The organism is Sphingobacterium thermophilum, from assembly GCF_039541675.1.
GTDB classification, from domain to species: domain Bacteria; phylum Bacteroidota; class Bacteroidia; order Sphingobacteriales; family Sphingobacteriaceae; genus Sphingobacterium; species Sphingobacterium thermophilum.
This window is the reverse complement of sequence record NZ_BAABGR010000010.1, coordinates 1-57671: the sequence shown is the minus strand read 5'-3', so window position 1 is coordinate 57671 and position 57671 is coordinate 1. Positions and strand designations below refer to the sequence as shown.

Below are 57671 nucleotides of genomic sequence, written 5' to 3'. Positions count from 1 at the left end.
CACGTCCTACAAAACCATTTTGTGTTGTTACATCAACTTCTACTGTTGGATTACCACGCGAATCTAAAATTTGACGCGCTTTAACATCGATAATTAAACTCATTGTATTTTAATTGGGTTTATGACTTTGTTCAACAATACACTTAGTGTATTTCGGACACTAATATACTAATTATAGTCTTTTTTCCAAAAATAAGTAATTATTACCATTTTTTATGTATTAAACAATGAAAAGCCTTCAACCGGGGAGATTGAAGGCTTCACTAACTAACCAATTATTAACCTAAATTATGAAGTACTAAAGCATTTTCAATTCCTGTGCCAAAACCATTTACCTTTCCCAATCTTAACATAGATTTAACATTAAAAAGTCGCGAAGCATCAAATTATAGTTACCTTTGCTGCATGGAAATTTCGACGATACTACAAAAGCTACAGATAGAACATCTGAACAGCATGCAGGAAGAAGTACTGAGGCAATTTCGTGCCCATCAAGACTTTATGCTGTTGGCTCCTACCGGCTCAGGAAAAACCTTAGCATTTGCTTTATTAGTAGCACGACTTGTCGAGGAGAAAAAAAACTCTTGTCAATGTCTTATCGTCGTTCCTACACGTGAACTGGCTCTACAGATCGAACGTGTCATCCGGTCAGTCATGGAAGGACATAAAGTCATATGTGTCTATGGTGGTAATGATAGCCGCCTGGAAAAGAATAAGCTTAAAGATGCCCCCACAGTGCTAATTGGCACTCCCGGCCGTATAATTTATCACATTGAAAAAGAACACTTTTCCACCAAGCATATTCATACTGTGGTGCTTGACGAGTTTGATAAGTCTCTGGAATTAGGTTTTCAGGAGCAGCTCAAGTTTATTCTGGAAGCCTGCCCCCAAACCCGTCAAAAAATCCTTACCTCAGCAACCTTTCATGAAGAATTGCCTGACTTTGTGACATTGCGTCAGGTAATCACGGTAAACCGATTAGTTTCACATGAAAACCAACCGGACCTTCGCTTCTTAAAAGTCATCTCTCCCGCACAACATAAACTGAAGGCTCTTTTTAATCTACTTTGTCAGCTAGAAGACAAGAAAGTACTCATTTTCTGCAACCACAGGGACGCAGTAGATCATATCTCCGAGCTATTGGATGACAGAGGCATCATCCATGATGTATTTCATGGAGGCTTAGAACAACGTGACCGTGAATTGGCAATCTTGAAATTCAGAAACAACAGCAACAGAATCCTGCTGACCACAGACCTCGCGGCGCGAGGACTCGACATCCCTGAAATAGACGTCATCATACACTACCAGCTTCCAACGAAGGAAGATGCTTTCATTCATAGAAACGGACGTACAGCCCGTATGCATGCCACAGGTGAGGTTATCGTCTTATTGAAGCCGGATGATATATTTCCTTATCTACCGGAAGGCGCTGAAGAGCTGCACATCCAGCATGACCTTCCCTTACCTCCCAACACCTCGTTCTGTACGCTTTATGTTCCCTTGGGCAAGAAACATAAAGTCAACAAGATTGACTTTGTCGGTTATATCCTGAAAATAGAAGGGATATCGAAAGATGATTTAGGACTTATAGAGGTGAAGGATAAAGAATCCTATATCGCCGTCCGTAGAAATTTAGCAACAAAAATCATCCAAGAAGGAAGCAACGGAAAGATAAAAGGTAATAAAGTGAAGTTCAGCCGCACCTAAAAACAGTGCGATTCTTAAAGTTGACTGTTGATAAATGTCAACACTTCTCTAGGGACTAATGTTTCAACGCTACCACCATGCAATAGGATGTCTCGTACAATGGTCGATGAGATGTACGATTTGTCCGCCTTGCTAAGCAGGAAGAACGTTTCAATTTCAGGGGCCAAAACTAAATTGTTTTGAGCTATAGCATTTTCAAAATCCAAATCCGTGCTATTCCTCAAGCCTCTTAAAATATAACGAGCATTTACCTTCTTACAGTAATCCACCGTGAGACCTGAAAAGGTTTCAACAACTACTTTACTTTCATCCTTATATACTGCTGCAATAGCTTTTTTTCTTGTTTCGAAGTCCAACAATCCTTTCTTCGAAGAGTTGACTCCTATAGCGATGTAGATTTTGTCAAAAAGAGGCAATGCTCTGTCCACCAAATCTTTATGCGCTAGGGTAAATGGATCGAAAGAGCCCGGAAAAACTGCTATTTTCATACGCTATTTATTTTGATAAAAACTGAAGGATGAATATCCGTATTTTCTTGTCTCTTCGAAAGACGGATGTTCCACTAAAACACGTGTCGACGGATGTTCCACCACCAAAATACCTTGAGGTTTCAACAGACCTCCTTCTATAATCAACTGAGGCAGCTGAGGCAGCTGAGGTAAATCGTACGGAGGATCCGCAAAGATGAAATCGTACTGTTTCTTGCAGGATGAGATAAACTTAAACACGTCCGACCTTACCGTTTTGATATTTAAGTCATAGCGCTTAGCGACGTCTTTTACATAAAGCAAACATTTACCATGGGCGTCTACCGCATCGACAGTAGCTACTCCCCGCGAGGTCAGCTCATAAGATATATTTCCTGTACCACAGAAAAGATCCAAGCACTCACACCCCTCCCAGTCCAGCTGGTGTTGCAAAATGTTAAACAGCGCTTCCTTCGCCAAATCTGTGGTAGGACGTACCGGCAGGTTGGCCGGCGGATTCAATCTTATCCCTCCTATCTTCCCTCCTATGACGCGCATACCACCAACTCCTCTAAAATACTAAACTTATGTATAGCTTGAGTCACTTCCTCATTCTCCGAATGCCAATTTCCTGCTATCACTAAAGGTTTGACCTCTTCTCCATAAAAAGCTAATCGCTCTGCCCATACTGACGATAGAGAAACTCCCCCCAGCAGTATTTGCTTATACTTACCTTCGATAGAGAAATTTTTCATAATACTTAAGACGAAGTAACTCAAATCCTCCAATGTTTTTACTTCATAGGTATTATATATCCTCAATTCTCCATGAACGAGAAGAAACAGGTCTGCAGATGAATCATTGACATATACCCCCAATACGGATTCCGCTTCATCTTGATGCTTCCATGCCTGATGAAGGACGGCTTCAAAATGAGGTACAATGTTCACATTAGGGAAAAGCCTTCTCCAGCGGCTTTGCAAAGCAGGTTCAATCTGATAAAGTGCGGTAATCCCTTGTTCCGAAAACTGTTTCACAGCAATATGCTCTACTTCCGTATGTACAAAATAATCGGTATATAGGGACAAATCGTCAAGCGCAAACACTTCCGAAGGAATCCAGATTATATTTTGATGAGGTAGGGAGACATATACGTGCTCAAAAGGCATACTCAACAACCTTGCAGCCTCCATAGATGGATTCTCATTGTCATACGACAAACACACAACCACCTCATTATCTTTGTTTACCACCGCAAGATGGTCTTCCTTAAGCCCTCCCTGTATGAATAACGTATACGAGTTTAAGTATTGTAAATGAAAATCTACTGATATATAATTCATCAAAATATGGATTTTTGGCTGCTGATATCCATCAGCTATCTAACAAAAATAGCTTTTAGAATTGAATTGACCAACCTTTTTGAATAACTTTGGGTGTGTACGTCAAAAATCTGCTTTCCCAATATTTTTCATGGACTCCTACTGCACAGCAGCAGGAAGTTTTCGAACGTCTGGCTGAATTTTTGCACACCTTCTCAAAAGAAAGCTGTTTTATTCTGAAAGGTTATGCCGGAACAGGAAAAACGACCATTATATCCACTTTGGTGCAGGTCCTTCCCCGCCTCAACAAAAAACCTGTACTTCTGGCTCCTACAGGCAGGGCGGCTAAAGTGATGAGTGCCTATTCCGGGCGAAAAGCATTGACCATTCATAAAAAGATTTACCGAAAGAAGAATGCCTTATCCTTTCAAATGGATTTTGAGCTTGCGGACAATATGCACGAGGACACCCTTTTCATTGTGGATGAGGCTTCCATGATCACCCACGAAGGATTCAGCATATTCTCCGACGGAGTATTGTCCGACCTTATAAGGTATGTGCAGTCAGGGAAAAATTGCACCCTGATGCTGGTAGGTGACAGTGCACAGCTCCCTCCCGTAGGACGAGACTATAGCCCGGCATTGGATACAACTTATATGGAGAGTCATTTTCATCTTCATGTATTCTCTTACGAAATGACAGATGTGGTAAGACAAGAAAAAAATTCCGGAATATTATACAATGCCACCAAAATCAGAAATGAGATTCGACTGGACGACGATATGGTGACGTACAACTATCCGCAATTTGTCACTAAAGGATTTAAAGACATTTTCCGAATGACGGGAGATAGACTCATCGAAGGGTTACACTATGCCTACGACAAATACGGCATAGAAAACAGTATCGTCATCTGCAGGTCCAATAAGTCCGCCAACCTCTATAATAGACATATCCGCAATCAGATCCTCTTCCGCGATGAAGAAATATCAGGTGGCGATATTATCATGGTTGTCCGCAACAATTACTATTGGCTGCAGCAGCATGATGAAAATCACACGGGCTTTATCGCAAATGGAGATATGGCAGTCGTCAAAAAGGTGAGTAATATCCATGATATGCACGGATATCGATTTGCTGACCTTTACCTCGAGTTTATGGATAACAACGAGGGAGACGCCATCCGCTGTCGGGTAATCTTAGACAGCATCTATGCTGAAGGCGCACAACTCTCTTTCGAAGACCAACAAAAGCTATATCAAAGTATAGCCCAGGATTATGAGGATATCCCAAGTAAAAAAGACCGACTGGAGGCTATAAAGAAAGACCCATACTATAATGCTCTGCAGATAAAGTTTGCCTATGCTATCACCTGCCATAAAGCTCAGGGTGGTCAATGGCCTTTGGTTTTTATCGATCAGGGATATATGACCGATGAGATGCTCACTACAGAATTTATGCGATGGCTATATACAGGCATCACTAGGGCTACCAAAGAACTTTTTTTGGTCAATTTTAGCGATAAATTTTATACTATATCGTAACCCTTCCTCCGGTTGCCGGAATGGTTGCTCCCGAAATATAAGAAGCTGCCTCCGAAGCTAGAAACACATATATAGGGGCTATTTCTGCCGGCTGGCCGGGACGTCCCATAGGAGAGTTCGTTTCTCCAAAATTTTCGTGATCCGGAATAGTACTAGGAATTAAAGGTGTCCAAACAGGACCGGGAGCAACAGCATTCACCCTTATTCCCAATTTATCTTCCATGAATTTCTGTGCAAGACTGGCCGTGAAGTTTTGGATAGCACCTTTTGTAGCAGCATACGGAAGCAACGATGGATTAGGATCATAAGCATTCACGGACGTGGTATTGATAATAGAACTTCCTGCGAGCATATGAGGCTTAGCATACTTTACCAAAAAGAACATAGCTCGGATATTTGTTTCGAACGTTTTATCCCACTCTGCAGCATCTATTTCTTCCAAGGTGTCATACGACATTTGATAGGCAGCATTGTTGACAAGCACATCTATCCTTCCAAATGTATTTACCGTTCGATCTATAATCTTCCGGCAGTGACGTTCTTGACGTATATCACCTCTTATCGCAATACCTTTCACTCCGGCTTCCTTTATCCATTTTAAGGTGTCCTTAGCATCTTGATCTTCGACCTTATCCTTATAGCAGATGACGATATGGGCTCCTTCTCGTGCCATGGCTATAGCCACAGCCTTACCTATTCCCGAATCCCCTCCAGTGATGATACAAATCCTATCTTTCAACTGTCCATGTCCCCTGTAACTTTCCTCACCATGATCTGGACGTGGTTCCATACGGGAGGTCACTCCCGGCACAGGTTGAGATTGCTTCTTAAAAGGTGGTGTAGGATATTTCTTTATCGGATTTTTGATTTTTTTCTCTTTCATAATCAATATATTTTATGTGCCTTCCCTTTTATAACATCTTAGCTCCGTAATCGTTCAAAGTAGACTCTATCTAAATTTTTACAAGTAAAATCATAAAGCCAGCGGAAGATAAAGTAAATTAGGGTCTAAAAGACTTCAAAACTTATTAACAACCAATATGAAACGAATATTAATCGGCTTATTCACCGTATTTGTATGCTTGAGCTATGCTCAGGAAAAGAAAAACCTCGTAAAACCTAATTATCAGCTAGCCGCAAAATTCAGTCCCGCCAAATTGCGGACGATGATTTTCTCTACCGAGGTAAAACCAAACTATATCAATCGTGGCGAAAAGTTTTGGTATGAATACAGTACCTCCGCAGGGAAAAAATGGTATATCGTCGATCCGGTAGCAAAAAAGAAAAGTGAGCTTTTTGACAACGCTGACATGGCAACCAAAGTAACGGCCATAGTGAAAAACCCTTTCGATGCTCAACATCTTCCGCTTCAAAACTTACGTTTTGTGGACAACAGCGACCATTTGATTCGTTTTGAAGTACAAAGCACCAAAGACACCGTAAAAAGCAAAGAAGAAATCAAGAAACTTACAAACAAAAAAGATACACTCAAGAAGAAGTTGTTTCATTTTGAATATAACATCTTGTCTAAAGAGCTAAAAGAGATAAGCGACACCACGAAAGAAAAAGCAACACCTTTCTGGGCAACCTTCAGCCCTGATACCAGTAGAATCTACTACGCCAAAAATTACAACATCTACTGGATGGACTACAAAAATTACCTTAAAGCATTAAAAGACGAAAAAGACAGCACTATCGTCGAGCATCAGGTCACCAAAGATGGTGTACAATACTATGCTTGGGGTGGCGACCAATACAGCACAACCACAGGCGATAGCAAATCTTTACGCGAAGAGCAATTCAAACGCAGACCAATACGTCTACTATGGTCTCCTGATGGAAAACATTTCGTCATCACGCGTAAAGATAACAGACATCTGTCGGCTCTATGGGTTATTCACAATGTGAACAACAAAAGACCACAGCTGGAAACTTACAAATATCTAATGCCAGGGGAAGTGGATTCTACTGAAACCGAGCTCTACATCTTTGATGTAGCTTCTCATCAGCCTAAAAGAATCAATGTTGCTGCCTTTAAGAACCAAACGCTGACCTTGTGGAGCAAAGATGCTAGCAAAGACAATTTTAAAGGTAAATATTATATCAACTATTGGTTGGGCAACAGCCAGGAGTTTTATATGGCTCGCTCCTCACGTGACCTAAAGCGCATAGACCTTATAGCCGTAAATATAAACGGTACCCATCGTGTGCTTGTGGAAGAAAGGATGAACGTGTATATAGACATCCGAAAACCAAAATTGATAGCAGGAGGAAAACAGTTTATCCACTGGTCACAACGTGACGGTTGGGGACATTTTTATTTGTACGACATCTCCGGAAAACTTATCAATCAGATTACAAGAGGAGAATATAACTGCAATGAAATATTGGCATACAACGAAAGTACAGGAACTCTATATTTCCAAGCTAATGGATTAGAGAAAGATATAGACCCTTATTACAACTTCCTGTATGCAGTAAACAAAAACGGAGGAGCACCAAAACTTCTTACGCCTGGAAACTATGACCATCAGATTGAAAGTAACGAATATGGCAATTATTTTATAGATAATTTCTCTCGAGTTAATACAGTTCCTCAGTCAAACCTCTATTCTACTTCAGGACAGCTTATTATGAAGTTGGAAGAAGCTGATTTAAGCCAGCTTTTCGCAGCAGGATATAAGTTCCCTGAACCTTTCAAAGTAAAAGCCGGGGACGGCATCACAGACCTTTATGGGGTGATGTACAAACCTTTCGACTTCGACTCTACAAAGACATACCCACTGATAGAATATGTGTATCCAGGACCACAGACAGAATCTGTAAACAAAAGTTTCGGACGAAGCATGGACCGCTTGGATCGTCTGGCACAGATGGGCTTCATTGTGATTTCCGTAGGTAACCGTGGTGGCCATCCCGCTCGTTCGAAATGGTATCATACCTACGGCTATGGAAACCTTCGTGACTATGGCCTGGAAGACAAAAAAGTGGCCGCAGAACAACTGGCAGATAGATATTCTTTCATTGACGTCAACCGGGTAGGTATCACCGGACATTCCGGAGGAGGGTTTATGTCCACCGCCGCTATGTTGGTATATCCCGATTTCTTCAAAGTAGCAGTATCGGGTGCTGGAAACCATGAAAACAACATATACAACCGTTGGTGGTCGGAAAGACACCATGGCGTACAAGAGCAGATAACAGAAAAAGGAGATACTACCTTTATCTATAACATCAACAAAAACAGTGAGCTTGCCAAAAACCTTAAAGGAAAGCTCCTTATTGTTACCGGCGATGTAGATAACAATGTTCACCCGGCCAACTCCATCAGAATGGTGGACGCCCTCATCAAAGCAAACAAAAGATTCGATTTTGTCTTGTTGCCAGGACAAGCACACTCTTTCGGCAATATGACCGAATATTTTTTCTGGAAAATGGCAGACTACTTTGCTGAACATCTTTTAGGAGAGTCCAAAATGCATGAAGTGGACATCATGGAAATGAATAGGGAAAAACCATTAACACGATAATCCGTAGATGAATCCTGAAAAATTTTCTACAATAACTGCGGCACTTCTATCATCGAGTGCCGCTTCTCTAAAACAAGAAGTGCTTAAGGTCGCCACTATAAACGACCTGTTTGAGTTGGCAAATAGAGTTGAAGATGCACGAATATGTTTCAAAGCCAGCTGGGCTTTGGAACATATTCTTTTGTCTGAAAAGAAGTTGCTTCTAAGTTATGCCACACCTTCGATAGAAGCGTTTCTAAAAAATAGCAACTGGAGCGCCCTAAGAAGCATCACCAAACTTATCATGGAGCTCTTATCGCTAAATTACCCTTTGACCCAAGAGCAAGAGGAAATGATTATAAACAAAACATACGACATATTGGAAGATTCGGAATGTCCTATAGCCGTACGTTGCAATGGCTACGATATTCTATATTATCTATCCGTAAAACACTATTGGCTAATAGATGAGTTAAAAAACAAAATGCAGCTAGATATTGAAAAAAATCAATCCGCTGCACTTGTAAGCCGCAGTAAAAGTATCTATAAAAAATTAAAACGAATATCTAACTCCTAAAGAATAGTAATTATACATATCCCCTTTTGAATCATTTGGTCGTCCATTCCATCCATAGGGTGTATATCCATCAATTTTATCATCTACCCCAAAATTTAATTGCATTTTAGGCACTATACTTATATAGCGTCCTTTTATATTATAGCCTTTATTCAATGGTATAGCAAAACCGAAAGACAATGATGGGAACACAGTTGATTTGCTTTTGGTGCTAAAAATAGGGGCCCCATTCTCATCATAACTGTCTATTGGTCCATACGAATCTGGAGCAGCCGGATTTCTATATATATCTTGATAATGATTACTTAACCTATGCCATCCAAAATCGACAAACAATGCTTCGGCCATAGTTCCCATCAAACTAGGGACGGTATAACTTTCACCATTAAAAAAAGCTACAGGATGAAAAGTAAATACAAATCCAAAAGATTTAAATTCATTTCTGGAATGTCTATTTTCTCCATAACGTTCACTGTCAGTAATTAAAGAACCAAATCGTCCCTCAATGCCTATCAACAGTCCTTTCTTTAGCAAATAATCAAATTGAAGATAGGCTGCAGATCCTGTTCCCACATTCTCTTGGATATCACCATATAATTTTGTTAAACCATAACCTGCCGTAATATGATATCTACTGACATTCCCTAATTTTCCATACAACGGAGGACAGTAAGACTGAGCAACTGATGTCAAACTTAACGTAGTAAGCAAAAACGCAATAAATAATCTCATAGTCGTATCAAAATGAACTAAAACAATGTAGTTCCTTTATTATAGTTTATTTTTCCTAGGTGTCTGTATGCTAACTCCGTACACTCTCGCCCTCTAGAAGTTCGCATAATGTATCCTTCCTGTATTAAAAAGGGTTCATACACTTCTTCAATGGTACCTTCATCCTCTCCTACTGCCGTAGCTATAGTTTTCAAACCCACGGGTCCGCCCTTAAATTTATCAATAATTGTTGACAAAATACGGTTATCCATCTCATCCAATCCATTTTCATCAACATTTAAAGCATTTAAAGCATATTGGGCAATAGCTTTATCAATGTTTCCGTTGCCTTTGATTTGCGCAAAATCTCTTGTCCTACGCAACAATGCATTGGCAATACGCGGTGTACCACGACTTCTTCGAGCAATCTCATAGGCTCCCTCCTCACTAATGCTACATCCCAAAATATGAGCCGACCGCATCACTATCGTGGTCAGCAGCTTGGCATCATAATACTGCAAACGGGCATTGATTCCGAAGCGAGCACGAAGCGGAGATGTCAACAGTCCTGAACGCGTGGTGGCTCCCACCAATGTAAAAGGATTTAATGATATCTGCACCGAACGGGCATTAGGTCCCGTCTCCAACATGATATCTATCTTGAAGTCCTCCATAGCAGAATACAAATATTCTTCCACTACAGGAGAAAGACGGTGTATCTCGTCAATAAAAAGAATATCTCCCTCTTCCAGATTGGTAAGTAAACCGGCTAGATCTCCAGGCTTGTCCAACACGGGGCCGGAAGTAACCTTAATCCCTACTCCCATCTCATTAGCAATGATATGGGATAGAGTCGTTTTCCCTAATCCTGGAGGACCATGCAACAGCACATGATCCAAGGCTTCTCCCCTCAATTTGGCCGCCTTCACAAAAATAGACAGGTTTTCCAAAATTTTCTCCTGCCCTGTGAAGTCTTCAAAAGATTGAGGGCGCAACACTCGCTCCATCTCCCTATCGGTAGGACTAAGTCTTTCTGGATTCGGATCGAGATTCTCGTTCATCAGTTATATTTTTTAAATAATGATTCCAACTTCAACTGTATCACACCAAAGAATGCCTCCCGGAAAATTCGGGTGCTCATCTTGGACTCTCCCAATGTCCTATCGGTGAAGATAATGGGCACCTCTACCACACTAAAGCCATATTTTATGGTCTTGAACTTCATCTCTATCTGAAAGGCATACCCTACAAAGCGGATATCTTCCAGACGAATAGTCTCCAACACTTTTCGGTGAAAACACACAAAACCGGCTGTAGCGTCCTGTATCTTGATACGCATGATCATACGTACATATACCGAAGCAAAGTAAGACATAAGGACCCTGCTCATAGGCCAGTTTACCACATTCACCCCCTTTATGTAGCGTGAACCTATAGCCATATCGGCTCCATCTAAAACTGCCTGTCGAAGACGTATCAAATCTTCCGGGTTGTGGCTGAAATCAGCGTCCATCTCAAAGATGTACGTATATTTTTTTGCCAATGCCCACTTAAAACCGTGAATATAAGCCGTTCCCAAACCCAACTTTCCTTTCCTCTCCTCTATAAACAGTTTTCCTTCGAACTCCTGCATCAGACGCTTCACGACATCTGCCGTGCCATCCGGCGATCCATCATCCACTACAAGGATATGAAAAGGAACTGACAACGAAAAAACCTTACGAATTATATTTTCGATATTTTCGATCTCGTTGTAGGTCGGAATTATTACAATACTATCAGCCACGCCTATTTTCTCTATAGGTACAAAAATAATAAAATATACTACTCTCAAAAGAGTCAATCTCCTTACCGTCTAATTAACGCCATGCATCAGCTTCTTAATCCAAGGAGAAATGACAATTAACACCAACCCTGCAATCAAAGAGTAAAGTCCCAAATCCTTATAGCTTTCTGTATACACTAGAAGCTGCTCCACGAGGCTGGAACCTTCCTTAGCTTCTGCCATATTAGCTCCTATCAGTCCCGCAACATACTGGCCATAAGCACTAGCTAAAAACCACATACCCATCATTATACCTTGCAGCTTGGCCGGCGACAGCTTCGTCATGATAGAAAGACCTATTGGCGATAAACATAACTCACCAAAGGTGATGACAAGCAAAGCTAACGTAAAAATATCCAAGGAGGCAATGCCCTCGACTGCAAAGAACCGTGTGCTAAACAACACGTAATAGCCTAAGCCTAAAAAGATGAATCCCAAACCAAATTTTATAATCGTATTGGGTTCCAACCTGCGCTTAGAAAGCCAAATCCATAGGATACCGAACAATGGTGCCAATGCTATAATAAACAAAGCGCCTCCGGAATTGTTCACCCCGTTAGGATCCATATGTAGCAAGCCTCCCAATAGAGTGTCGTTAAGGTTTTTCGCGGCAAAGATGCTCAATGAACCTCCACTCTGCTCGTATATCCCCCAAAATATGATGGAAAAGAGGATAAAGACTAAAGCTGCAATAAGCTTGTGACGTTCCTCTTTACTAACCTTAGTCATCTCATAGAAAAGGTACAGCAAAGTCAAGGGACCAATAGTGTACATGAAATAGTCCGTATATTGGGTCTTGGAAACCATCAGCTGTATCAAAGGAATTGCCCCCAACGTTCCTATATACACCAGATATTCTGCCCACTTAGGTAAAGCTTTTGTCTTTACGATAGCTTGCGGATGTCCCGGCTGAAGGCCTATAGGTCCCAGATGTCTTTCGGTAAAATAAAAGTTTATCAGACTTACCAACATACCTACCGCAGCCAATCCAAAAGCTATATTCCAACGATGCGCTTCCGCAATAACATCATTCAACATATAACCTTTACCAATAGCCACACAGACATATCCCCCCAAAAAGGCTCCCAAATTTATCCCTGCATAAAAAAGCGAAAATCCTGCATCCCGTCGGCTATCGCCTTCCTTATACAGCTCTCCCACCATCGTCGAAATATTTGGCTTGAAAAAACCCGTACCGATGATGATAAAAGATAAACCGAAAAAGAAATATGTATGTGGATCTATAGCCAGAAATATAGAGCCTAATATCATCAGGATTCCTCCCCAAAAAAGAGACTTCCTAAATCCCAAAATCTTATCGGCAAACAACCCACCCACAAAGGTAAAAGCATATACAAACGCTTGGGTAGCACCATATTGAAGGTTAGCTTCCTTCTCCTCGAAATTCAGTTGGGAGATCATAAAGAAAACCAACATACCACGCATTCCGTAAAAACAGAAACGCTCCCACATTTCAGAGAAAAACAAACTCCAAATCTGCTTTGGATATTTGCCCTTAAAACTCTGAATCTCTTCTAAACTTTGAATTCTTGTATTCATGAATATGATTTATTAAAAAAGCCCCTAAAGTTAGGAGCTTTTTGTTTCTTTATCTTACACCGTGCATAAGTTTTTTAACCAACGGATGTAATAGTATTACTATCACTCCCGCCACAACAGGCACTATAGTGAATATCAAGAAGAATGTACTCAAAGAATATTCTTTAGTGATATTCTCTATTTGACCACCTAAGATTGCTGCCAGCTTATTACCTATAGCTATGGCCAAGTACCACATACCAAACATAAATGCTATCATCCTCGCCGGAACCAGCTTGCTCACATACGACAGTCCCACAGGAGAAAGACAAAGCTCCCCTAAAGTGTGGAACAGATACGCTAACACGAGCCATACCATAGACACCTTAACACCGGCATGCAACCCATGAGCTCCAAATGCTAACAATCCGAAACCTATAGCCATGACAATCAATCCCAAGCCATATTTTACGGAAGCCGGAGGGTTGAACTTAGACTCCCAAACCTTCGAAACCATATTGGCAAAGGAAATGATAAAAAATGAGTTTAAGATCGAGAACCAAGAAACCGTAATCTCAGAAGATTCTGCTGTAAACTCTTTATACAACATCCACCCTGCAATGGCCCATAATGCTGCAAAACAGATTATCTGTACCCAATTGGACAAAGGTGCCTTGCCAAAAGTGGCTTTCGTCAACTTAAATACTACATAGGTAATAAGAGCCAATGGAACTACCGTCAGTAAAGTATTTATCGTATTGAAAATGAGCAATGAATTTCCCGTCAACGAGCGATCCACATAGTCACGTGCAAATAATACTAACGAAGAAGCTCCTTGCTCGAAAGACATCCAGAAGAATATCACAAAAAAAGCAAAGATGATTACCGCAATCATACGGTCACGAACCACTTTCGTATAACGAATTAAGCGAGAGATGATGACAAAAATAAACAACACCAAGGCCGTAAGGATAGCCACATACTGTCCGGCATAATCTCCTATCTGAAATACAGAAAGAATATCAATATTGGCAATTTTCGACAGCGGGTCATTGAAAGCATATCCCAAGCCTAATAAAGTCATCACCACAATAAGAAAAGTATCCAACTTGGTAAACGGATTAGGCTTGTCGTCAGGATTGGAAGTATCCCACTTTTGTGCCTTCGCTGCAGCTCTTTGTTCTGCCGTAGGAGGATCGCCAATTTTTCCAAAAATAGGCTTAGCAAACCAAAACTGCAAGGTCCCCAAAAGCATAAATATTCCAGCAAGGCCGAAGCCCCAGTGCCACCCAATCTTTTCGGCAAGATAACCGCAGAGCATCATACCAAAGAAAGCTCCCGCATTTACACCCATGTAAAAGATAGTGTATGCTCCGTCCTTTTTCTGTGGAAAACCTTTATACATTTCCGAGAGAATGGAGGTCATATTTGGTTTAAAAAAACCCGTTCCTATTACTAATGCCGCCAATCCCAAATAAAGAAACAGAGGTGTATTGAAGGCCATAAATAAATGTCCCAATGTCATTATCGCTGCCCCTATTACTACGGCATAGCGATAGCCCAAATACTTGTCAGCCAAAATACCACCAAATATCGGAGAGATATACAACAACATGGCATAAGTACCGTATAAGGCTCCCGCCTGTACAGGGTCCCATCCCCATCCCGAAAAAGGACTACCCACAATGATGGCTGTAGTCAAAAAGTTCACCAACAAAACACGCATCCCATAGAATGAGAAACGTTCCCACATCTCGGTAAAAAATAAGACAAAAAGTCCCGAAGGATGACCTAGGACCATATGTCCGTCAATTCCCTGCTTTTCTAGTTCCGCTGAAAACGAGTTGTCCGTAGTCTGACTCATATAGTGTTCTTGTTTAATGATAAAGTCCCAAAAATACAATTTAGAACACTAAGTTGTATGACAGCATATTAAAAATAATAATCCTTACAAGGTCTGAAGTCCTCCCTGTAAGGATCAAAAATTTAGCTTAAAACTTATTTAACTATTCTATCTAATTCAGTCTCAAAACCTAACCCTCTACAGCTTTTAGCTTTTTGGCCTTATTTATCTTCCACTGCAATAAAATAACAGACAACACAAATGTTACAACAGCTATTATGGTCAATCCCCATATTGAGGAAGTTACCATCTCTGCTTTGCCGTGTTCAATGACTAGGGTTCTGAAAATCTGTAGGTAGTGTGTCAGTGGAATACATTTTGCGAACGCAACGACCCACGCCGGCATTTGACTCAACGGCCACGTGAAACCACTGAGAATAAAGGATGGGGTTGCTACAACCATCAGTATTTCTGTAGCCTGTAACTGTGTCGGAATAGCTATACTCACTAATATTCCCAAGAATCCAACAGCTAGCAAAAACAATAGCGATGCTCCCCAAAAGGTAAAACCTTCAATATGTAATGGCATTCTGTATATCAAAGAATAGCCATAATACAGCACGTAAATCAGAACCGACATCAACAAATAAGGGGTAAGCTTCACAAAAAGTAATTTCAGGACGTTTGATGACTTGTCTACCAAAGTACCGAAAGTGCCTTTTTCGAATTCGGAAGCAAAACTCAATGCCAACCCCAACATTAACACCTGCTGAAACACAGTCAGCAATACCCCCGGAAGCATGAAATATAGATAGTTGCCGGATTTAAAGTTCTGACGTATGATTGTCGTCTTGAAAGGTTCATATTGTTGTGTAGCCACATATTCGGGCACACCTTTTTTCTCCAGACTTTTTATCTGAATCCCTGCCTTCATCGTAGCCACACATACATTGGCAGCCATCATGGCATAATTAGAGGTCAACGTGTTGGAAGTGTTGACAAACAGGGTCACTTCCGTAGGCCGGTTATAGTTGATGTTCGAAGAAAAATTTCGGGGTATCTGCACCACCACCGTAGCTTCTTTGCGCATAGCCTCTTCGTGAGCCTTAAAATTGTCCGGCAGGATGGAAGCCACATAAATGACTTCATTGTCATTGAACATATCTATCAGCTGCTTAGATAGAGGCGATTGGTCTTCATCCACCACCACAATAGGCAGGTTAGTCACCGACCCTTTCTTATATACCGATCCTACCAAAATACCATACATTATCGGCGCCCCTAGAAAAAGCACCATAAGTACCTTATTCTGGAAGAACAGATGAAATTCCCTTTTAACTAACTCCCAAAAGCTTTTCATGATTAGCCTTTCTTAATTTTCTTTCACAATAAAACTAGCTTTGGTAAGAAGCTCTTTTGCCTCCGCAGCGTTGACAGGCTTCATACGTATTTCAAAGACTGCTTCCTGTTGTTCGAAATCAGGATATGCTGTGCTGATGTTTGCATACGAAGATAAAGCTTTGATTGTCTCTATCTTTGCCTCTACTTTCTTGTCGCCCAAATAAGGGATACGCAGCGTCTTTACAGCACCTTTCTGAAAATCTTTCATCTTACTCTCAGGTACTGTAACTCTGAAATAGGTTCCATCGGTGATGTAACCGGATATCAGGCTATATCCCGCCAAGGCCAGCTCCCCGACCTTAAGGTTTATGGTTTCCACAGACATGTCTTGCGGAGCAATAATATAACGTTCCTGTGCTGCTACATTGACCTCCGTCACTGCTCCCAAAGCTCTTTCCTTCTGTCCTAAGGCCATCTTCTGCTGCTCAATACGTGCTCCTTTGAGAACATCGGCCAGCTCTGCCTGTGCCGCCAAATATTGATTTTTGGCACCATGGTATTTGGCGTACACCTCATCATACTTCTGCTGCGACACCAAAGAGTCGGCCAACAGGTTGCGCATACGATCCAACGACTTTTGCGCATACTCATATTGCTCTTTCAATCCGTCCACTTTAGCCCTCAACTGTTGAAGCTGACCGTCCGTAGCACCTTTCACAGCCATCTCGTATTGTGCCTGAGCAGCTTCCAAAGCACCTTGCGCCTGAATAGCCTTAGCATCTACTTCTGGAAGTTCAAGTATAATCAATGTATCACCTTTGTGGACAAGTTGCCCTTCCTCGACAAGGATTTTTTGAATCTTCCCCGGAATCTTGGTTGTCACCGACAGCTGATCTCTTTCTATCTTGCCCTCTAAACCTTTGGTTTGCTCTGTGTGATTGGAACAAGCCTGTGCCAACAAAGCTATTCCCAATATATATGCTATGTTTTTCATGATTATCTTACAATGGTTTGATATAAGTTTCCGTTTGCTTTTAACAACTCCGTAGCAGCTATTCGCTGGCTCAAAACTTGATTATAATAGTTTAGTGATTGTTTATAAAACTCGTTTTCTGCCTCAAGACGTTCTGTAACATCCTGTAAGCCTTCCTCAAATTGACGGGAAGCTAAGTGTAGATTATTCTGTGCTATTGTCATCTGTTGCCTGCTGACCCCGATTTTCTTGAGAGCTAAATCGTAGTCTGCTTTGGCCTTTCTTTGCAACAAACTGAGCTTTTCTCTGGTGTCCTCCAGTTTGTTCTCATTGATTTTCAAATCCAGCTTTGCCTTTTCTATGGATGTCTTATGGGTTTTACCTTCAAGAATATTCCACCTTAAGCCTACTCCTACAGCATAGGTGGGAGCCAACTGAAGATGATTGGATTTGAGCTGTACGTCACCCAGTGGACCTACATCTTTAATGGTTGTCTGGGTATGAAAAGCATTCAGATAGGAAACATTACCAAAGGCAAAAACTTTTGGCAACATTGCTCCTTTCTCCTTTTTCAACACATATTCATAAGCTTTCTGCGAAGCTTCCAAAGCTTGCAGCTCTTTGCGGTTCATCGCCATGGCATCATCCTCTAGCACGATCTCTTCCAATCTATAGCTTACCTGTAGCAGCTCTTCTTTCGGCAGTCCTGTAAGCTCTTCCAGCTTGAAATACAACAGATCTCTGTTGCTTTGCACTTCCGCCCTTTTACTTTCCAACTCCAACATGGCCAATTTGATCTTGTCACGGTCATAAGGTATTGCAAAACCGTTTTCGATAGCCTTAACAACCTTCTGATGCTCTTTATTGAGTCGCTTTTCGGAATCAGTGATAAGCACATCCACCTCCTTCAAAAGCATGAGCTGATCAAAAGAAGTGATGATTTCTTGAGCTATGGCATCGTAGCCGGCTTCCGTCATCAGCATCTGGGCCTTGTACTTTTGTTCTAAGGCTTTCTGACCGTTGGTAATCTGTAACCCGCTGAAGATAACTTGAGTAGCTGTAACGCCGGATACGACTGCCTGGGTAGAGAGATTTCCTTTTGTGGTGCCTTCAAAAAGATTAATTCCGGTTATGGGCAGCTGTTGTGTGGGTAAATCCACATCCACTCCCGTATTTACATAGCCATACAAAGCGTTCAAAGACACATTGGGGAGAAACTTACCTTTTACTTCTTCACGATCCAATGCCACCTTTTGATTTTCCAGCAAGGCGTTCTGAATACTTTTATTGTGTAGGACAGCCTTCTCAATGCTGTTCCGGAATGGCTTTAACGTTTCTTGTGCTTTACCATATTGTCCCCATAGTATGCCGACAAGTGCTAAAGCAGGATAAATGAAAACTCTTTTCATATTGTTTCCGTTGTTTTGGACAGGAGCAAAATTGCAGCTTTTAAAGGTTAATAATTTTCAGATATCTTAAAAAAATAAAATATCTATAGATGCAGCCTAATCTACAAACATTATGTCTTAATGTTTATTAATATCAATTTAGCAAATTTTATCAGTTCTTAATTACTCTTTATAAAATAAAAAATCCATTCTCTGTCGGGAGAATGGATTGCTATGATGTCTTATCTTATCATATCATCCCACGAATGACGGACAATGTCTGCTGCGAGACGCCAAGATAAGATGCTATATGACCTAATGAGGCATTCTGTAGCAGCTGAGGATTTTCTTTCAACAAGGTTGCATAGCGTTCTTGCGCCGTCTCAAACTGACTTTTGTAAAATCTCTTAGAAAAAGCAATTAAATTGTCTAACAAAATCTTTTCGATAATATGATTCATCGTAATGCTTGTATTAGACATCTCACGGATAGGAGCAAAAGGAAGCAAAGTAATACGCGAATGGGTTAAAGCTTGAAACCCGAAAAAACTTGGCTTCTCATAAAATACGCTTTCAATCCCCGTGCTGAACGTGTTCTCCCCGAAAAAATAGTGGGTAACATCCTTCGTGTTTTTATAATAAAAAACTCTGGTGAAGCCGGATTCGATGAAGTAGATATGCTTTAAATAGCTGTCTGGCTCGAAAATAAAATCTCCCTTGGCATATTCTTTTGTTTCACTAATTGAATCAAAGAATATTTCCAAATCGTCGTCTATATGATAAAAACTTTTGAGGTGTTCAATCAGCGTCATAAACAAAAATAGTAATCCCAAAGATATTACGCCTATAAGTCTTTTGAATTTTGCACGATGGTTTGGCTTAGGTTTGATAGACAGATCTTTCCGATTTATAGAAAAAAATTGAAAATAAGAATAAAGCATTTGACAAACCATTTTTTTTATGTACTTTTGCACTTCCGTAAGAGTGCGGAATTTTTATTTAATTAACATTAATTAGTAACAGTAACAATGCGACAGTACGAATCTGTAATCATTCTTACCCCGTTGCTTTCAGAAGATGCAGCAAAAGAAGTTATTGCTAAATTCAGAAACATCTTGACTGAAGGCGGAGCCGAAATTATCGCAGAAGATAATTGGGGTTTGAAAAAATTAGCGTATCCAATCCAGAAAAAAACAACTGGATTCTATCACTTAACAGAATTCAAGGCTCCAGGTGAATTAATCAAAAAATTAGAGGTTGAATACAAACGTGATGAGCGCGTAATGCGTTTCTTGACCGTTGCTCTTGACAAACACGCTGTTGCGTACAATGAGAAAAAACGTAGCGGTGCATTCAACAAGAAAGCTGAAACTAAAACTGAGGAGGTAGCAAACTAATGGCAAACGAAAACATTCAATACGTGACTGCTCCTAAAGTAGAGGACAACCGTAAAAAATATTGTCGTTTCAAAAAGAATGGTATCAAATATATCGATTATAAAGATGCTAACTTCTTGTTGAAATTTGTAAACGAGCAAGGTAAAATCTTACCTCGTCGTATTACGGGTACATCATTGAAATTCCAACGTAAAGTAGCTCAAGCGGTGAAACGTGCTCGTATCATCGGCTTATTACCTTACGTAACTGATTCATTAAAATAAGGAGGATACGATAAATGGAAATTATATTAAAACAAGATGTTAAGCACCTTGGTGAGAAAGACGATATCGTAGTAGTAAAACCTGGTTACGGCCGTAACTACTTAATTCCTCAAGGATTGGCAATTTTAGCTACTCCATCAGCTAAAAAAGTATTGGCTGAGAACATCAGACAAGCTCAGTTCAAACAAGAGAAGATTAAGAAAGATGCGTTGGAATTAGCTGCTAAATTAGAAAACGTTAAGTTGACTATCGGCGCTAAAGCAGGTGAGACAGGTAAAATCTTCGGTAAAGTAAACAGCATCCAAATTGCTGAGGCGTTGAAAGCTCAAGGTTTTGAGGTTGACCGTCGTCGTATCACTTTCGAAGAAGAACCTAAAACTCTAGGTGAATACGTAGCTAACTTAAACTTACACAAAGAAGTGAAAGTTCAAGTTCCTTTCGAAGTTGTAGCTGAATAATTATTTATTCATTCAAAATATAAAGGAGATAACGATACGTTATCTCCTTTTTTGTTATGTTTGTGCTAAATCAATACCGTATTAGCATTTACATGAAACCCAAAAATATCATCATTGCCCTCCTATTGGCTGTAGCGGCCATCATTTTCTTCAATAATAAAGAAGAAAGCTCCTTCTGGCTCTTTGGCGAAATACGGACATCCAAGCTTATCATCCTCGGCGTGTTCTATCTTTTGGGCGTGATAACCGGCGGAATCCTGTTTCGACGTAAAAACAAGCACCCGAAAGAATACGGTATTACCAATCCCGTATATCAGCCCCCTGTTATGATGGAAGAAAATCCTTCCTCCTATAATGCCATGGACGAGCTATCGGATGAAGACAAAGAATTCTTAAGAAATGATTAATAAAAAAGCGCCAATTATATAGGCGCTTTTCTAATGTAAGATGATCTCTAAATTACTTTATCAACTTTCTAAGAGAAGTGATAGGCAGATGGATAAAAGTGCTATCCGACAAACTCCCTTCTATATTTTCGATATTCACTTTTTCAGGGAACCATATATTACTGCTTCCTTCCGTATGGATTGAAAAATATTTAATCAATAGCGGATTAATAGATGATGGAGCTTTTTCTTTCTCCGGTTTTCCCATGCTGTAAGAGGAATTAGCCGTCGTTAGCAAGAAATGGTTCAAATTACTTATATTGGAAACTACGGCGGCATCTTTAAGTCTTAAATCCAAATGCTGCAGCCCCTTACCTAGTTTCAAATTCACCTTTGATTTGGTGAAATTTGCTTTGACGAATTTCAATCTTTCATTGCCAAGAGCAAAACTGTTAGTTCCTCTTATTACATTTAAGCTAATAGAATCTTGATCCACGACAAAATTGTCCAAGCTTATACCATTAAGCGTAATTTCATGAAAACTCGGCGCATAGATAAAGATCTGATTCGCTAAATAAGAAGCAGAATTGACATGTATTATTAATTCTTCATTTGCTCCATAGCTTACCTTTGTTGTATTTTTCTTGTTGTCGACAAGCTTAATACCATATACATCATCCTTAACGAGATATAGCTCTATACGCTCATCCCCTATGAGCTGAATATTTTCGAAAGGTTTAACTTTCTCTGGTCTTAGAAGTTTTGATGGTGTATTAAAAGATCTTGACTCTTGGTTCACTTTTTCATAAAACTCTTTAGAATCTATGCCGCCGCTTCGAGTCGAGATGTACGCCGACAGAGGAACAATATAGACCAATAAGCTAAGTCCAATTAGTAATTTATTGCTTAATTTCATTTTAATTCGATTTGTAATGGGTTAATACATAAGCCTCATATTTTTGTTTCAGCTCTTCTAAACTGATATCCAATAAATAGAGATTCTTGAATAGCTGCGGAAGATCTTCTTCCATAAATATGGCTCTCTTATATTTTTTGATCTGTGAAAATGAATCTACCGGCACAAAGAAACCTATCCCTCGTTTATTCACGATGATACCGTGCTGCTGCAAAAGATCATAAGTACGCATGACTGTATTAGGATTAACCCCCAATTCAATTGCTAATTCTCGCACCGACGGAATTTTGGTCTCCACCGGCCAAGTACCTATCAGAATATGTTCGCAAATATGATCTGCTATTTGCAGATATATCGCACGATTGGGATTAAAATCCATACTATGCCTCCTTCTCTTTTAAACGAACAAAGGTAATTATCCATAAAGATATACTTAATAACCACCCTAAAATAGACGATATTAAAACAGGATTTTCTACCGCTGTATGACCTAACCACACCTTTCCATCAAACATAAAACGCTGAATAAAATAAAATAGTAAAACGAAAACCGCTAGATATATAGCAAAAGAAATTATAGACTTAATAAACTGTAGCCTAGAAAAAAATATGCCTCCCAATAGGAAAAAAGCATTCAACACTACCGCTATCGTATACCAATATTGCAGCCCTACACTTTCGTCCATAATAACTGTCGAGAAATATGCTAAATTATCCACCACAATCTTCTGATCACCCCAATAAACAATATACTCTGAAGTGAAATGCGTCCTGATATAGGACATAAAAGATAAATCTATCAGGAAAAATAAGGCTAGATAAAAGACAAATGCCAACACAAAGGAAAATAGCCAAGCACTTAAAAACTTCTCCAACTGGGAGGCTGGCAACATGATTTCTTGGATTACACTTGAAGGCATTCCATACATTTTAAAACTAGAACTAGCGATATAGGTCATATACAAAGCTCCCAAAATAATAAAAACCGTTACGCGCTTACCGCGAAACTCTCTGTAGATGACTTCTAAATCAATATTATCCGGGTTATAGAAAACTTTATAGGCAAAATTTCCATAGAAATAAAGTAAAATAGCAAGCAAAGCCGCTACCATAAGAATATACTCTTTGCCATTCGACAGCCAATGCCTTCTGATCAGCTTAAAAAAACGGTTTATATCAAATGTATTATTCATGTCTCGCTTTTATAAATTGTTTCGTAATATTTTCTCCTTTTTCAATCGTAGCATTAAATAACAGTTCAAGGTCGACTCTTGAATCTTCATAATCCACATTTGAAGAAATTGCATTATAACCACCTATCCCTTTTTCGGCATAAAGAATATCGGGAGTCAAATCCAATACTCTCTTAAAATGTAGACAATTACTGATGCTTTCTATAGATTCATTTAAGACTATTTGATGTTGATCCAACACAATTACAGCATCTATAAGATTTTCCAAATCCCGGACTTGATGTGTAGAGATAATAAAGACACGGTCAGCATGCATTGCCCCTGCTAATATTTTTCGAAACTGTGCTTTGGATGGAATATCCAAACCATTAGTAGGTTCATCCATTACCACTATTTTTGTATTAGTAGCAAGACCAAAGGCTATCACAAATTTCTTCTTCTGACCATAACTCATCCCCCCTAGCTTTTGATTTGTAGGGATATGAAATTCGCGAAAAAGCTCATAAAAATATTCCTTATCAAAGTTTGGATAAAAACAAGCAGTTGCTTTAATAAAGTCTTCCACCGAGACATTCGGCAGGTAAAGCTCTTCTTGAATGAAGCATATCTCCCGGAGTAAAGAAGGATTCCTTTGCTTTACATCTTCCCCTAGAATTCTTATCCCACCCGAGTCTGAATATATTAAGCCCACCATATTTTTAAGAAGAGTTGATTTTCCTGCACCATTCTTCCCCAACAAGCCATAAATATGTCCAGCATGGAGGTGTAGATTGAGATTTCTAAAAATGGGCTTGTTCTTTTTATAACTAAAATTTAAGTTTTGGATAGCTATCACACTAGTGTACTATTTAAATAATACACTAATACAGGAAGAGGATTGAATATTCCAAAATTATCTGCGTAATTTATTTTGTCCGATTAGAAAAATATTTAAAACAAGAAAAGAGGCAGTGTATCTACCTCTTTTCTATTCTTCTTTTGATGGTTTCTTGCGCTTACTCTTGACCAAAGCCTCATGGAGCAGGTATTCAATCTGTCCATTGACACTTCGAAATTCATCCTGTGCCCATTTTTCGAGCAGCTTATAGGTCTCCTCATCAATCCTTACCACAAAACTTTTCTTCTTCATACCATAGCTTTAGAAGTTGCCGAAGCAAATTAATACAATGTACCAGCATTGACCACAGGCTGAGCCGCCTTCTCTCCACATAGGACTACCATAAGGTTGCTAACCATAGCCGCCTTACGTTCATCGTCCAGTTCTACGATATTATCTTCCGAAAGTTTCTTCAATGCCATTTCCACCATACCAACAGCACCATCCACAATTTTGGCACGAGCAGCCACGATCGCTGCCGCCTGCTGTCTCTGCAACATGGCCCCTGCAATCTCTGGTGCGTAGGCCAAGTGGCTTATCCTAGCCTCTTCCACAATGACGCCTGCTTTTGACAAACGCTCCGTAAGCTCCTTTTCCAAGATATGATTTACTTCCTCTCCCCCGTTACGTAAAGTAATCTCCCCCGAATCATCCTCCAAATCATCATAGGCAAAACTTACCGCCAGATGACGCACGGCCGCTTCCGACTGCGCACGCACATAATCGTAAACTCGCTCCACTTCATACGCCGCTTTGTACGTATCTCCAATTTTCCAAACAATTACAGCAGCAATCTCTATAGGATTACCCATCTTGTCATTGACTTTCAAAGTCTGCCCTTGCAGGTTTTCCGAACGCAAAGACATCTTCGTAGCCGAATACAATGGATTGACAAAAAACAATCCGTTGTCTTTAATGGTCCCCACATATTTCCCAAAGAAATTTAATACCCTCGAATGATTGGGTTGGACAATCAAAACGCCTTTGAAAATGAAAAAACTAACTAAGAAAAACAGTATCGCGACCAAAAACATAAACGGATTATCGCTACCTATCGCTAATACCACCGAATATACCGAAAGTCCCAAAAAAACTATCGCAACCAATAAAGCTAAAATTCCTGATGTTGGTTTAACTATCCTTTCCATAATTCATTTTATAATTGATATCATTTTGATATCATAAATATATTAAACTAATTTCAAAAATCAAAACATAAAGTATGGAGCAAATGGTTTTTACGACATTGTTATGTATCTTTAATAACACACAATAAACTTAAGTTATGCTTGTCAAAATATTAAAATGGTTTTTGGGCATCCTTAGTGGACTGCTATTATTACTTATAGTAGGGTTACTCATCACGGATAACGCTTATATCCTGAAAGCTGTTCGAGTGACCTACCTTACTGGCCATAAGACGGCGTTCTTGGAGGATTACAAATATTTCGATAATAGGATAATAAGTAAAGGCGAGGCACAGCCTTGGCCTAAATCGACCTCTTACAATACCGCTTCTGTAACTCCCGTTTTGGATTCCATACATAAGGCTAACCAATCTGTAGCTTATCTTATCATACGCCATGATAGTCTTTGGTTCGAAAAGTATTACCATGGCTATGACGACAAGTCTTTATCCAACTCCTTCTCTATGGCCAAAAGTATCACCGCGGCCTTGTTGGGTAAGGCCTTAGAGCTAGGATATATCCGAGACATCAATGAAAAGGTAAAAAAATACATTCCTGATCTGAAAGGTCCATATGCGGATGAACTTACCATACGTGACTTGGTAACCATGCGTTCGGGATTACTGTGGGATGAAAGATATTATTCGCCTTTTTCTATCACCACAAAAGCCTACTTCTACAACAACTTAAGCAAAGCTATGCTTGAACTTCCTATAGCATCCCCTCCTGACCGGCAGTTCAAGTACCAGAGTGGAGACACCCAATTGCTGGCAATGGTCTTGTCTAAAGCCCTCCCTACCACGCTCTCAGATTTCCTATCCGAGCATTTTTGGAAGCCTATGGGTGCTGAAGTGGACGCCTTATGGCAGTATTCTCCTAAAGACGGTATAGAAAAAGCCTATTGTTGTATTGCCAGCAACGCCAAAGATTTCGCGCGTTTCGGTAAGCTTTACAGCCACCTAGGCCGTTGGAATGGGAAGCAGCTACTCGACTCTACCTACATAAAACAATCTATCGTTCCTGCTGCAGACGACTCACCCGAATATGGATATGGATGGTGGATTGGAGAGTTCAAAGGCAAGAAGACTATCACGATGAACGGGCACCTAGGGCAATATGTAATCAGTATACCGGAAGACAAATTAATCATAGTACGTCTAGGTCATCAAAACGACAAAAAAGGAATGTCCAATCCCCAAGGAGCTTTCTACCAATATATTGAACAAGCCTATGCCATGCTCAATCAATCAAATAAATAGATACTTTGTCCCATAAGGGTAAATATATGCCTATATTTGCCCTTATGAATCAATATGCCGTACTTTTCGACATGGATGGTGTAATCTGCAATACCAATCCTTATCATGTCAAAGCTTTTGAAGCATTTTTCCAACGTCACAACATCAGCTATACAGAACAAGATTTTGAAGATCACGTCCATGGCAAACATAATAGTCATATTATGTCACATTTCTTCCAAAGGCCTGTGTCGGGAGAAGAATTTATCCGTCTTGAATTCGAAAAGGAACAACTCTTTAGAGATATTTATAAAGATCAGGTAGCCTGCATCCCACAGTTTGACCGTTTCTTGGAGGACCTCAAGAAACACAACTTCCGTACGGCGGTATGCACATCTGCTCCGCGCGCCAATATGGATTTAATTGTAGATGCCTTAGGCATACGCTCTAAGATGGAGTCCTTGATGAGTAGCGAAGACGTAAAGCTTCACAAACCGCATCCTGAAGTTTATCTGCAGTCGGCAGAACGAATAGGCGTACCTCCTTCCCGCTGTTTAGTATTTGAAGATTCTGCTTCCGGCATCACGGCAGGATTGAATGCAGGAATGAAGGTTATAGCGGTATTGAGCACACACCGCAAAGAACAGCTTCCCCGCTGCGATTATTATATCCACGACTATTCAGAAATTACCGTAGACAAAGTACTCGAAATATTAAATGACTGACATGCAGGAAACATTTCAACTGATTTCTTCTCCATATGGTTGGACTCTGTATTTCTTTTGCGCCATGCTTATCGGCATCTCCAAGACAGGGATTCAAAATATAGGAACACTTACCGTACCTCTCTTTGCATTGCTATTCGGCGCCAAGTTTTCTACAGGCATTGTTCTTATTCTGCTATGCTTTGCTGATTTAGTAGCAGTTATCTATTATAGAAAAGCATTTCTATGGAATGAAGTCAGAAAACTTCTTCCTCTAGCACTTATAGGTTTGCTCTCCGGCCTGCTGTTGGGCAACTTTATAGACGACAGCACCTTCAAAACGTGCATGGGTATGTGCCTTCTTTTGGGAGTGGGCATTATGATCTTCGTGGAACGTTCAAACATAGAACAACAGAAAGCTCTCACATCCAGAAAGTGGTACGCCCCCATCTTTGGATTTGTTCTAGGCTTCTCCACCATGATAGGAAATGCGGCCGGACCGGCGCTCTCCGTATACATGCTCTCCAAACGACTGGACAAAATTACCTTCACCGCCACGTCGGCATGGTTTATCTTCATTCTCAACTTGACGAAGGTTCCCCTGCAAGCGTTCGTATGGCACAACCTCACTTGGTCCGGCATTGTTCTCAATATCTTGGCTATTCCTTTTATTCTATTAGGCGGATTTATAGGAATAAAAATCCTCAAAAAGATGCCGGAAAGCACTTTCCGCCATGTCATTATCGCTCTTGTGGTGATATCTTCCGTGCTACTAATCGTACTATAACGGAAAATACTTCTTAACTTTGAATTATGGAATATGCCATTGTAGATATTGAAACTACAGGATCCTATGCTGCGGGAAATAAAATCACCGAAATAGCGGTTTTTATCCACAACGGAAAGCATATTCTGGAACGTTACCACACCCTTATAAACCCTCAGCTCCCCATTCCCTTACATATAGAAGCATTAACGGGAATTACCAACGAAATGGTGACAGAAGCACCTTCTTTTGATGAGGTAGCAGCAGAAATCTTTAGGCTGCTTCAAAAACGTGTTTTTGTAGCTCATAATGTCAATTTCGATTATTCCTTCCTAGCAGAAGAGTTCAAAAGATGTGGCTATGTGTGGCGCGTTCCAAAACTGTGTACGGTACGTCTGGCACGAAAGATTATCCCTAATCAAGCTTCTTACAGTCTTGGCAAGCTGTGCCAAAACTTAGGAATTCCAATCCGCGACAGACACCGTGCAACAGGAGATGCTGAAGCTACAGTAAAGCTTTTCGAATTCCTCCTACAAAAGGACAAGGAGCACATTATCGAAAACACCCTCAAAAAAACTAAAGAACATCGCCTGCCTACTCATATCAACGAAGAAGATTTTCTCAAACTTCCTGATACTACTGGTGTATACCTGTTTAGGAACAAATCGGGCAAAATCATCTATGTAGGCAAGGCCGTCAACATTCAAAAAAGAGTGTTAAGTCATTTTACGGGTATCAACGGCAGCCCACGACGCCAAGCTTTCATCAACGAAATTCACCATATCGACTTCCTAGAGACAGGAACAGAGCTAATGTCGTTGCTTACCGAATGTAAACTTATCAAACAGCATTGGCCCGAACATAACAGAGCGTTGAAAAAGTATGAACCCAAGTTTTCCCTAATACACTATACCGATCAACGCAACTATATCCGTTTGGTGGTATCACCCTACGATAAGCACGCTAAGGCCATACAGCATTTTGAACGTCCATACGAAGCAAACCAGCTTCTTCTCCAACTGATGAACGAATTTGAAATCGACCATAAGCTTTGTTTCTTCTACAGTGTCAGCAACGAATTCAAACCTCGGTACAAAGCTGAAGACTATCCTGATGTGCAAAGCCACAACAATAAAGTAGAAAGAGCTTTGGAAAAGGTTCGTGAACAGGCCAGCTCATTTATCATCATCGATCAGGGAAGACATCTTAACGAAAAGTCGTACATCCTCTTCAAAAATAACACCCTGTATGCTTTCGGATATTTTGATATAGAAACTCAAGTCAGCAACTATGAAGATCTGGTAAAGGCAGAAGAGAAATGTATTAGCAACTACTATATGAATGCATTGGTTCTGCAATACATAGAACGCTTCCCGTCCAAGGTCATACACCTAAATAAGGAATCTTCGGATAACCCAATATATAAGCAAATGTAAAGGATAATAAGTATAGTATAGAAGCCCTGTCTTCTTTCCTTCTTTACCGTTGTACAGATATATAGGCAGAAACCCTACAACAGCAACAGATTGAATAGATATCCTGAACATATAGAATACATTCAGAATGCCTACCGTCAAAAACTTCTTCACCACACTCGACCGATATGCATAAAAACACAACACCTGAAACACTCCAAGATAATAGTAGTCAAAGCGTAGTATATTACATAAAGTCACCAAACCGACTACATATAATACCTTAAGATCCGATGCCAGCTTCTTTGAACTGACAACAAACAAAGACAGTAGTCCTGCACTTAAGGAAAAGAATACGTTTTGATGCGAGGCTTCCAGCCAAGTCCCATAAAACGCTAAATCGAAAGGAATTTCAGACAGCACCGCAAAAACTAACAGCCGTATAAAATATTGCTTTAAATTCTTGCTATGCACAAACCCTTCCACCAATAAAAAAGAATAAAGGACGAATGCCAGTCGCCCTACCATTTTCAAAATATACAAATGTGGTAAAAATATTCGTGCTACATGATCCAATAACATGGAAATGAGCGCTATCATCTTCAACTGATAGGCCGTCAACTCCCAATTCTTTGAAATTTTTAACATTTCCTTTAATGAAATTAGGTTTAATTTTGTAGCAGATTAAGAGATGTATTCATCTAATTTAATACAATATTTCGTTAAATTGAATAAAAACTTTTAGGACGGCCGTTGAAATACCTCAAGCTCATAATTCATAGTCTGGAAACCATCATCTTGGGAGCTATACTACTCTTCTTCTATATTTGGCGTATAGAACCCCGCTGGGTTGAATGGAACCACCTGGATATGCCCATAAAAAACCTCCCCTCTGCCCTTATCGATAAGACTGTCGTCCAAGTGTCCGACATTCACATCGGCGAAACGGTAGATGAAGACTATATTATCCGCCAATTCGAAAAAATCAACGCTTTCGGGCCCGACATCATGGTCTATACCGGAGATTTCATAAGCCCCGTACGCGTCAACCAAGCCCCCTTCGACCAACTTGAAAAAGCTTTGCAACATGCTGCACGTGGCAAACTGGCTACCGTAGCAATCTTGGGGAATCATGACTACGGGATTCTAGCACGCAACGCACGAAGAGCAGATTCTTTGGTTGCTCTGCTAAAGAAACATGCCATCACCGTCTTGCGAAATGACAGCCTCCACATTCAGGGCCTAAATGTCATTGGCATCGACGACTACTGGGGACGAAACTTCTACCCCAAAGTAGCGATGGACAAATACCATAAAGATATGGCAAATCTTGTCTTGTGCCACAATCCGGATGTCTGTGACCTTGACATTTGGGATGATTACGACGGGTGGATACTTTCAGGGCATACACATGGTGGACAGGTAAGATTTCCTTTTCAGAAAGCAACAAGATTGCCCGTAGAAAATAAGAGGTACGATGAAGGATTAAAACATCTTACCAATGGAAGAACCCTTTATATCAACAAAGGGTTAGGACATTCCATACGCTTACGATGGAATGTACGTCCCGAGATTACGGTATTCACCTTAAAAAGAAAGGAGTAACAGCTGCGGTCACTCCTTTCCTCAAGAAATTATTACGATTATTAAGCATTCGCAAACTGCATCCAGTCCGACTGATCCTGATATTCAAAAAGCGGAACCGCCATATTTTTGGACATATATTGTCCTACAAGACTTTGAATGTCTGTATACATATGCTGACGCGTAGATTCTACCAGCTCGGTATTAAATCCCTGCATTTCCAACACAAACTGGAAGCTCAACACGCGAGAGATAATCCGCCCTAACGTCACCGCATCACGCTGACTTACAGCTCCGTCCACATTAAAGTCTAACAACCCCGCAAAATAACCTATACTTTCATGGGTATTCTTATAAGTTGCCAAGAATTTGGCGAAGTTGGTCTCCTTGGCTTTACGCATAAGCTTGAGCACGGCATCGGCAATTTGTCCGTACAACATCTCATTCGACCCTTCAAAGATTTGGAAAGGTCTGCTGTCTATCACGGCACGTCCAGCAAGATGATCTAGGCGGTAACCGTTGGCACCGGCGAGTTGCAAGCTGATATGGGCAGCCTCCTGCATCAAATCCGTAATCAAAGCCTTCATAGCATTAGCTTCTATGGCGGCAGTAGCTAGGTCATGCTCAATACCACTGTTTGTCACGCTGAAGCAGCACATACCCGAACAGATTGTATAGGCAGCCTGAAGACGGGATAGCTGATATTTCACCGAATCCAAGTTGCTCAACGGCATTCCTCCCACTATACGTGTCTGGCAATGTTGCAAGGTTTCATCCAAAAGACGTTTCAAGAAGCCCATACCCATTCCCGGAAACTGCATTCTACTTCGATGAAGGGTATCCAACATCAATTTAAGTCCGGTACTTCCCGATTGGAGTCTTTGCTCTTGCGGCACGGTAATATCAATTTGATTGATACCATAAGGAATGGCATACAAGCCCAAGTTGTTGTAACGATGCACCATCGGAATATGCTGTCCTTCGACCGCATTATCCGTCACAAAAAAGTCTATATCCCGAGCAAGATCACCGTTCTCTCCTCTTCTACGGGCTGTAACCAACCAAAAGTCGGCAGCACCACTCAATCCCTGCCAGTGTTTCTCTCCTTCTATCTTATATCCATTTTCTACCTCACGATATGAAGTCTTCATATTTAGGGCATCACTGCCGTAAGCCTTCTCTGTAATCATCAAGCCACCCATAGCACTGTCTTCCAGAAAACGCTTGAAAATTTTTTCCTGAACGCCATAGTTTCCATATTTGGCCAAAGGCTCCAAGAACAACGCTATATTAATTCCAAACATCAACGACAACGCTAAGGATTCGTATGAGGCTGCGGCCAATACGCCCAAACATTCTTTTACTTTTACACCTCTTCCTCCATGCAATGCCGGAATAGCTACCGCAAGAGGATTTTTTTTCATGATCTCTGCTTTGAAAGCCGCAGGAAGATCTCGCTCCAAACTTATTTTATTGAAATCATAAGTCTCTCTAAACAACGTCTTCAGATGTTGTTCGAAATCCTTTATGTACGTTTTAAAATCAGCTTGTGTTATTATATGACTCATAATTAAATTGTTTACGAAATTCTGAGGTAATGACACTGACCCGTGCCTTTTACCTTTTTTACTTTCGTAAAGTTATGAGATAAGGAAAGGAATGACTATTGAAAACAAGACAATAGTTAGGACAAATCGTGCATACTACTTATTTTCCTTTGTGCTGTCCCTATATTCCGAAGGAGTAAGACCTACTACCTTCTTAAATAATCTCGCAAAATATGAGGGGTCTTCGAAGTCCAGCTCATAAGCTATGGTAGCTATAGTCTTGTTGGTTTCGCTCAGCAACAGCTGACTATGCATGATGGCCACATCTAAGATTATCTGCTTGGCCGACTTTTTGAAAACCGATGATACACAGCGGTTAAGATAATTTGTCGACACTGCAAGCTTATCCGCGTAATACGATACCGATTTCTCCTTGGCAAAATGCAGATATACGAGTTGCTTGAAAGACATGGCTATCTCTTGGTGACGTAGAAGCTTTTTGTTGGCGTCCGACAGCTTCATAATTTTCAAAAGAATAGTTTTGAAAATACTTTCATAGTAGGACGTATACGGCTTGTCGTCATAAATTTCTTTATAAAGCAATTCAAGTAAGGCATTCAGATCTGCACTGTCTTCCTCCTTAAGGTTAATCAGCGGCGCAATATTAAAAATATTGAGGGTTTCTTGGTCGCGCAAAATGGAGGTCATAGCCTGCTCTTTGATAAGTACACAGTAACCTTCCGCCTGACGGTCCACCTCATTAATAGCTGAAATATGCCCGTAGTTGGCAATCATTACGGCCGGAGCTTTAACCATAAATTTGGTGGATTCTATCTGATGTTGGAAATAACCCTTCGTAAGATGTATCAACAGGTTATACCCAAAGAAAATAGGCGGAATAGGAGTCCGCAGATATGGAGCTATGTCTTTCAGTGCGAAAATCTTAATCGGCGTACGGATATAAGTTATATGCTGCAGACTGCCTTCCATAAACTTGGAAACAAACTCATCAGCATTTATTTTATTCTTATCCATACGCATTTTATTGTATAAAAATAAGTGTAATCCTTTTTACCACAAAATTATGTTACTTAATTCTTTCCCTGAATCTTACCATCACAGGGCTAATAAATTATTGTTAAGTTAATTTGACTCATTAATTGGATTATAAAGCGTATCTTTGCGCCATGATTACTGTATCCAATCTATCTCTTCGTTTTGGCAAGCGTGTGCTATTCGAAGATGTTAATTTAAAATTCACTCCAGGAAACTGTTATGGTATTATCGGTGCTAACGGCGCCGGTAAATCGACTTTTTTGAAGATTATCTCCGGTGAAGTTGACCCTACTACAGGTTCTGTCTCTTTCACACCTGGAGAGCGTATGTCGGTCTTGAAACAAAACCACTACGAGTTCGATGAATTTCCTGTTATCGAAACCGTAATGATGGGTAATCAAGAGCTGTACAAAATCATGAAAGAAAAAGACGCCATCTACATGAAAGAAGATTTCACAGATGCTGATGGCGAACGTGCCGGAGAGCTGGAAAGCTTGTTTGCTGAAATGGATGGCTGGAATGCAGAAAGCAATGCCGCTACCCTTTTGAGCAATTTAGGCATCAAAGAAGACTTACACTATAAACAACTTAAAGAGCTTGACGGTAACGAGAAAGTCCGTGTGTTGTTGGCGCAAGCCCTTTTCGGTAATCCAGATATCCTGATTCTCGATGAGCCTACCAACGACTTGGACATCCACACCATTTCTTGGTTGGAAGATTTCCTTGCCTCTTACGAAGCTACGGTACTGGTAGTGTCCCACGACCGTCACTTCTTGGACGCCGTATGTACGCATATAGTCGATATAGACTTCGGTAAGATGACCATCTATACGGGTAACTACTCATTCTGGTATGAGTCGTCACAATTAGCATTAAAACAACGTACCGACCAAAATAAAAAGATGGAAGACAAGGTCAAAGAGTTGCAGGAGTTCATCCGCCGCTTTGCTGCCAACGCTTCCAAATCACGTCAGGCTACAGCACGTAAGAAAGCCTTGGAAAAAATTAACATTGAAGAAATCAAACCTTCAAACCGTAAATATCCTGCTATCATGTTCAACAATATGGACAGAGAGCCGGGAGATCAAATCCTTCAGGTAGAAGGTCTCACAAAAGTCGTAAATGGTGAGGTATACTTCAAAGATGTTTCTTTCATGGTTAACAAGGGCGATAAAATCGCACTGTTAGGACCTACCAACCTTGTTACGACCGCTTTTTATGATATCATCACAGGACGCGACAAAGATTTCAGTGGTGAATTCAAATGGGGTGTCACCATCACACCGGCGGACATGCCTATCGACAACTCGGAATATTTCGAAGGAAATAACGAAAACCTTATCGACTGGCTTCGCAACTACACAACCAAACCGGACGCTGACGAACAATTCTTGCGCGGCTTCTTGGGTAAAATGTTATTCTCCGGGGAAGAGGTTCTTAAAAAAGTTTCTGTACTATCCGGAGGAGAAAAGATGCGTTGCATGTTCTCAAAGATGATGCTTCAAGGAGCTAACTTCCTGATCTTTGACGAACCTACAAACCACTTAGACTTGGAATCCATCACGGCTCTCAACAACGGCATGAAAGATTTCAAAGGCTCTATGCTATTCACCTCTCGTGACCACGAGCTGACACAAACTGTAGCAAACCGCATCATCGAGTTGACACCTAACGGCATCATCGATAAGTTAATGACTTACGACGAATACATCACATCAGAAGCCGTAAAAGCGCAACGCGAAGAAATGTATCAGGTGAAATAAACTTTGCTCTGTATATTAGTTAACAGTACAGCCCTCAACAGTAAATGTTGAGGGCTGTTTCTTTTATTCATTTTCTTTTTTGCTTTTCAGGTATTTGGCTAATTTCGGTGCTATTACCGCTGCACAAAAAGGATTATCCGGATTACGATTAAAGTAATTTACATGATAATCTTCTGCCGGCCAGAAAGTGCTGGCCGCCTCTACTGTTGTCGCTATAGGATCCTCATATACCTTTGCCTCCTCCAGCTCCCGGATGAAACGTTCGGCAACTTCCTTCTGCTGCGCGTCATGATAAAAGACTACCGAACGGTATCGGGTACCCACATCCTCACCCTGACGATTCAATGTCGTTGGATCATGTGTCTTGAAAAATATGGCCAACAGATCCTCATATGAAACTTTAGTTTCGTCATATTCCAAATGTACTACTTCCACATGTCCTGTAGTATCCGTATACACTTCTTCATATGTAGGCTTATCCTTAGTGCCTCCCATATATCCGGGTAATACAGAAATTATACCCTCCGTGTTAAGAAAAATAACTTCCGTACACCAAAAGCACCCTCCTCCAAATGTTGCTTTCATATTTTTTGCGTTATTTACCATAATTTTAACAAAAAACGCTAAAACATTCAACAATTCCTAAGTATTATTGCCACTATTTGCATTTTTTTACGTTATTTTATACAAACAAACATTTAGCAATGAAACTTAACTTTTCTTATTTCTGTTTACCATTAGCATTATTCTGGGGAAGCATTAAAATTGCAAATGCTCAAGTTGATTCCACCATCTACAAAAACATTGTAAAAACCATCGACACTGCAAAACCTAAGTTTGCTCCCGACAAGCGAACAAAACTGCTGGAGCTGGCACTGGCTGATGTGGCAAACAACAGATATGTCATCCAAACAACGGAAAATGAAGCCATATCTTTCCTTCAAAATGAATTAAAAAATTACAACATCCAATATAGGCTACTGCCGGACAGCTCCGTGGAGCAGAAACAATACGGCGTTGTCATCCTTTCCGTGGCCAACCTACGTACTAAACCGGGACACGACGAAGAGATGGCTACACAAGTGCTGTTGGGCACAAAATTAGATATCCTCCAGCAAGCCAAAGGTGAATACCGTGTCCGCACACCGGAAGGATACATCGCCTGGGTTCCTACCTCCTCTGTAGCACCTATGAATGCTGCCGAACTGCAAACATGGAAAGCTGCTCCAAAAGTCATCTATACCAATGAATTTGGCAAATCATACTCGGAACCTAATACAAAAAGCCTGCGCGTTTCAGACCTAGTGTATGGAAATATTCTAGCTCTATTGAAAGAAGATAAAAAATTCTACCATGTGCAATATCCTGACGGAAGAAAGGCATACATACTCAAACAGGAAGCACTAACCTTCGACAAATGGATAGCTTCTCGAAAACTTACAGCAGAAAACGTAATTAACAGCGCCAAGTCTATGTTAGGTCTACCATATCTGTGGGGTGGTACTTCCGTAAAAGGAGTGGACTGCAGCGGCTTCACAAAAACAGCCTTCTACATGAACGGGTATGTCATCCCTCGCGATGCTTCACAGCAGGTATTGGCAGGAGAAAAAGTTGAAATCCTAAATGAAAACGGCGATTTCGATCCGGAAATAGCATTGAAAAACCTTAAACCCGCAGACTTATTGTTCTTCTCCAGCAGCAAAAACAAAACTCCGAACCCACGTGTCACGCACGTAGCCCTATATATCGGCAACGGTGAATTTATCCACTCGGCAGGAAGAGTTCGCATCAACTCCATGTTGAAAGACGCCCCAAACTACGACGACTTCCAGACACGAACCGTCGTAGCAGCACGCCGCTACATCGGCATATCGGATCCACAAATCCAACCAATTCAAGAGAATAAAGCATATAAATAAGAATTTGTAAAATATATTAAGATGAGCAATTGGGAAACAAAAAAAATGGGGCATTTCACCTTACGTTTCAAACCTTATACGCTTGAAATGCGCCATGTATTTACGGTAGCTTCATTCAGCAGAACAACCACTCCCGTAGTGTTGACGGAATTAGAATATGATGGCATAGTAGGTTACGGCGAAGCCAGCATGCCTCCTTACCTAGGGGAATCTCAAGAAAGTGTTACTTCCTTCTTGAGAAAAGTGGACCTCTCCGCTTTTGAGTCTCCTTTCCAGACAGAAGAAATTCTCCAATACATCGACCATATAGCAGAAAAAAATACCGCAGCAAAGGCAGCAATAGATATTGCCCTTCATGATTTGCTCGGAAAAATCATGAATCAGCCTTTCTACAAAATTTGGGGGCTAAACCCTGACCTCATCCCCCCGACTTCCTACACCATAGGAATCGATACAGAAGATATGATTCGCAAAAAAGTGGCTGAGGCGGGACAGTTCAAAATCTTAAAGGTAAAATTAGGTCTAGACACCGACAAAATGATTATCGACACAATACGATCGGTGACAGATGTCCCTCTATGTGCCGACGTCAACCAAGGATGGAAAAATAAAGAAGAAGCCTTGGAAATGGCACATTGGCTGCACGAAAGAAATGTAGTATTTCTAGAGCAGCCCATGCCGAAGGAGATGATCGACGATATCGCTTGGTTGACCGAGCGCTCCCCTATCCCTACTATTGCTGACGAAGGATGCCAACGCTTGGTAGATGTCCCTAAACTGAAAGATATATACTCGGGAATCAACATCAAGCTCATGAAATGTACAGGAATGAGAGAAGCCAAACAGATGGCCGAACTGGCACGCGCCTTAGATATGAAGGTCATGCTCGGCTGTATGACCGAAACCTCCTGCGCTATTTCGGCAGCAGCTCAGCTGGCTCCTCTGGTAGATTGGGCAGATCTGGACGGAGCTCTGCTCATCGCTAACGACATCTATTCGGGTATGACCGTAGAAGACGGACGTTGCATACTGCCACAAAGACCCGGCATTGGAATAGTTAAAAATAATTCGTAATATTAAAGCATTAAACTAAAAACTAACAACATTAACCATACCCCCTATGAAACACTATCTACTAACCACACTCTGTGCTGTGGCCTGTGGTCTGCAAGTGACCTACGCACAGCAAATCCCTATAGCGGGAAAGATTACAGACCAAAATGGAGCACCTATTTCCGGTGTTACGGTTAGCGTCAAAGGCACTAACGTAGCCGTAACAACAAATCAAAACGGTCTCTTCTCCATCAATGCTAACCAAGACGCTACCTTGGTGATATCTTCTGTAGGATATGAAACACAGGAAGTTCCTGTAGGTGGACGTAAAACCATTAGCATCACCTTGAACGCTACAGACCAACAAATTGATGAAGTTATCGTGGTAGCTTACGGTACGGCTAAAAAGAGTACCTATACTGGTTCAGCTGCCAACATAAATTACGCCAAAGAAGCAAAAGATGTTCCTGTAACATCCTTTCAGGATGCGTTAACAGGAAGAGTTCCTGGAGTGCAGGTAAACTCTACTTCTGGTCAAGCGGGCTCTTCCACAGCCATCCGTATCAGAGGTTTAGGATCTATGAACGCATCCAACGAACCGTTATATGTTATTGATGGTGTGCCTATCGTGTCAGGACAAATTTCTCAAATGTCGTCCTATACGTACAACACCAACAACGTGATGAATACCATTAACCCTAACGACATTGAATCCATAACAATCTTAAAGGATGCGGCTGCTTCTTCATTATACGGTTCTCGTGCTGCCAACGGGGTGGTAGTAATCACTACTAAAAAGGGCAAAACAGGAGCTCCTAAAGTTAACTTTAAATCTTCATTAGCAATAAGTCCAGATTGGGCTACCGACAACTACGAAAAAGCAGATATTCAAGACCAGATAAATATGCTCTACAGCATACTTTACGATTCGCGAATTGCTGCCGGACGTACGCCCGAACAGGCCAACGAACAAACTTTAATGCGTTTAAATTCCCGAAACTGGACACCAGGGGGTTCTTATGGCACTCCGACAACATCATATGGTTTCGGAATGCATGGTTATGAATTCTCTACAGACGGAATCAGCATGTTCGAACATGTACACATCAAAGGTAAAACCGACGGTGTGGAAAATAGGGATGGAAAATACTTTGACTGGGATGATGTGCTATTCAGATCGGGTAAATACAATGTATATGACCTTTCGCTCAGTGGTGCCAACGACAAAACTAATTATTATACCTCATTAGGTTACACAAGTGATAAAAGTCGTATCATTATAAACGACTACGAAAGGATTAACGGAAGAGTTAACCTTACTCAGAGTCTTAACAAATTTCTGGATTTCGGAATCAACCTGTCACTAGCCAGTACTGAGTTGAATGGTATCAACGATACTAGAAATACCAGTACAAACTATTTGTTCCAATCCAGAAACCTATTATGGGCCTTCTATTGGCCTACGGACTATAAGACCGGAGAAATCTGGAAAACAAGATATAATAGTTATGCCCAAAACCAATTATATTACAATAACGAATGGGAAAACAATACAGGAACAAAACGTATCTCCGCTAGTCCTTCATTTACAATAAAGCTTCTTCCAGAGCTGAATGTGAGAACCATATTCTCTTACGATCAGTCTATTGCAAGAGACCATCTGTACTACAGCCCTAACCATTATACAGGTGAAACCGATAAGGGTATAGTCCACGAAATGAACACAGACTTTAAAAAGATAGTCTCTTCAACTACGGCTAATTATAGTAAATCTTTTGGCCTGCACAACTTAAGCTTGCTTGCCGGTTTTGAAGCAGAAAAAAATACAACGGATTACATGCGTACAACGGGTAAAAACATCCCTAACTCCGGATTACCAACCGTTGCAACAGCAGGTACATTAGACGCACAAGCTTACGCTTGGGGTAACTCCATAGTATCCGTCCTATCCAGAGCAGAATATAATTTTAATGAAAAATACTTTGTTTCTGCATCATTAAGAACTGACGGCTCTTCAAAATTAAGTCCAGACAATAGATGGGGTAATTTCTGGTCTATCGCAGGATCGTGGAACCTTGCAAAAGAAAATTTCCTTGCCAACACACCTGAAATCAACAACTTAAGAATTAGAGCTTCTTATGGTGTAAACGGTACTTTACCTTCCGACAATTACGCTTGGAGAGCTCTGATTACTTACGGAAATAAGTATATGTCACAACCAGGAGGTGCATTAGGTAACTCCCCTAACCCTGATTTGACATGGGAAACCAACTATAACACAAACGTAGCTTTAGAGTTCGGCTTATTTAGAAACAAAATTTTTGGTACAGTCGAATATTACAATAGAGACTCTAAAGACCTTCTCCAAAATGTACCTCAATCAATGGTCACAGGATTTAGTTCTTCTTTGAGAAATGTGGGACAAATCAATAACAAAGGAGTTGAAATCTTATTGGGTTCCGATATCATCCAGAAAAACGATTTCAAATGGACACTTAGTATCAATGCCGCTACTTTAGCATCAAAAGTGATTAAGCTTAATGATGGTGAAGATATAATTAAGCTTAATGATGGTGAAGATATAATATGGTATGACCCTACAGGTGGAGATTCTAGAACACGCTTCATTTATAGAGAAGGAGAATCTACACTAGCATTTTACGGTTTGGAATGGGCAGGCACAGACCAAACAAATGGTAAAAACGTATGGTATATGAATGATCCGGATAATCCAAATGGAGATTTCCTTTTCAATGGTAAAGCTGCCACTTACGACTATACCAAAGCCAAAAGTACCATCATTGGTGACGGTATAGCCTCGTTTAGCGGAGGTATCAACTCCAATGTTGAATACAAAAATTTCTCCTTAGGATTAAATTTTGTATATAGAATAGGCGGTAAATTGTATGATGCGGCAAATAAAGACGTAGCTGACGACGGTTATTATTGGGAGCGTATTCACTCGAAAGATTTCGTTCAAAATACTTGGAGAGAAGGCGTTGGAGGTTATTACCCTGTAGTTACCGGTCGAGATCTTGAAGATGTCAACCAAATCAGTAGCAGACATTTGTATGACGCTAAATTCTTGAGATTGAAGAATATTTCACTCTCATATACTATTCCTCAGCGAATTTTAAGTTCTGCAAAGATTAGCAACGCCAGAATATTCTTTAATGGAACTAATTTATTGACATTTAGCAAATACAAAAATGCAGACCCAGAAGTGAATCAATATAGTTCTCGTGGATGGGAAACTCCAATCACTAAAACATACACTTTTGGTCTAGACTTCAGTTTTTAACCTTTAACTCAGAAAAAAATGAAAAATAAAATAATAGCGTCATGTGTTTTTGTGGGTCTACTATTTGCTTCTTGTAGCAAATTCTTAGACATGAAACCAACAAACTCTGCTGATGCATCGCAGCAAACTGTAAAGACAGTCGCTGACGCCACAGTGATTGTGCGTGGCTTGATGAGTAAAATGGCTAGTGGTAACTATTATGGTCGTAACTTCCCATTGTATGCTGATGCAAAAGGTGGAGATTACACCATTGTATCCCAAGGTAGAGGATATGACTACCTCTATGTGTTTAACCATAGTGAGTCTTCAAACAACTACTCTTCTATATGGTCCCAAGGCTATAACTGTATCGCCATCATCAATGACTTATTAGCACAAATTGAGAAATCAAGAGCAGAAGGCAACACAGAAAATTTCGATTCTATAATAGGTCAAATATTAACAGCACGCGCCCTTATATATTTCGATCTTGTAAGATTATATGGTAAACCATACAATTACGACAAAAACTCGTATGGAGTACCTATTACTTTGGAACCGTTAGACATCCAAGCAAAACCAACACGTAACAGCGTGGAAGAGGTATATACACAAATCCTAAAAGATTTAAAAGATGCTGAACCTCTCATCACAAAACCGACCAATGCTACGACGTTAGCTAATACAAATGGATTCCTGAACTATTACGCTAACAAAGCCATCCAAGCAAGAGTATATCTATACATGGAAGACTTTAATAATGCATTGGCCGCGGCAGAAGAAGTGATAGGATTTACACAATACAAATTATACGATAATTCAGGAACTACCGGTTGGGTTGAATCATGGACTAAACAATTCGGAACCGAGTCTATTTTCGAATTAGCCATATTGCCAAACGAAGGTGACTTAGGAAACTCTTCGCTAGGTGCTTATACCCGTAGAAGAGGACATCCAAACACAACCATAGCTGCAGGATATTTTACAGCGAGCACCCCTTTCCTCAATAGATTGGATGAAGATCCAGATGATATAAGAAAGGGAATTATGTCTACCGATGAACTTTCAACCACAGCAAATCCACGACTAGGTGCTCTTTACAAATACTCCGGAAGTGTAACCTTACAAGGCGATGGAAAAGAAAGTTCAACAGCAGTAAATATTAAGGTAATTAGACTTTCGGAAATCTATCTAATTGCCGCTGAAGCAGCCTTACGTAAAAGTGCTCCTGACTTAACAAAAGCAGTAAATTATTTGAATCAAATTCGTAAACGCTCTCCAAATCTTGATCCTGCAACTACTGCAACGATCAACTTACAGATGATTGCAGACGAACGTTCAAAAGAGCTTATTGGAGAAGGCCATCGCTTCTTTGATATGATGAGATGGAACTATACCATTAACTTTGACGATGCTTTAGGCGCAATCTCTACTATCCATAGAGGTACTTCTATAGATAGGAGTTTTTATAAAACAATCCTCCCTATTCCTCTAGCAGAGATTAACGCTAATAGCGCAATCTACGATCAGCAAAACCCTGGTTACAGAAACTAACAAAAAGGCTCCTTTCGGAGCCTTTTTTTGTTTCCCTTCCCTCCCAACTCGATTTCATCTTCTTATTCCTATTCAATAATATTTTATATATTTAAGCATTCACTTACTACTAACTAAAACCTAAAACATGAAAAAAATTCTACTTACCATCTCTTGTGCTATGGCATGCCTACAAGTGCTCAATGCACAACAGATTCCTATCGCAGGAAAAATTACGGACAGCAACGGAAATCCTATCGCGGGTGTAACGGTAAATGTCAAAGGCACAACCGTTTCTGCGACTACCAACGCAAACGGGCTATTTAGCATCAACGCCAATCAGAATGCAGTACTTATCATCAGCTCCGTAGGTTTCAAAACACAGGAAGTCCCTATTGGCGGGCGTAAAAGTCTGGCAGTAGTAATGGAATCTTCCGAAGAGGCTATCGAAGAAGTAGTAGTTACGGCATTAGGTATCCAGCGTTCTGAACGATCACTGGGTTATGCCGCCCAAAAGGTCAGTGCCGAAACCTTGACAGCCAACAAACAGAACAATGTGGTGAATGCCCTTCAAGGCAAGGTCGCCGGGGTAACCATCACCAGTACAGGAGGCGCGCCAGGACAAGGTGCCAGCATCCAAATTCGAGGCATCAACTCCATAGACTATTCGCGAGACAATAGCCCTCTCTTTGTCATTGATGGGGTACTGATGGACAACTCTACATCCACCACAGGAAACAGAGCAACAGAAAGAGGAATAAGCAACCGCGCTATAGACATCAATCCAGACGATATAGAATCCATCAACATCCTCAAAGGAGGAGCCGCTACGGCACTTTACGGTCTGCGCGGATCCAACGGTGTGGTAGTCATCACCACCAAATCCGGAAAAGCTGGACAACTGAAAATCAACTATTCCGGTTTGGCAGGATTTGAAAATGCTAACAAGTTCCCAGAACTTCAGGATGTCTACACCCAAGGGTGGGAATATGTGTACGATCCGGAATCATTTTGGCCAGCCTTCGGTCCTACCGTCGAAGAAGCAAAAAAAATTGACCCTACACATCCAGACAAACTCACCAACCATTTTAAAGCTGCCTTCGACACCGGTAATCAGTTCAAAAATAGTCTCAATTTCTCTGGAGGTACAGAGAAATACAACTTCTTAGCTTCCCTTGCCAAACTGAACTCACAAGGAATCATGCCGGGAACGGACTTCCAAAACTTATCCGGAAGAATCAACACCAACTTTAAGGCTAGTGACAAACTAAACTTCGGAACTAGCATCTCCGTGAATAACTCCGGAGGATTACGCGGAAGAGCTGCCCGCTACATGGAACAGCTGGTGTACTGGTCGCATCGCCACGATATACGTAAGGATATCTTCAAACCGGACGGCACACCAGGGGGATATTCCAACGACAACGTGAACCCTATCGCCCAATCTTTGAGCAATAGATTCAAAGACGATGTGCTGCGCGTCGTGGGAGCTTTCAACACCTCCTACAAGCCTTTTTCATGGTTGGACCTCAATTATCGCTTCGGCCTTGACGCCTACCGTGACAACCGCAGGATGACAGCACCAGGCATGCAGGGACTTCCTGGAGAGTACGAATTGAGTAATAACGGCATCTCCGCCGCTCCCGGAAGAGGTATCGTCGGTATCTACGACACGAAATTCCGCACCATAAATAGCACCTTCGTGGCCAACTTCACCAAACAATTCTCCGAAGATCTGACTACAACATTACGTCTAGGACACGACCTCTATGACCGCTATATTACCAACGAAAATACCGAAGGTGGTGACCTGACCATCTATAACTGGTTCAACCTCAGCAACGCAAAAATTGTCAACGCTTGGTCCGGCGGTGAAAAATACAGGCTGATGGGCTTCTTCGGCGAGTTGGCATTCAACTATAAAAACTTCTTATATCTCAACATCACCGGAAGAAATGATATCACCTCTTCGCTCAGGGAACCAAACAACTCCTTCTTCTATTCTTCTTTCACGGGATCTTGGATTTTCAGCGAGCACATGGATACCGATGGAGCATTAAACTACGGTAAGCTAAGAGCTTCTTTCGCCACAATAGGTAAAGATGCCTTGGCATACTCTACAAGTGCTGGATGGTCCATCTATTCTAACCTTCCTTCAGGTTATACAGGATTCACCAGATCCAGCTTGTTGGGCTCTCCGGATCTAAAACCTGAATTTACCCAGACTTTCGAAACAGGAGTAGAATTAAAATTCTTTAAAAGTCGCTTGGGCGTAGATCTGACAGTATACCAGTCTATCAGTAAGGATCAAATCTTAAAAACTCCGGTGTCTTCTTCCACTGGATATGTCAATGCAGCTATCAATGCAGGTGATATCCGCAACAGAGGATTAGAACTCGCTATAGATGCTACACCTATTAAAAAATCGGCCTTCAACTGGAATACCACTTTCAATTTCTCGCTAAATAGAAACAAAGTGCTTTCGCTAGCTGATGGTCTTGATGAAATCTTGGTAGCGGAAGAGAGCGGTTACCTAAGCAGCAACGTACAGATGAAACTTATTCCAGGCGAATCGTACGGGGTGCTATACGGAAGAGCATGGAAACGCTACTACACACCGGAAGAGATTGCCCAAGGATTGGACAAAACAACAGAAATCGACCCTAACCGTCCCCTGTTGATCGGTGCAAATGGATTCCCTGTATTGGACAACGCCAGCAACAAAAAAAAATTGGGTAACGTACAGCCCGACTGGATTGCTGGATGGAACAATACATTCACCTATAAGAACCTTTCGGTAAACATGCTTATCGACGCCCGTATAGGTCAGGACAGATACAATAAACTGGACAATCACCTAGCATCATTTGCTTACCCTAAATACACATTAGATAGAAACGACTATCGCGTTTTCGAGGGACTTTTAGAAGACGGCACGCCAAATACGAAAGAAGTATGGTTGGGACAAGGAAGAGACCCTATACACAATATCAACTATGGCAACGGGTATTATAGAGACTATTACCGCGGTTCCTCAGAAAATTTTGTGGAAGATGCCTCTTGGGTAAGATTACGTTCGGTATCTATTAACTACAATCTTCCTAAGGCTTGGCTGGGCGGAGGAAAAATTATCAAAAATGCTTCTATAGGCATAACAGGCAACAACTTAGCCCTCTGGACTAAATATTCAGGATTGGACCCTGAAAGTACCACCACAAACAGTGGCACTAACATAGAGGCTTTCGCAGGAATGACATATCCTGCCGTGAGAAGTTTCTTATTTAACATCAATGTTGGCTTCTAATATCTTATACCATGAAAACGTTAAAATTTAAAAATATTCTCTATATATCTCTCGCTGTAATAAGCTTGAACACAAGCTGTAGCGACTATTTCGACCTGCAGGACAATCCTACCCTCGTCTCAAATCCTAACCTCAATGGCATGCTGACAACGGCAACCCATAAGGCTGCCATGAACAGCTTTAACCTTTCTTATATTATCTCCAACTACTGTCAATATACGGCAAGCCCAACTCCCGGCAGTGCTACGGACAACTATGAACCTACTAACAACTCATCGACATGGGACGCACTGTACTACGCCCTATCAGATGTGCAGGACCTCATAGATAAAGCAACAGCAGAAAATGCCTACCATCACCTCGGCATAGGTCAGCTACTGATGGCTTACCAGCTAGGATTGGTTGCTGACGCTTGGGGCTCCGCACCATATTCAGAAGCATTCATGAAGGCTAACACCTTCCAACCTAAATTCGATAGTGAAGAAGACCTTTATAACGCGCAAGCTTCACTCATCACTGAAGGATTGGCAAACTTGGAAAAATCATCTTCCGTAAGTTTAGGGCAGAATGCCGACCTGATACATGGCAATAATATCCAACAATGGATAAAGACTGGATATGCCTTGCAAGCCCGCCTGCTAAATAAGATCAGCAAAAAGTCAACCTACAACCCTACTGCCGTATTGAGTGCCATAGACAAATCTTATCAGTCCAATAGCGATGACGCGGGCATGAAAGTGTTCAATGGTATCAACCCTTGGGCTCAGGTTGCACGAAACAACGAGAACCTTCTCCTTGATGGATGGCTTTCAGCCAATTTTATCAACCATCTGAACGGCATCAAGTTTGGCTTTGAGGATCCTCGCATCAAATTTATTACCGAAAAATCTATAGTAGGAAACATTTATATCGGTACTGTCAATGGCCAAGGTAACGTAGGCTCCAACTCCTTGAAAGACGAATGCTATATCAGCCGCAAGTCGCCACTGACAAAAGATGATGCGCCGGTAACAATAGTCTCTTACGCAGAAGTAAAAATGATAGAAGCTGAAGCAGCTCTACGTGCAAATAACAGAGGACGTGCTTACCAAGCCTACCTGGAAGGTATCAAAGCTCACTTCAATAAGCTGGGCGTAGAACAAGCCGAACTGGACGACTATCTAACAAAACCTATCGTTGCTGTAGGAGAAGACAACCTTACTTTGGACGATATTTTCAGAGAAAAATATATCATTACCTATTTGAATCCTGAAGCGTGGAATGACCTCCGCCGATTTGACTATCAAATCAAAGACTTCAACATGCCTGTAAATGCTAAGCTGCCAACATTTATCCGTAGATTGGCCTATCCTTCAAGCGAAAGAGCAGAAAACGGAGCTAACGTTCCGGCAGAAGTATCTTTGGACACCAAATTGCGGTGGGATCAGTAAATCATATAAGCAAAAATAGAAAAGGCTCCTAAAGGAGCCTTTTCTATTAAAATATCGTTCGGGCAATACCTCCATCTAAAGGAATTGCTGCACCCGTAAGGTAAGAAGCATATTCCGAAGCCAAAAAAGCTACCAGATAGCCGTATTCTTCCGGCAATCCCAACCTTTTGACCGGTACGGACGCTATACGTCCTTTCCTTATCTCTTCAAAACTTTTACCCTCTTGTTCTGCCTGTTTATTCATCAAAGTTGTCAGTCTTTCTGTCTCAAAATATCCTGTCATCACCGAATTGACGGTAATGCCTTCCTTTGCTAGCTCATTAGCTAGAGATTTAGCCCAAGACACCAAAGCAGTACGCATAGTATTGGAAAGTACCAACGTATCTTGTGGCTCCTTCACCGTCATCGAAGAAACGTTTATAATACGTCCGAATCCCTGCTTACGCATAGCTTTCAAAGCACATTCGGTCGTAAAGACAGCATTCTGAAACAATAAATCGAAGGCCTGCTGATAATCATACAAAGACTTTTCCAAGACACCTCCCGGCTGTGGCCCCTGCGTATTATTCACCAAAATATCTACTGCATTACGCTCAAAATAAAGGGAAATATCTTTTTTATAGCGTTCCAAATCCATATAATCTGTCATAATATATTGATGACGTTGACTTTTCGATGTATCCAACAGGCCTAGAGTATCCTCCAGCTTCTCCTTATTCCGTCCTACAATAGTCACTTCCACCCCACAAGCTGCCAGCTGTAGAGCTATAGCCTTTCCAATACCCGAAGTGCTGCCACCTATCAAAGCCTTCTTTCCAACAAGTTGTATCTTCATATATTTATCATTTAAGCTTCAACTAAGTTACCACAATACCTTTTGTCTCACAAGCAATTATAGCGGTAAGTATTTCATTTTAAAAATTATTTTCTTATATTTATTTAGCCGAACTAATACATTATAACCATTTATAAACCAAAAAGGCTATGCAAACAAAAACAGAATTCCTTATCTGGGACAAAATCGTCAACAGTGCCAAGACCAAATTCGACTACGAAAAATATCTACCTTATTTTTCGGATTCTAAAATATATGACACCCTAATTCTTCACATAATAGTAGGTTTTGCCTCTGGAGAGAGCCACGAAACCATCTCTACCAATCTGCATAACGAATTAAGACATATAGGTATCGATGTAAGCGAAAAGGTGGTAGATGATATCATCAGAGAAAAACATATACAATTCAGTAGTGAAATTTATGCTGCATACCTTACCTTCTCCATGCTGGAAGATGAGGAGGACGAAAAAGTTATTCTAGGATATGTGACGGACCTACTAGAAAGTCCTCGCGTATATTAATCAAGGCATTACCTTATAAGTAGGATCTTCTTCTATATTGACTTCGATAATTCCCTGAGCATTTTCCAAAAGACGGACACTATCTCTACTGAGATGGCGCAAAATTACTTTTTTGTTGGCCTTGGCATACTTCTCTGTCAATTTATGCAGCGTATCTATGGCCGACATATCCACTACACGTGACTCTTTAAAGTCTACGATAACGACATCGGGGTCATTGACCACATCAAATTTTTCCATAAATGCCGTCACAGAACCAAAAAATAGTGGTCCATAGATTTCATAAATCTTATGGCCTTGAACATCCAGATGTTTACGAGCACGAATCCTCTTGGCATTGTCCCAAGCAAATACCAAGGCAGACATAATAACACCTACCAGCACCGCTAAGGCAAGATTGTGCCACACCACGGTAATCAAAGCTACCACAATCACCACAATAACGTCCGACAAAGGCATCTTGTTGATAATGCGGAAAGAAGCCCACTGGAAAGTAGTGGTGGCTACCATCATCATTACTCCTACCAAAGCAGCCATCGGTATCTGCTCTATCACCGGTCCACCTATCAAGATTACAGCCAAGATTCCTAAAGCTCCTACCGTCGCTGCCATGCGTGTACGTGCTCCTGCATCCAGATTTACCAAAGTTTGCGCCACCATAGCACACCCTCCCATACCTCCGAAAAAGCCATTCACAATATTGGCTGTACCCTGAGCCATAGCCTCTCTATTAGAACTACCCTTCGTATTGGTTATCTCATCAACCATGCTTAATGTCAAAAGGGACTCCACCAACCCTACACCGGCCATGATAAGGGAGTAAGGGAAGATAATGTTCAACGTTTGCCAAGTCAATGGTACCGAAGGAATATGAAAAGAGGGAAGGCTGCCACTTACCGACGCTATATCCACCACCTTCTTAGTCTCTATACCCCAAAAGTAAACCAGACAAGTGACCGTAATGATAGCCACCAAAGAGGCCGGTATAGCCTTCGTCAGCTTGGGAAACAGCAGTACGATGCCTATCGTCAGGAGCGTAAGCCCTCCCATGACGTATAAGCTGTGCCCCGACATCCAAGACTCTACTCCACCCTGCTCCACAATCTTAAACTGTTTCAATTGTGCCATAAAAATGACAATGGCAAGTCCGTTGAGGAAGCCATACATCACCGGCTGGGGTATTAACCGGACAAATTTGCCAAGCTTAAAAACACCCACCAGAATTTGTATAACACCTGCTAGGATAACGGTAGCCAACAGGTATTCCACACCATGGGTAGCTATCAGTGCTATAAGCACCACTATCGTTGCTCCGGCACCTCCAGACACCATACCTGGACGTCCTCCCAACAATGCCGTCACTATTCCCATCAAGAAAGCGGCATACAACCCCATCAGCGGCGTCAAACCTGCCACTATTGCGAAAGATAAAGACTCCGGAATCATGGTCATGGAAACAGTGAGTCCGGCTAAAATTTCATTCTTGAAATTTATCTTGGAAAGGTTAAGTGTTTCGAAAGTCATAAAAAATGTAAGCCATCGATAATGATGGCTTACAAAATTACAAAATCTTTAATGCTAATTTCGGATTTTGTTTGTCTCTCAAATTATGGAAGTCTATTGAAATCTATAGTAGGCGCCGTGGATTTATTTTCAAGCTTAAATACCGTATTCGGCATCTCTATTTCGTCGAAAAACCCTCCCATCTTCAGGAAGAATCCTTCTTTACCTACTCCTCCTGTAGCATCCTCACGCTGCTTAGCCCTGTAAGTGGCATCTACCGTAAGTTTCGCAGCCTCCACCTTTTTCCAACTGCCGTCATACACCCATTGGTTTTTGAAAAATACCTGTCTTGTAAGATAACCTTGGTTGGGGTCAAAGTTCTCCAAAAAGCTGTGAAACCCTCTAAGATAGGTATCCGTCTTTGGACGCTTGAAGGATGCTATTAACCTCCAGCTACTAATCTCCGGATCGAAAAACCACGCCGTATAATCCGTATTGCCGGAACCATCGGGCTTCCCTTGTAGCAAAAACTTATATGTGACCTCGCTCTTCCAGTTATAACGCAAATAACTTTGTCCTCCTGACCCCTCGTTGCCGAACTCGCCCGTATAAACATCCTCTCCTTTCTTGTTTAGCACAATACGCTGATCTTGCGGAATACTCTTCGGATCGTCGGTCTGATAAGGACTCCATACCGAGAATAATATTCTTCTTTCAGTTTCAGAGTTCACTTGTATGCCGAAATAACCTTCTCCGAATCCTATAGCCATAAAATACGAACCCCGCACATCCTGTCCTTTTGGCACCAACACCTCATTGTAGTAATAAGTAACAGGCTCCTGCGTAGGCACACTAAAGGCTAGATGACAAGAAGGACCTCTTCTGCCCCAATAATAGTAGTCGGAACTGTTTACATACAGCATACCCTGCTCCGTCGCTTCTCCTTCAACAAGAAGATTAGTAATCAGCACCACACCCGAAATCGCGGAAAGTTCAACATATTGATGTCCGGCATGCTTCACGACATAGCTTCCTAGCGAAACTTCCTTTTCTACTTCCGAAAAACTTATCTTCTTAGTTTTCCCTGCAAAAGTGACCTGCAATTCAGCCTTTTCTCGGGCTTCTCCTTTCATTTTCACCTGAATATTGCCATTTCCGAAAAGCTTAAAATACACACGTACCTTATTAGGATTCGATGAGGATATCCACGCTCCTTGGTTGCTTACTGCCGAACGCCTTCCTTTGCCTCCTATCTCATAGGCATTTCCTGCCAAAGGAATATCATACGACGTCTCCGCCAACAGATAGCTTACACAGCCAATCATCAAACTCAATATAAAAACGATTCTTTTCATAATATAGGATAATTCTTTGATTTTAAAGATAGAACAAAATGAGAAGGATAAAAACCTATAATCCAAAGCAATCGTTTGCTCAATTTTCATAAAAAAAGCCAGTCTTTAGACTGGCCGTAGCTTTTCTTACCTAATACTATTAAAATCCTACCGATTTCAAATTCAGTCCCGTACGTTCATCCAAGCCAAACATCAAGTTCATATTCTGTACGGCTTGACCTGATGCTCCCTTCAAGAGGTTGTCCGTGGCGTTAAGGATTAACAGCTTGTTTCCATGTTTCTCCAAGTGAATAATGCTCTTGTTGGTATTGACCACCTGCTTCAAGTCGATGTTGGCCTTGGAAACATGCGTAAACGGATGGGAAGCATAATATTCTTCGTATAGAGCATAAGCTTCTTCCTCTGAAAGGTTGCAATCTACATAGATAGCAGAGAAAATACCTCTAGTGAAGTCCCCTCTCTGTGGCACAAAATTGATCTTCTCGGCAGCCCTTTCCAGCAATGATTTCTCCGATGTTGGCAAAAACCCTGTTTGCAGCTGATCCAAAGATTCCGATATTTCCTGCAGATGCTGATGGGTAAAAGATTTGTAAGCCGACAAGTTGTTGTTTCTCCACGAAAAATGTGAGGTTGCCGAAGGTTTCTGTCCTGCCCCTGTAGATCCCGTAGTGGCATTCACATGAATCTGGTCAGGCAAGAGCCCCTTTGCTGCCAGCGGCAACAAAGCCAACTGTATGTTGGTTGCAAAACATCCCGGATTCGCTATATAATGTGCAGTTTTGATGGATTCACGATTTAGCTCCGGCAAGCCATAAACAAATTGTTTGCCTTGATAAGCTGTATTGGCACGAAGTCTATAGTCCTGAGAAAGGTCGATAATCTTCACCGCAGAATCTATAGGGTTGGCTTCCAAAAACTTGCGTGCATCCCCATGTCCTACACATAAAAATAACACATCTATATCCGAATGGAAATCCGAAGAAAATTCAAGCTCCGTATCGCCGAACAGATCGTTATGGACAGCGTACAACTTATTGCCGGCATTCGACGCCGAATTGGCAAATACGATCTCTACTTCTGGATGATATATTAAGACTCTAAGCAGCTCACCGCCGGTGTATCCTGCCGAGCCGATAATTCCTACTCTTATTTTGCTCATAGTATTTAAGGTTTATACAAAAAACGTCATTTCGAGAGTAAAAGCAAAACTTGTTACGCTCAAAATGACGTGAATGGAAATATAATGGACTATAGCTTTAGCCTTTGTTGTTCACCTTGTGCCAGATGATGGTTTGGTTTCCGAAAATTTTCGAGAATCCTTTAACATCTTCTCCGGTGTATCCTTCATTCATTTCGCCGTAACTACCAAACTTCGTATTCATTAAGTCATGCTCTGACTCTATACCCACCACGATAAAACGGTAAGGGTGTAATTCGACAATTACACGTCCTGTTACGGTATTTTGAGATGAAGTCAAAAATGCTTCGATATCGCGCATCACCGGATCGTGCATCTGTCCTTCATGCATCCAGTTGCCATAGAATGCCGAAATCTGATCTTTCCACGACAGCTGCCATTTTGTTAGGGTATGTTTTTCCAAGGTGTGGTGTGCCTTGATCAGGATGAGAGGTCCAGCAGCCTCGAAACCTACACGACCCTTGATACCTATGATAGTATCACCTACGTGGATGTCACGTCCTATGCCGTAAGGCTGAGCAATTTCTTGTAATTTTTGGATAACCTTCACCGGACCGATCTTCTCACCATTTAACGCCACAGGCTCTCCTTTTTCGAAGTCAATAGTGATAGTCTGAGGCTCGGTAGCGGTCAACGGTGTAGGCCATGCCGACTCAGGTAGGTATTGGTTGGAAGTCAATGTTTCGGCACCACCTACAGATGTCCCCCACAACCCTTTATTGATAGAATATTTAGCCTTCTCAGCACTGTATACAAATCCATGTTTTGCGAGGTATTCAATTTCTGCTTCACGCGACAATTTCAGATCACGGATAGGTGTGATAATCTCTACTCCCGGAATAAGGGTATTGAAAATCATGTCGAAACGCACTTGGTCGTTTCCAGCTCCTGTAGAGCCGTGTGCCACACACTCAGCACCAATCTTTTTAGCATAGTTGGCGATGGCTGTAGCTTGACAGACACGCTCTGCCGATACTGACAGTGGATAGGTAGCATTTTTCAGTACATTACCGAAAATTAAATATTTAATAGTTTCGCGGTAGTAGTTTTCCGTTTCGTCGATTGTGGTATGGGACTTAACTCCCAACTCATAAGCACGGGATTCAATATTTTTTAACTCTTCTTCAGAGAAACCGCCCGTATTTACCACTACGGAGTGTACCTCTAACCCTAAATCTTTTGATAGATAAACACAACAAAACGATGTATCTAAACCACCACTAAATGCTAAAACTACTTTTTTCATTCTAATAACTTTTAGAGAGTAACGTTTTTCTTTTAACGTATCACAAATGTATTAATTATAATTTTTTGCTGTGTTTATCCTTTCAGGGAATACGACAGCCAATATCTTTCTTGTAGATTTCCAAAGTTTCGCTTCAATACGCTTTAGCAGAGATTGTTTTTTCGCTATACGTTCCAGACGTTCTTTGGCTTCTGCCTTACGTTTTGCTTTTTCCTGCAACTCCTTAGCCTTCTCTTCCGGATCCCAAAGCATAGCCGTACACATACAGTTCTTACGGTCCTTACTCATCAATATGTCGTAGTTGATACAGCTTTGACAGCCTTTCCAGAATTCCTCATCCTGGGTCAACTCCGAGTAAGTTACCGGTTCATACCCCAACTCCGAATTTATCTTCATCACAGCCAAACCTGTCGTAAGCCCGAAAATCTTGGCTTTAGGATACTTTTCACGTGAAAGCTCGAAGATACGCTTTTTGATGGCTTTTGCAAGGCCTACCTTACGAAACTCAGGATTGACAATAAGTCCCGAATTAGCAACATATTCACCATGAGACCATGTCTCGATGTAACAAAAACCTGCCCAACGGCCATCCTTATGTAGAGCGATTACCGCTTTCCCCTCTTCCATTTTCTTTGCTACATACTCAGGCTTACGTCTAGCAATACCTGTTCCACGAGCCTTAGCAGACTCAAACATTTCCTTACAAATTGCTTCAGCATGTATTACATGTTCAGCTGTAGCAGGGATAATTAAAAAATCTGAAATTGTCATCTTGAGATGTCGACCTAATAATTAACGCACTTGCGTGCAACATACAACAACAAACTACTAATGGATTTGAAAACTCGTAGAGCTATACGAATTTTAAAGTAATGGAGTGCTCTGCCTCTTTGAATCAAGCTCGTGGCAGAATAGGTCGTCGAAATCGAAGAATGGGGCAATTCGATCTACTGCAATGTGCAATAACCATAGCTACAAGCTTATTGAAAACCTGTTTTCTGGTTACCATATTTATTTTATTGCAATACATTGAACCGTGTTCTCTTTCTTTAAATCTGACAGCGCAAAAGTATAAAATTATTTTTTTGTTTCTGCAATGAGAATGCAGTTTTTTTCAAAAAAATTTCAATCAACTCTATCACCTGTCCACAGTCTATCAGTAAGACTCCCAAAACATTGAAATGTTTAAAATTACAACAACTATTTTACTTTTTCACCTAGCTGAACATGTAGTACACAAACTTCATTTTGTTTGTGGATGAAAATAAGTAATTTTGTAGCAAAATAACACAATAAAAGTCATGGTAGGTCCAAGCATTATTTTCTACATTATTTTCGCTGTTCCCTATATCATTTTTATGTACTGGCTGGTGAAGCAGGACAAACGTAAATATGCTTGGGGACTTGCTGTGGTGACACTGATCGCCATCCTTGCCATTTACGTCTCGCAGAAGGCAAGCAAAAATGCCATCGAAAACTACAAGCAACATCAGATTGATGCCCGTGAAGAAGAAAAAAGTTTAAAATAACAGCATCTTTTTTCTCTTATCTATTTTGGATGGAAGGGATTTCCTAACTTTTTCCAAAGTCTTCCGCTATATTTGCTGTTACGAATCAAATTATTTCGGTGACTTTTTGAAAAATCAGCATGATTCATTTTAGAAAATTAACATCTACCTTGGCTCTGGTCTCCCTTGTGGGCATAGCCACACAACAAGCTGCTGCTCAAGAACGCGATGACAGGGCCACTATCCTCAACTTCAAGGGAATACAATATACTTCAAAAGATTCTTTATTTTATACAAACTTCCGTTTTCGTATGCAGAACCGCCTAGGTTTCAGTAATGTGCTGGACGGTGAAGACAATGGTAAGTTCGACGCCCGCATCCGTCGTTTGCGCATGCGCTTGGACGGATACATTTACACACCCAAAATTTCCTATTCAGTACAGCTGGCATTCAGCCGTGGTGACCAGGATTTCGATGACTCCGGCGTTCCCAATATCATTCGTGACGCCGTAATGTTCTACAATTTCTCCGACGACTTCTATATCTCTTTTGGTCAAAATAAACTGCCGGGGAACCGCCAGCGTGTAAACTCCTCTGGACAGCTTCAATTTGCTGATAGATCTCTGGTGAATAGCAACTTCACCGTAGACCGCGACTTCGGTGTGGGGCTACACCTCAGCAAAAAAATAGGACAAGTGCCTGTCAATGCCAAATTTGTCATCTCCACAGGAGAAGGAAGACCCGCCCTCTCTACTGATGACGGACTGGCCTACACCGGACGTGTGGAACTTTTGCCTTTGGGAGACTTTAAAAATTCCGGCGACTATTCGGAAGGTGATTTAGAAAGAGAGCATAAGCCCAAACTTTCTATCGGGGGAGGATATAGTTACAATGACCGTACGACGCGAGAAGGAGGACAGCTGGGAAAATATGTGGTCCATCCTTTTACCTTGAAGACCGGATTTGCAGATGCTATCTTTAAATATAATGGCTTCGCCTATCAGGTGGAATACATGCGCCGAGATGTAGATAACCCAATAAATTTCCTTAAAGAAGAACCTACCGAAGAAACCTATGCTTATAAAGGTTGGGGTATTAATCAGCAAACCTCTTATCTGCTAAACAAAGGATACGAAGTTGCTGCCCGCTATACCATCCTCAAGCCACACGAACAGATTACGCGCTTTGAAGCTCAGACCGAAGTATTGGAGCTGGGATTGACCAAATACCTCAAAGCTCACCGTCTGAAGTTCCAGCTCAATGGCAGCTACACCGTAAAGAATGGTATCTACTCCAACAGGCACAACAAAAACGCCTGGGGAGCCATTTTCCAAGTGGAATTAGGAATATAACTATCGTTAAAATAATTATAAGAGCCTTGGAAAATAGACATGCCCCAAAAAGTTAGACACTTATTTGGGGCATTTTTATGAGTAAAAAACAGAAGTATAATTTCAATTTTAAGTTACGTCTAGTAACCACTAT

Annotated in this window: 53 protein-coding genes (1 of these 53 running past the window's edge); 23 read left to right on the top strand and 30 right to left on the bottom strand. The window is 41.1% G+C overall.

Annotation, left to right across the window (positions count from 1 at the left end):
• Window positions 1-103 carry the start of a phosphopyruvate hydratase gene (eno, locus tag ABD873_RS05415; RefSeq protein ID WP_039053683.1) on the bottom strand. 1196 nt of this gene lie to the left of the window's left edge, so the window shows 103 of its 1299 coding nt (coding positions 1-103); its start codon is at window positions 101-103; the stop codon falls past the left edge of the window.
• Between the two features lie 302 nt (window positions 104-405).
• Between eno and ABD873_RS05410 the strand changes: the two genes are divergently transcribed.
• Window positions 406-1710: a DEAD/DEAH box helicase gene (locus tag ABD873_RS05410; RefSeq protein WP_345065692.1), complete on the top strand. Its 1305-nt coding sequence runs from the start codon at window positions 406-408 to the stop codon at window positions 1708-1710.
• Window positions 1711-1724: 14 nt separating this feature from the next.
• On the opposite strand, the gene coaD is transcribed toward ABD873_RS05410, so the two are convergent.
• Genes coaD through ABD873_RS05395 form a run of 3 tightly spaced genes read right to left on the bottom strand, consistent with a single transcriptional unit; the run spans window position 1725 to window position 3520 of the window.
• Window positions 1725-2198, bottom strand: a complete 474-nt coding sequence (coaD, locus tag ABD873_RS05405) for a pantetheine-phosphate adenylyltransferase (RefSeq protein WP_345065689.1) — start codon at window positions 2196-2198, stop codon at window positions 1725-1727.
• 3 nt (window positions 2199-2201) lie between these two features.
• Entirely contained in the window at window positions 2202-2735 is a 534-nt protein-coding gene (locus tag ABD873_RS05400) for an RsmD family RNA methyltransferase (RefSeq protein ID WP_039053681.1), read from the bottom strand.
• The gene (locus tag ABD873_RS05395) at window positions 2723-3520 is read right to left on the bottom strand and encodes a DUF3822 family protein (RefSeq protein ID WP_345065685.1); all 798 of its coding nucleotides are present in this window, start codon (window positions 3518-3520) and stop codon (window positions 2723-2725) included. Before ABD873_RS05395 ends, ABD873_RS05400 begins: the two co-directional genes overlap by 13 nt.
• Before the next feature lie 95 nt (window positions 3521-3615).
• On the opposite strand from ABD873_RS05395, the gene ABD873_RS05390 reads away from it, so the two are divergent.
• The gene (locus tag ABD873_RS05390) at window positions 3616-5043 is read left to right on the top strand and encodes an ATP-dependent DNA helicase (RefSeq protein WP_345065682.1); all 1428 of its coding nucleotides are present in this window, start codon (window positions 3616-3618) and stop codon (window positions 5041-5043) included.
• Here the strand turns inward: ABD873_RS05390 and ABD873_RS05385 are convergent.
• Window positions 5033-5926 (bottom strand): SDR family oxidoreductase, encoded by an 894-nt coding sequence (locus ABD873_RS05385; protein WP_345065679.1) that lies wholly within the window; start codon window positions 5924-5926, stop codon window positions 5033-5035. The two genes, ABD873_RS05390 and ABD873_RS05385, sit on opposite strands and share 11 nt — an antisense overlap.
• Window positions 5927-6083: 157 nt before the next feature.
• On the opposite strand from ABD873_RS05385, the gene ABD873_RS05380 reads away from it, so the two are divergent.
• Entirely contained in the window at window positions 6084-8573 is a 2490-nt protein-coding gene (locus ABD873_RS05380; RefSeq protein ID WP_345065676.1) for a S9 family peptidase, read from the top strand.
• 7 nt (window positions 8574-8580) lie between these two features.
• Complete coding sequence (locus ABD873_RS05375) at window positions 8581-9129, top strand: hypothetical protein (RefSeq protein ID WP_345065673.1); 549 nt, start codon at window positions 8581-8583, stop codon at window positions 9127-9129.
• On the opposite strand, the gene ABD873_RS05370 is transcribed toward ABD873_RS05375, so the two are convergent.
• The 9 genes from ABD873_RS05370 to ABD873_RS05330 all read right to left on the bottom strand — a co-directional run bounded on the left by ABD873_RS05370 (window position 9106) and on the right by ABD873_RS05330 (window position 19581).
• Window positions 9106-9861 (bottom strand): hypothetical protein, encoded by a 756-nt coding sequence (locus ABD873_RS05370; RefSeq protein ID WP_345065670.1) that lies wholly within the window; start codon window positions 9859-9861, stop codon window positions 9106-9108. The genes ABD873_RS05375 and ABD873_RS05370 overlap by 24 nt on opposite strands.
• Before the next feature lie 17 nt (window positions 9862-9878).
• Window positions 9879-10901, bottom strand: coding sequence for a Holliday junction branch migration DNA helicase RuvB (ruvB, locus tag ABD873_RS05365; protein ID WP_345065667.1), 1023 nt, complete (start codon window positions 10899-10901; stop codon window positions 9879-9881).
• Window positions 10901-11626, bottom strand: coding sequence for a polyprenol monophosphomannose synthase (locus tag ABD873_RS05360; protein WP_345065761.1), 726 nt, complete (start codon window positions 11624-11626; stop codon window positions 10901-10903). The genes ruvB and ABD873_RS05360 overlap by 1 nt, the downstream gene beginning before the upstream one ends.
• 69 nt (window positions 11627-11695) lie before the next feature.
• On the bottom strand, window positions 11696-13225 hold the full coding sequence (locus ABD873_RS05355; RefSeq protein WP_345065664.1) for a peptide MFS transporter: 1530 nt from the start codon (window positions 13223-13225) through the stop codon (window positions 11696-11698).
• A gap of 49 nt (window positions 13226-13274) precedes the next feature.
• A complete protein-coding gene (locus ABD873_RS05350) occupies window positions 13275-15068 on the bottom strand; it encodes a peptide MFS transporter (RefSeq protein ID WP_345065661.1) in 1794 nt (597 codons plus the stop codon).
• Window positions 15069-15237: 169 nt separating this feature from the next.
• Window positions 15238-16407, bottom strand: a complete 1170-nt coding sequence (locus ABD873_RS05345; protein ID WP_345065658.1) for an ABC transporter permease — start codon at window positions 16405-16407, stop codon at window positions 15238-15240.
• Window positions 16408-16419: 12 nt separating this feature from the next.
• Window positions 16420-17382, bottom strand: coding sequence for an HlyD family secretion protein (locus tag ABD873_RS05340; protein WP_345065654.1), 963 nt, complete (start codon window positions 17380-17382; stop codon window positions 16420-16422).
• A 2-nt stretch (window positions 17383-17384) separates the two neighbouring features.
• Window positions 17385-18770, bottom strand: coding sequence for a TolC family protein (locus ABD873_RS05335; RefSeq protein WP_345065651.1), 1386 nt, complete (start codon window positions 18768-18770; stop codon window positions 17385-17387).
• Between the two features lie 229 nt (window positions 18771-18999).
• Window positions 19000-19581, bottom strand: coding sequence for a Crp/Fnr family transcriptional regulator (locus ABD873_RS05330; protein WP_345065648.1), 582 nt, complete (start codon window positions 19579-19581; stop codon window positions 19000-19002).
• Between the two features lie 195 nt (window positions 19582-19776).
• Here ABD873_RS05330 and rpsF point away from each other — a divergent pair, with 195 nt between their 5' ends.
• The 4 genes from rpsF to ABD873_RS05310 all read left to right on the top strand — a co-directional run bounded on the left by rpsF (window position 19777) and on the right by ABD873_RS05310 (window position 21273).
• Window positions 19777-20145, top strand: a complete 369-nt coding sequence (rpsF, locus tag ABD873_RS05325; protein ID WP_039054454.1) for a 30S ribosomal protein S6 — start codon at window positions 19777-19779, stop codon at window positions 20143-20145.
• Entirely contained in the window at window positions 20145-20408 is a 264-nt protein-coding gene (rpsR, locus tag ABD873_RS05320; protein WP_039052906.1) for a 30S ribosomal protein S18, read from the top strand. Before rpsF ends, rpsR begins: the two co-directional genes overlap by 1 nt.
• 14 nt (window positions 20409-20422) lie before the next feature.
• On the top strand, window positions 20423-20866 hold the full coding sequence (gene rplI / locus ABD873_RS05315; RefSeq protein ID WP_039052905.1) for a 50S ribosomal protein L9: 444 nt from the start codon (window positions 20423-20425) through the stop codon (window positions 20864-20866).
• 92 nt (window positions 20867-20958) lie between these two features.
• A complete protein-coding gene (locus tag ABD873_RS05310; RefSeq protein WP_345065644.1) occupies window positions 20959-21273 on the top strand; it encodes an LPXTG cell wall anchor domain-containing protein in 315 nt (104 codons plus the stop codon).
• Window positions 21274-21325: 52 nt separating this feature from the next.
• Here the strand turns inward: ABD873_RS05310 and ABD873_RS05305 are convergent, their stop codons facing one another.
• From ABD873_RS05305 to ABD873_RS05280, 6 genes are all read right to left on the bottom strand, one after another.
• Complete coding sequence (locus ABD873_RS05305) at window positions 21326-22168, bottom strand: hypothetical protein (RefSeq protein ID WP_345065641.1); 843 nt, start codon at window positions 22166-22168, stop codon at window positions 21326-21328.
• 1 nt (window position 22169) lies between these two features.
• Window positions 22170-22547, bottom strand: a complete 378-nt coding sequence (locus ABD873_RS05300) for a GntR family transcriptional regulator (RefSeq protein WP_345065638.1) — start codon at window positions 22545-22547, stop codon at window positions 22170-22172.
• Window position 22548: 1 nt separating this feature from the next.
• A complete protein-coding gene (locus ABD873_RS05295; RefSeq protein ID WP_345065635.1) occupies window positions 22549-23361 on the bottom strand; it encodes a hypothetical protein in 813 nt (270 codons plus the stop codon).
• Window positions 23354-24196 carry an ABC transporter ATP-binding protein gene (locus ABD873_RS05290; protein WP_345065632.1) on the bottom strand — a complete coding sequence of 281 codons (843 nt, stop codon included), beginning with the start codon at window positions 24194-24196 and terminating at the stop codon, window positions 23354-23356. The genes ABD873_RS05295 and ABD873_RS05290 overlap by 8 nt, the downstream gene beginning before the upstream one ends.
• A 132-nt stretch (window positions 24197-24328) precedes the next feature.
• Window positions 24329-24490 (bottom strand): type II toxin-antitoxin system antitoxin, encoded by a 162-nt coding sequence (locus ABD873_RS05285; RefSeq protein WP_082021763.1) that lies wholly within the window; start codon window positions 24488-24490, stop codon window positions 24329-24331.
• 29 nt (window positions 24491-24519) lie between these two features.
• Entirely contained in the window at window positions 24520-25386 is an 867-nt protein-coding gene (locus tag ABD873_RS05280) for an SPFH domain-containing protein (RefSeq protein WP_345065628.1), read from the bottom strand.
• A 137-nt stretch (window positions 25387-25523) separates the two neighbouring features.
• Between ABD873_RS05280 and ABD873_RS05275 the strand changes: the two genes are divergently transcribed.
• Genes ABD873_RS05275 through ABD873_RS05260 form a run of 4 tightly spaced genes read left to right on the top strand, consistent with a single transcriptional unit; the run spans window position 25524 to window position 29569 of the window.
• Window positions 25524-26684, top strand: a complete 1161-nt coding sequence (locus ABD873_RS05275) for a serine hydrolase domain-containing protein (RefSeq protein WP_345065626.1) — start codon at window positions 25524-25526, stop codon at window positions 26682-26684.
• Window positions 26685-26710: 26 nt separating this feature from the next.
• The gene (locus tag ABD873_RS05270; protein ID WP_231561058.1) at window positions 26711-27388 is read left to right on the top strand and encodes an HAD family hydrolase; all 678 of its coding nucleotides are present in this window, start codon (window positions 26711-26713) and stop codon (window positions 27386-27388) included.
• Between the two features lies 1 nt (window position 27389).
• The gene (locus tag ABD873_RS05265) at window positions 27390-28154 is read left to right on the top strand and encodes a sulfite exporter TauE/SafE family protein (protein ID WP_039052908.1); all 765 of its coding nucleotides are present in this window, start codon (window positions 27390-27392) and stop codon (window positions 28152-28154) included.
• A gap of 26 nt (window positions 28155-28180) precedes the next feature.
• Window positions 28181-29569: an exonuclease domain-containing protein gene (locus tag ABD873_RS05260; protein WP_345065621.1), complete on the top strand. Its 1389-nt coding sequence runs from the start codon at window positions 28181-28183 to the stop codon at window positions 29567-29569.
• Here the strand turns inward: ABD873_RS05260 and ABD873_RS05255 are convergent.
• Complete coding sequence (locus tag ABD873_RS05255) at window positions 29525-30196, bottom strand: TraX family protein (RefSeq protein ID WP_345065618.1); 672 nt, start codon at window positions 30194-30196, stop codon at window positions 29525-29527. The two genes, ABD873_RS05260 and ABD873_RS05255, sit on opposite strands and share 45 nt — an antisense overlap.
• Window positions 30197-30301: 105 nt before the next feature.
• Here ABD873_RS05255 and ABD873_RS05250 point away from each other — a divergent pair, with 105 nt between their 5' ends.
• Entirely contained in the window at window positions 30302-31153 is an 852-nt protein-coding gene (locus ABD873_RS05250) for a metallophosphoesterase (RefSeq protein ID WP_345065615.1), read from the top strand.
• A gap of 41 nt (window positions 31154-31194) precedes the next feature.
• Here ABD873_RS05250 and ABD873_RS05245 read toward each other — a convergent pair whose 3' ends face one another.
• Together ABD873_RS05245 and ABD873_RS05240 are read right to left on the bottom strand one after the other, a co-directional pair.
• A complete protein-coding gene (locus tag ABD873_RS05245) occupies window positions 31195-32700 on the bottom strand; it encodes an acyl-CoA dehydrogenase family protein (protein WP_345065612.1) in 1506 nt (501 codons plus the stop codon).
• 135 nt (window positions 32701-32835) lie between these two features.
• Window positions 32836-33714 carry an AraC family transcriptional regulator gene (locus tag ABD873_RS05240; protein ID WP_345065609.1) on the bottom strand — a complete coding sequence of 293 codons (879 nt, stop codon included), beginning with the start codon at window positions 33712-33714 and terminating at the stop codon, window positions 32836-32838.
• A 152-nt stretch (window positions 33715-33866) separates the two neighbouring features.
• On the opposite strand from ABD873_RS05240, the gene ABD873_RS05235 reads away from it, so the two are divergent.
• Complete coding sequence (locus tag ABD873_RS05235; protein WP_345065606.1) at window positions 33867-35498, top strand: ABC-F family ATP-binding cassette domain-containing protein; 1632 nt, start codon at window positions 33867-33869, stop codon at window positions 35496-35498.
• Window positions 35499-35561: 63 nt separating this feature from the next.
• Here ABD873_RS05235 and msrA read toward each other — a convergent pair whose 3' ends face one another.
• Entirely contained in the window at window positions 35562-36083 is a 522-nt protein-coding gene (gene msrA, locus ABD873_RS05230; RefSeq protein ID WP_345065603.1) for a peptide-methionine (S)-S-oxide reductase MsrA, read from the bottom strand.
• A gap of 119 nt (window positions 36084-36202) precedes the next feature.
• Here msrA and ABD873_RS05225 point away from each other — a divergent pair, with 119 nt between their 5' ends.
• The 6 genes from ABD873_RS05225 (at window position 36203) to ABD873_RS05200 (ending at window position 48017) form a co-directional block, all read left to right on the top strand.
• A complete protein-coding gene (locus ABD873_RS05225; protein ID WP_345065600.1) occupies window positions 36203-37417 on the top strand; it encodes a C40 family peptidase in 1215 nt (404 codons plus the stop codon).
• A 21-nt stretch (window positions 37418-37438) separates the two neighbouring features.
• Window positions 37439-38491: a dipeptide epimerase gene (locus ABD873_RS05220; RefSeq protein ID WP_345065597.1), complete on the top strand. Its 1053-nt coding sequence runs from the start codon at window positions 37439-37441 to the stop codon at window positions 38489-38491.
• Window positions 38492-38537: 46 nt separating this feature from the next.
• The gene (locus ABD873_RS05215; protein ID WP_345065594.1) at window positions 38538-41771 is read left to right on the top strand and encodes a SusC/RagA family TonB-linked outer membrane protein; all 3234 of its coding nucleotides are present in this window, start codon (window positions 38538-38540) and stop codon (window positions 41769-41771) included.
• 90 nt (window positions 41772-41861) lie between these two features.
• Complete coding sequence (locus ABD873_RS05210; RefSeq protein ID WP_231561054.1) at window positions 41862-43304, top strand: RagB/SusD family nutrient uptake outer membrane protein; 1443 nt, start codon at window positions 41862-41864, stop codon at window positions 43302-43304.
• A gap of 127 nt (window positions 43305-43431) precedes the next feature.
• Entirely contained in the window at window positions 43432-46587 is a 3156-nt protein-coding gene (locus ABD873_RS05205) for a SusC/RagA family TonB-linked outer membrane protein (RefSeq protein ID WP_345065589.1), read from the top strand.
• 11 nt (window positions 46588-46598) lie between these two features.
• Complete coding sequence (locus ABD873_RS05200; protein ID WP_345065586.1) at window positions 46599-48017, top strand: SusD/RagB family nutrient-binding outer membrane lipoprotein; 1419 nt, start codon at window positions 46599-46601, stop codon at window positions 48015-48017.
• A gap of 46 nt (window positions 48018-48063) precedes the next feature.
• On the opposite strand, the gene ABD873_RS05195 is transcribed toward ABD873_RS05200, so the two are convergent.
• Window positions 48064-48852, bottom strand: coding sequence for an SDR family oxidoreductase (locus ABD873_RS05195; RefSeq protein ID WP_345065584.1), 789 nt, complete (start codon window positions 48850-48852; stop codon window positions 48064-48066).
• A 149-nt stretch (window positions 48853-49001) separates the two neighbouring features.
• Here ABD873_RS05195 and ABD873_RS05190 point away from each other — a divergent pair, with 149 nt between their 5' ends.
• The gene (locus tag ABD873_RS05190; protein ID WP_345065581.1) at window positions 49002-49376 is read left to right on the top strand and encodes a hypothetical protein; all 375 of its coding nucleotides are present in this window, start codon (window positions 49002-49004) and stop codon (window positions 49374-49376) included.
• On the opposite strand, the gene ABD873_RS05185 is transcribed toward ABD873_RS05190, so the two are convergent.
• The 5 genes from ABD873_RS05185 to ABD873_RS05165 form a co-directional block, all read right to left on the bottom strand.
• Window positions 49377-50900, bottom strand: a complete 1524-nt coding sequence (locus tag ABD873_RS05185; RefSeq protein ID WP_345065578.1) for a SulP family inorganic anion transporter — start codon at window positions 50898-50900, stop codon at window positions 49377-49379.
• Window positions 50901-50983: 83 nt separating this feature from the next.
• Window positions 50984-52234, bottom strand: coding sequence for a DUF3472 domain-containing protein (locus ABD873_RS05180; protein ID WP_345065576.1), 1251 nt, complete (start codon window positions 52232-52234; stop codon window positions 50984-50986).
• 139 nt (window positions 52235-52373) lie between these two features.
• Window positions 52374-53393: an N-acetyl-gamma-glutamyl-phosphate reductase gene (argC, locus tag ABD873_RS05175; RefSeq protein ID WP_345065573.1), complete on the bottom strand. Its 1020-nt coding sequence runs from the start codon at window positions 53391-53393 to the stop codon at window positions 52374-52376.
• 97 nt (window positions 53394-53490) lie between these two features.
• Window positions 53491-54678, bottom strand: coding sequence for an argininosuccinate synthase (gene argG, locus ABD873_RS05170; RefSeq protein WP_039053756.1), 1188 nt, complete (start codon window positions 54676-54678; stop codon window positions 53491-53493).
• A gap of 51 nt (window positions 54679-54729) precedes the next feature.
• On the bottom strand, window positions 54730-55449 hold the full coding sequence (locus tag ABD873_RS05165; RefSeq protein ID WP_345065569.1) for a GNAT family N-acetyltransferase: 720 nt from the start codon (window positions 55447-55449) through the stop codon (window positions 54730-54732).
• A gap of 530 nt (window positions 55450-55979) precedes the next feature.
• Here ABD873_RS05165 and ABD873_RS05160 point away from each other — a divergent pair.
• Together ABD873_RS05160 and ABD873_RS05155 are read left to right on the top strand one after the other, a co-directional pair.
• Window positions 55980-56207, top strand: coding sequence for a hypothetical protein (locus tag ABD873_RS05160; RefSeq protein WP_039053755.1), 228 nt, complete (start codon window positions 55980-55982; stop codon window positions 56205-56207).
• Window positions 56208-56326: 119 nt separating this feature from the next.
• Window positions 56327-57538, top strand: coding sequence for a porin (locus ABD873_RS05155; RefSeq protein WP_345065566.1), 1212 nt, complete (start codon window positions 56327-56329; stop codon window positions 57536-57538).
• Window positions 57539-57671: the final 133 nt, after the last annotated feature.

Coding starts and splice junctions, on each gene's coding strand:
- ABD873_RS05205 (WP_345065589.1), top strand. CDS start 43,432: ATGAAAAAAATTCTACTTACCATCTCTTGTGCTATGGCATGCCTACAA.
- ABD873_RS05165 (WP_345065569.1), bottom strand. CDS start 55,449: ATGACAATTTCAGATTTTTTAATTATCCCTGCTACAGCTGAACATGTA.
- ABD873_RS05300 (WP_345065638.1), bottom strand. CDS start 22,547: ATGGATTTTAATCCCAATCGTGCGATATATCTGCAAATAGCAGATCAT.
- ABD873_RS05260 (WP_345065621.1), top strand. CDS start 28,181: ATGGAATATGCCATTGTAGATATTGAAACTACAGGATCCTATGCTGCG.
- ABD873_RS05215 (WP_345065594.1), top strand. CDS start 38,538: ATGAAACACTATCTACTAACCACACTCTGTGCTGTGGCCTGTGGTCTG.
- ABD873_RS05410 (WP_345065692.1), top strand. CDS start 406: ATGGAAATTTCGACGATACTACAAAAGCTACAGATAGAACATCTGAAC.
- rpsR (WP_039052906.1), top strand. CDS start 20,145: ATGGCAAACGAAAACATTCAATACGTGACTGCTCCTAAAGTAGAGGAC.
- ABD873_RS05385 (WP_345065679.1), bottom strand. CDS start 5,926: ATGAAAGAGAAAAAAATCAAAAATCCGATAAAGAAATATCCTACACCA.
- ABD873_RS05160 (WP_039053755.1), top strand. CDS start 55,980: ATGGTAGGTCCAAGCATTATTTTCTACATTATTTTCGCTGTTCCCTAT.
- ABD873_RS05255 (WP_345065618.1), bottom strand. CDS start 30,196: ATGTTAAAAATTTCAAAGAATTGGGAGTTGACGGCCTATCAGTTGAAG.
- ABD873_RS05155 (WP_345065566.1), top strand. CDS start 56,327: ATGATTCATTTTAGAAAATTAACATCTACCTTGGCTCTGGTCTCCCTT.
- ABD873_RS05220 (WP_345065597.1), top strand. CDS start 37,439: ATGAGCAATTGGGAAACAAAAAAAATGGGGCATTTCACCTTACGTTTC.
- ABD873_RS05340 (WP_345065654.1), bottom strand. CDS start 17,382: ATGAAAAACATAGCATATATATTGGGAATAGCTTTGTTGGCACAGGCT.
- ABD873_RS05185 (WP_345065578.1), bottom strand. CDS start 50,900: ATGACTTTCGAAACACTTAACCTTTCCAAGATAAATTTCAAGAATGAA.
- ABD873_RS05310 (WP_345065644.1), top strand. CDS start 20,959: ATGAAACCCAAAAATATCATCATTGCCCTCCTATTGGCTGTAGCGGCC.
- ABD873_RS05355 (WP_345065664.1), bottom strand. CDS start 13,225: ATGAATACAAGAATTCAAAGTTTAGAAGAGATTCAGAGTTTTAAGGGC.
- ABD873_RS05180 (WP_345065576.1), bottom strand. CDS start 52,234: ATGAAAAGAATCGTTTTTATATTGAGTTTGATGATTGGCTGTGTAAGC.
- argG (WP_039053756.1), bottom strand. CDS start 54,678: ATGAAAAAAGTAGTTTTAGCATTTAGTGGTGGTTTAGATACATCGTTT.
- ABD873_RS05240 (WP_345065609.1), bottom strand. CDS start 33,714: ATGGATAAGAATAAAATAAATGCTGATGAGTTTGTTTCCAAGTTTATG.
- ABD873_RS05265 (WP_039052908.1), top strand. CDS start 27,390: ATGCAGGAAACATTTCAACTGATTTCTTCTCCATATGGTTGGACTCTG.
- ABD873_RS05210 (WP_231561054.1), top strand. CDS start 41,862: ATGAAACCAACAAACTCTGCTGATGCATCGCAGCAAACTGTAAAGACA.
- ABD873_RS05285 (WP_082021763.1), bottom strand. CDS start 24,490: ATGAAGAAGAAAAGTTTTGTGGTAAGGATTGATGAGGAGACCTATAAG.
- rplI (WP_039052905.1), top strand. CDS start 20,423: ATGGAAATTATATTAAAACAAGATGTTAAGCACCTTGGTGAGAAAGAC.
- coaD (WP_345065689.1), bottom strand. CDS start 2,198: ATGAAAATAGCAGTTTTTCCGGGCTCTTTCGATCCATTTACCCTAGCG.
- ABD873_RS05195 (WP_345065584.1), bottom strand. CDS start 48,852: ATGAAGATACAACTTGTTGGAAAGAAGGCTTTGATAGGTGGCAGCACT.
- ABD873_RS05280 (WP_345065628.1), bottom strand. CDS start 25,386: ATGGAAAGGATAGTTAAACCAACATCAGGAATTTTAGCTTTATTGGTT.
- ABD873_RS05375 (WP_345065673.1), top strand. CDS start 8,581: ATGAATCCTGAAAAATTTTCTACAATAACTGCGGCACTTCTATCATCG.
- ABD873_RS05350 (WP_345065661.1), bottom strand. CDS start 15,068: ATGAGTCAGACTACGGACAACTCGTTTTCAGCGGAACTAGAAAAGCAG.
- ABD873_RS05200 (WP_345065586.1), top strand. CDS start 46,599: ATGAAAACGTTAAAATTTAAAAATATTCTCTATATATCTCTCGCTGTA.
- ABD873_RS05275 (WP_345065626.1), top strand. CDS start 25,524: ATGCTTGTCAAAATATTAAAATGGTTTTTGGGCATCCTTAGTGGACTG.
- ABD873_RS05270 (WP_231561058.1), top strand. CDS start 26,711: ATGCCTATATTTGCCCTTATGAATCAATATGCCGTACTTTTCGACATG.
- ABD873_RS05295 (WP_345065635.1), bottom strand. CDS start 23,361: ATGAATAATACATTTGATATAAACCGTTTTTTTAAGCTGATCAGAAGG.
- ABD873_RS05335 (WP_345065651.1), bottom strand. CDS start 18,770: ATGAAAAGAGTTTTCATTTATCCTGCTTTAGCACTTGTCGGCATACTA.
- ABD873_RS05245 (WP_345065612.1), bottom strand. CDS start 32,700: ATGAGTCATATAATAACACAAGCTGATTTTAAAACGTACATAAAGGAT.
- ABD873_RS05305 (WP_345065641.1), bottom strand. CDS start 22,168: ATGAAATTAAGCAATAAATTACTAATTGGACTTAGCTTATTGGTCTAT.
- ABD873_RS05400 (WP_039053681.1), bottom strand. CDS start 2,735: ATGCGCGTCATAGGAGGGAAGATAGGAGGGATAAGATTGAATCCGCCG.
- ABD873_RS05395 (WP_345065685.1), bottom strand. CDS start 3,520: ATGAATTATATATCAGTAGATTTTCATTTACAATACTTAAACTCGTAT.
- ABD873_RS05190 (WP_345065581.1), top strand. CDS start 49,002: ATGCAAACAAAAACAGAATTCCTTATCTGGGACAAAATCGTCAACAGT.
- ABD873_RS05225 (WP_345065600.1), top strand. CDS start 36,203: ATGAAACTTAACTTTTCTTATTTCTGTTTACCATTAGCATTATTCTGG.
- ABD873_RS05380 (WP_345065676.1), top strand. CDS start 6,084: ATGAAACGAATATTAATCGGCTTATTCACCGTATTTGTATGCTTGAGC.
- rpsF (WP_039054454.1), top strand. CDS start 19,777: ATGCGACAGTACGAATCTGTAATCATTCTTACCCCGTTGCTTTCAGAA.
- msrA (WP_345065603.1), bottom strand. CDS start 36,083: ATGAAAGCAACATTTGGAGGAGGGTGCTTTTGGTGTACGGAAGTTATT.
- ABD873_RS05345 (WP_345065658.1), bottom strand. CDS start 16,407: ATGAAAAGCTTTTGGGAGTTAGTTAAAAGGGAATTTCATCTGTTCTTC.
- argC (WP_345065573.1), bottom strand. CDS start 53,393: ATGAGCAAAATAAGAGTAGGAATTATCGGCTCGGCAGGATACACCGGC.
- ABD873_RS05370 (WP_345065670.1), bottom strand. CDS start 9,861: ATGAGATTATTTATTGCGTTTTTGCTTACTACGTTAAGTTTGACATCA.
- ABD873_RS05235 (WP_345065606.1), top strand. CDS start 33,867: ATGATTACTGTATCCAATCTATCTCTTCGTTTTGGCAAGCGTGTGCTA.
- ruvB (WP_345065667.1), bottom strand. CDS start 10,901: ATGAACGAGAATCTCGATCCGAATCCAGAAAGACTTAGTCCTACCGAT.